Here is a 57,671-nt window from a genome sequence, read left to right as displayed (position 1 = left end):
CCGGATAAGACTTATATCGCCATCACCGAAGCCAGCCTCCGCGATTATGCCGGAATGTACCTGACCAATCAGGGGGGCATCCTGACCAGCACATTGTCACCCCTGCCGGGACAAAAAGACATCAAGGTTAAAGCCCAGCTACCACACCGCACACCTTGGCGGGTCATTATGATTGCTGACCGCATCGGCGCGCTGATCGAATCCAACATCCTTACCAGTTTGAATGAGCCTTCAAAGATCAAGGATACGTCCTGGCTAAAACCTGGAAAAACCTCCTTCCATTGGTGGAATGGCGATGTACTACCCGATACCACTTTTGCGCCGGGGATCAACTTCGAAACCAATAAATACTACATCGATTTCTGCGCACGCAATAATATCGAATATCATTCTGTAATTGGCTACGGCGGGGTAGCCTGGTATCCGAATAACTGGTCAAGCTTTGGACAGCCGGGAACCTATGCAGATGTGACGCATTCGGTAGCATCGCTGGATATGAAGCAGATTTGTGACTATGCAAAAAGTAAAGGTGTCGGCATTCACGTCTGGGTTCACTGGAAAGCTTTATACCCGCAATTAGACAGTGCATTTGCCCAGTTCGAAAGGTGGGGGATCAAAGGCATGATGGTAGATTTCCTGGACAGGGACGACCAGATCATGGTAAACATACAAGAAGAGATTTTACAGAAAGCAGCTGACCATCATTTGTTCATCCAGTTTCACGGCGCTTATAAGCCCACGGGTTTAAGCCGAACTTATCCCAACGAATTTACCCGTGAGGGCACCTATAACTACGAACAAAACAAATGGCTGCCAATGGCATTGACACCCGAACATGATCTGGATATTGCGTTCACCCGTTTACTGGCAGGGCCTGCCGATTATCATCTGGGCGGATTTAATGCAGTTCCACCCGCCAAATACAAGCCGCGTTATGTGAAGCCAATGATGATTGGTACACGTTGCCATATGCTGGCCATGTATGTGGTGATGGAAAGTTACCTGCACATGGTGGCCGATCATCCGCAGGCCTATGAAGGACAGCCCGGCTTTGATTTTTTGCAAAAAATACCTACTACCTGGGATGAGACCCGCGTGCTTAATGCCGAAGTCGGCCAGTACCTGACAATAGCACGGCGGCACGGCAATGACTGGTATATCGGCACGATCAATAACAGCACTGCCAGGGATCTGAAAATTCCGCTGAAAATGCTATCCGAAGGTAAATACACCGCCGAACTTTACAGCGATGCAGAAGATGCCGCCGAACAGCCAAACCACCTGTTAAAGGCCATCAGAGAGGTTACCGGCAAAGACGTCCTGAACGTTTCCATCGCCGCAGGCGGCGGGCAGGTAATACGGCTGATTAAAGCCCCCAAATAGATTAGAAGCAAACCAACAGATAAGTATCTGCCATTAATTATGCAGCAATCCGGTTTGCCTGGTAAATTTACTTTCAGTGCTTACCGGCGCGTCAGCAGGATAAGTAATGTAGGTCAGATCCAGCGTATTATCTTTTACCTTATAAACGCAATCCTCATAGAGGAAATTGTGATTTATCAGCGTAATTATGGTCGGCTGGTTAGGGATTACCTCTTCCTGACGGTCTACATTCAATTTCAGGCTATCTCCTTTCACCTTATATGTTCCATATAAGTTAACCGTCGACTCATTGCCGGAGCGCAATGACATTAAAAAATCTCCATTTTCTTTAAATGTCAGTATGCGAATAACCGCTGTGGTTTCCTGCCAGCTCCCAAGGAGTTCCTTCTGCCGTTCAGGAGTGGTTTTTTCTTTCTTGGTGCAGGCTGCAATTGAGGTCATACAAAATAATAGCAGCGCTATATACGGGAGGTTTATTTTAGTTGCTTTCATCAGTTCTTTTATGTTTTCTTTAGTTAAACGAAAGGTATGTAGCAAATGCTACATACCTTTCAGATTTTTAATGCCACAACTAGTCTTCTTTAAACAACAGGAACTTTTCGCCTTTGTAGGTGACACGGTAAAAGTTCTTGCCCTCATTCAACAGGGCTTCAGAATTGCCATCAGCATGCTTCACATCTGTATTGATTATCTTGTGGTCATACAAAGCAGTGATCTTGTCGGCAATGATGGTATGCCCGGTAATAATATGCTTAGCATTGTATTTAGTCAAAAGGCTATCCACGACAGGCTTAACCTTATCTTGCATATTCTCGTCCACATAATATCCCCTGTACCAGAACGGCCCAAATGATTCGCTCATTACCAGGTTGGTATTCTCATCAGGAAATTTGCCATCACCGAGGTTCCTGTCATAATAAGGCCTTGCCAATTTATTGATATCCGCAATGCTCAATGCCGACTGGTTGATCTTCGATGAAAAACCACCATGGGCAAACAGCAGATCACCCACCTTCTCAGCAACATTTTTAGTACGCAACCATTTACCCAGTTCAGTGTCTTTAGCATACAGCTGCATCAGGGATTTACCCATTACCTCAGCACTATGTTTGTATTTGCCCTGCACATATCGGAAATCACCCTGCAGGTTCATAATCTCGTGGTTACCTAATACAAAATGCACCTGCCCACCGGCAGCTTTTGCCTTCTCCTCCAACGAATAAATCAGCCACAAACATTCTGTTACCTGCTCACCCCGGTCAAACATATCACCGGAAAACACCAGGTGCCCATTGTCAAAAATCCAGTTGTAATCCGCATCAATGATCTTGTTGTTTTGCAACAGCATCCGGAACTTATCGAAGTTACCTTCGATATCGGATAGCGCAAATAACTTTTCCGGGCGCACAGACAATTCCGATTCCTGAGTTACTATCTCCTTTTGCAGCGGTACGCTGAACGTTTTGCCCGCCTGGTCTGTCTGCACGGTCAAAACACCAGTCTTAGACTTGCTGAAACTCGCCCCGTTTACCGTGTAGGCTACTTTGCCCTCAGTTTCCTCAAACACATACGGCCCGTCTTTCATTCTGACAAGCTCCTCCTCGATCAGTTTGATCATCGATGCGCCCTTATCCAGATCTGGCCGTTTGGCTGGAGCGAGCCGGTTGCCAAAAGCATCAAAGAACAACAAAGTTGGATAGCTGGTAACATCATAAAACTCCAGGAATGGATCTGTACTACCCCTGCCAGCAGTATACACATGCGTGCTGGTTGTAGAAGCATACTTCCCTTGTTTAATGCTGTTCAGCCATTGCTGCCTGTTCTTATCTGTAGAGACACTCACAAACACCACATTGGTGTCAGCTTTAAACCGTTCTTCAACTTTTTTAAGTTCAGGCGCCATCAATACGCAGCCTGTACATCCGGTAAACCAGAAATCGAAAATGGCGATCTTACCTTTCAGGTTGGTTTTAGTGAAAGGCTTTCCATTGACATCAGTTAAGCTGAAATCCTTCATCCCGGTCAGCTTGGCCTTTCTTCGCCTTTCACGTTCATACTTTCTTACCTCATCCTTATAGCGTTCACCAATTGTGGGATCACTATAGAAGTCTGACAAGATAGCTTCGATTTCAGGCGTAAAACCTGCACCTGCAAGGTGTGCTTTAGGACTGTAAAACATAAATGAAAGCAATTCGCTACGCTGAGGATTCTTGTAAATTTCCTTCGCCAACTGGTAACGGGCTACATATTTGTGCTCACCCGCATCTTTCCCCATCGTAGCGGTATCACTTACCTTCTCAATAAAGAATTTGCCCCCGCGCCTTAAAGCCTCAACTCCCACGCCGTCATACAGATAGAACGGAATTCTTACTCCGGGAGCTTCATGTTTCAACCATTTGGCTGCGTGGCTGTTTAATGTAGTGTCATAAATTGCACATAAGTCCTCATTGGTTAAACCAAATTTATGTTTGAAAACATCTCCTTCACGGACACGCATGCCCATTAACATCCTGAATTTCTCTAATCTGTCATCTTCAGGCTTTTCATAAGCGTATAATTTGACAAGATCGAAAGCCTTCTTTGTCATCCGATTTCGGTATCTGTTCAGAATTAAATCAAAGGCCCTTATTTTTTCATTATAGAATTCGTTCCATTTGAAATATTCTTGCCTGGATTTTGGTGCCACAAGTTTCCATGGCAGGCCCCTGGATTCCAACGTAGCATTTATGCTGTCGTTGACTTTGTTCAGTAAATGAATGAGTTCAAATTTTAAGGCAGCACTTCCCCTAAAGATAGGCGTTCCATTTTCATATCGGATTTCGATGGATTCACCAGGCTCTAAGGGATAGCCAATTCTGCTATTACCCCAAAAAGTGCCGTAGATGTCGATGATGTTTGCGGTCCTGATCTCAAATTGAACTTGTCCTTTTGTGACGGTCTTATTAATAGTCTTCGTCGCCTTCAATTCAAAATCATTAATAAGTAAGCTCGGATAATAGCTTAATTCTATCTCCGCCTTTTTATAAGTCGGTGGAATCTCTCCCTTGATAGTGATAAGTTTAGGTTGCTTTTGCTTATCCTGGATAGGTTTAGCGTTAACGAAATTAAACAAGAAAACAAAAAGACAAAGAAGTAACAGGTGCGAGTTTTTCTCACCCGCAACAATCGGATTATAATGAAAACGCATATTTTTGATTAAATAAGTTAAGAAGTAGATTCAATAGCCCTCATTTTGTTTAAGCCCGGCTATGTCGACATCCTTTTGAGGTATTGGCGCAATAGCTTTATTGTTAGGATAGGTAAGCGTGCCTGGCATGCCCGGCAATACGTCAAGTCTGTTGATACCCATTCCTAGGCGTTGCAAATCATATAACCGAAGATTCTCGAAGCAAAGCTCTTTCCTCCGTTCTTTATAAATAGCATTGATCAACGGCTCTCCACTAGTTGTTATGTCCGATGCTGATGAATCAGCTCGCTTTCTAATCGCGTTAAGGTATTGCCGTGCAGTTTGCTCATCACCTGTTTTAAAGGCTGCTTCAGCAACCATCAAAAACATTTCGGAAGAACGAATAACCGGATCATAATAATCTCCTTCCAAAGCGCCGGGTATTCCCGCTACGCCAGAAGGGAATTTGGTGACGAGCCAGTTACTGCCATTGCTCGTGACCCAGGCACTCCTCGCATCGGTTACGCTTTCCTTTAAGATGCCAGCGATGTCGCTGGTTGCATAGAAGCTCAATAAAGCCCCTTTTAAATAACGTCCAAGAAAAGCTGTGGTGTTAGGATAAGCGCCGCCCGGGGTTGCCTGGAAAATCACTTCAGATCCGCTTTCTGTTTGATGTGAGTAAAGTAAATTGGGATATCCCTTTGCAATAGTCATCAATGGATATTTAACACATAAATCTCTGGCAATGTCTAAAGCTTTCGTATAATCTCCTTTAAAAAGATAGACCCGTGCTAAGATTCCCCTAACTGCGTCAATACCAACATATCTTACATCTGGTGTGGCTGTATTATTCATTAAACTAATCGCTTCATTAAGATCCGTAATGATCGCATCATATACTTGTTTGACACTTTGTCGGCTATAAGGTGCAGAAAGGTTGGATGTGGTAATGTATGGCACGCCTAGATGAGAAGCATCTGGCGTAAATTTATAGGGCTGCGCAAACATATTCACCAGTTTGAAATGCATGATTGCTCTGAAGAAAAGAGCTTGTCCTTTGATATAATCAGCTTTCACTGGGTTTTCTTTCCGATACTTACCTATATCCTCAGTTATAAAACAACTGGCTCTGATAACTCGGTAGTTACGTTGCCAATTAAGAGACATATTTGTTGAAGTAAAATCGGGTGCGTTTCCCCCATATTGATTTTGCATCCATTTGTAATTTGCTATTATATTTGCATCATTCGTGTTAATAGGTTTCAAGTTGTCAGCGACATATTCGGCATAACCTTTTTCGCTAGATCCACCGAACCAATTTGCAGCAAATAAGAGGTACATGCCGTTCAGGTATTCTTCCATGCTATTCAGGTCTCTGACATAATTTTCCCTATATAAAGGGCTAGTAACACTGGCAACGTCCAGAAAACTTTTCTTACAAGAAACAAAACTGTGAATAGAGATTAGCAGTAAGAGGCTGTATAAAATGCGATTTCTCATATGATAAAAATTAAAATGAAATATTAAGGCCGGCACTGTAAATCCTGGCCTGAGGATATAAAAGACCCTGTCCGCTGCTTCCAAAAGCGTTAATGTTTTCAGGATCGGAGCCTGAGTATTTGGTCCACAAGGCCAAGTTGTTACCCTGCACAAATAAGTTCAGACCGTCTATGTGCAAATGTTTAAGCACAGCGGAAGGAGCTGCATAACCCAGCCGAACATTACTTAAGCGGATAAAGTCGCCATCTAAAAAATAACGCGTTGATGGATTGGTACCAAAATCGACCGGAACCCCATCATAACCCGCCATGAACAGCCTGCGTGGATTAACGGCATTATTGCCTTGCGCCTTCCAATGATTCAATGCGGCAATACTCTGATTAATATAAGGGTCTAGCGCATCATTCTGGAACTTATTGCCGACCCGGATGGTTGAACCGTATGACCCGTAAATACTAAATGATAAACTGTATGATTTATAGGTAATCGTATTGGTCATGCTTGCAATCCCGTCAGGCTGTGCTTTGCCGACACGCTGCAGATACAGGTTAGCATATTCAACGGTAACATTTTGGCTTTTGTCCAGCCATTGAGGCTTTCCGGTTGTTGGATCTACACCGGCCCAAACCGGAGCATAGAAAGAATTGTACTCTTCCCCAACCTTATTGACCGTTCCTCCCATATTTGTTTCAGGATAAAAAGACTTGGTCAATTTATTGGTGTTCCGACTCCAATTGACATTTACGTTCCAAGCAAACTCCTTTAAGCGTAAAATATCCGCTGACAAAGAAATTTCTACACCCTTATTCTGCATGTCGCCGATATTAGCCCAATACGTAGTGAATCCTCCTGTGAATCCCATGGGAACCATTGCAATGAAGTTTTGAGTGTTCCTTTGATACAAATCAGTTGTAATAGTGACACGATTATTGAACAATCGTAAATCGACACCTGCATCCCAAGTAAAGGTAGATTCCCATTTTATTCCTGAATTTCCAGGCGGAACATCGGTCGCTTGCGGTGTGACCACAGGATTACCTAAAAAGATACCGGGTACGATCTGATTCAACCTATAGGTGTCTTTAATAGCAGAAGAATTCCCTGCAGGACCAAAGCTACCCCGTAACTTGAGGTAATTTAGCCAAGAATATTTATTCTTAAGAAAGGCCTCTTCACTCAAAACATAAGCTACTCCAGCTGACCAAAACGTACCAAATTTATTGCTGGCTCCAAATCTTGATGATCCGTCCCTCCTGATAGATCCGGTAGCAAAATATCTATCCTTAAAACCATAGTTCAATTGACTAAAATATGAAACACTGTTTTGTTTGCCGCTGGTTTGTCCTCCGTTAAAAGTACTTCCTCCGCCTGTCACATCCTCCAAGGTTGGATTATTCGGAAACCCCGTTAATACTGCATATGCTTCTGTGTTTTCAAACATCTGTGTTTCCTGGCCCAACAATATGTTCACCGAGTGATCTTCATCAAAGGATTTGTTGAAGGCAAGCGTGTTTGTCAGGATTATATTTGAAGTCCTCTTGCTATTCCTTTCTATCTTCCCATCTGTCATTGGATATCCGTAGTCATCAGGATAAGCTACTTTTGGATAACTTTTTATTTTTTCTTCGTTCAGCATAAAGTCAAATCCCAAAGAAGAAGAAAGGGTAAAGTATTTAAAAAATTTTCCCTCAAGATATCCTCTGCTCAAAGCCCTGTATGCCGTATTTCTATTGGTGTTGAGCGACACGACCGCAAACGGGCTGGAAGTTTCCAGTCCATTTTGTATTCCTGAGGCCCCATAATTGAAATTATATATCAGTCTTCCGTTTTCATCGTAAATTGGATTTAACGGGGACATGAACTGGGCTTTTTCAATTAAATTCGGATCGGAATAATCTTGTATGTTATGCGATAATGTGGTGTTGAACCCATATTTAAACCAATTTGAAGGCCTGCCTTCATAATTAATTCTAAAAGAGTTCCGTACATATCCCGAATTTCTGATAACGCCTTTTTCGTCAGTACGTTCCAGACTAACATAAAAGTTTTCTTTTTGCGACCCACCGGAGATGGAAAAATTTGTACTGTTGGTTATAGCCGCTTTATTGGAAATGGCATCTAACCAATTGACCTGTGGATAAAAACTACCATCCGAGCGCGTCGGAAACTTTTGTTTAAGTGAGTCGATTACCTGTACACGTGTAGCATCGGGATAGGAATTTCTGTAGGTTTCCACAAACAGATCAATATATTGCTGCTGATTCAGCATCTTCACCTCATTGTTTTCTCTGTTTGCAATATCTGTCTGTTGGGAAAACGTGAACCTCGTTTTACCTATTTTACCCTTTTTTGTAGTGACAAGGATTACACCATTGCTGGCTTTGGAACCATAAAGCGCTATAGCAGACGCATCTTTCAAAATTGATATAGATTCAATATCGTTTGGATTGAGTTGTGCTAAAGGGTTGCTTACTAAGGAAAGTTGATCGGAACCAGCTCTATTCGTTATCGACGGCACTTGTGTCACAGGAACACCGTCAACTACAATAAGCGGGTTGCGCACAGGATTGCCCAAAGACGGATCTCCTCCTGTAGCAATACCCCTTAACATAAAATTAGAAACACCACCCCCAGGCTGCCCGCTGCCTTTGGTCACTACCAGCCCCGGAACCATTCCCTGCAAACTCTTATCGAAGCTTCTGTTCGGCAATCCCTGTATCTGATCCCCGGTAACAACTGTAACAGCACCGGTAATTGACTTCTGCTGTTGCCTGCCATAAGCCACTACAACTTCATTTAGCTCAGCAGATTTTAGCTCAAGCCTCACCGTCATATTTTCCTCGATGGCGACTTCCTTATCCTGATAGCCAACATAAGAAATGATCAATCGATCTTTATAATCAGGCCGTATCAAATGAAATTGACCTTTCGCATCAGTAATGACCACATTCTTAGTCCCCTTCACCCTCACCGTCGCCCCCGCAAGTGGATTCCCCTTTTCATCCAAAACCACCCCTTCAGCATCCTCTGGCGGCGTAAACGCATCCACCACTTTTTCCAGAAAGGACGGCGCTAACCGTTTTGAAACAGTTACAATTTTATCCGCGAGGGTAAACTCAATGGGTTGATCTTTAAAAATCTGCTCCAGTGCATCCTTCAACGCTACGTTTCTCACTTCAATCGTTACTGGCTTTACGTCTTTTAGTGTCCTGGCAGAAACGAAAAAGGCATATCCCGTTTGGGCGGTAATCTTTTTGAACACCTTGGTTAGTGGCGTATTTCGTTCTGACAGCGTGATCTTTTGTGCCAAAGCACCCGCACTCACCTGCATAATACTCATCAGGATCAGAAATGTGGCCAGCTTCATTGTTAATAATAGTTTATGAATATGCCTTCGGAGCATATCCGGTTTGCTTGTTAGATTTTGATACATCCGTCGTTTGGTTTTGACAAACCCTTAGCGGCCGACGAGACCTGCCAACATTGCATTCATCCACAATATTGCCTAAGTTTGTTTGTCTGGTTATTAGTTTATTAAGTTCACAGCTTTGATCAACATGACCCAGATTCGGCCAGTTGTGTTCCACCACATCTGGCTTCTTTTTTCAGGATCATGGAAGAGAAAGTTTCTATCTCACCATTATCCTCCTTCCTTCTACAGTAAGTTTAACCGATCTGGACAGCTGCATCACTTTGATGGTTTTTGCCAGATCAAATGAACGGGGAATTTTCCCGGTAAATGTTTCTGTTGTAGCCGGGCCGTCAAACACTACGTCGACATCATACCAGCGTGAAATCTGGCGCATCACCGTCTGAATGTCCGCATCTGTAAAATCAAAATAACCGACTTTCCAGGAAACCACTTCGTCCGCATCAACCTCACGCAGGCTAATATTTGATCCTTTCAGCTGTGCCTGCTGCCCTGGTTTAATAATTTTACTGGTATTACCAGAAACAACGCGCACCGATCCTTCCAGCAAGGTAGTAGCAACAGCACTTTCGTTTGCATAGGCGTTAATGTTGAAATGAGTACCCAAAACTTCAACCGTTTGACCCTCAGACTTAACCCGGAATGGCCTGGCAGCATTGTGCGCAACCTCAAAATAGATCTCTCCGGTAATTTCCACCTCTCTCGTATTACCAGTAAAAGCCGATGGATAAGTGATTGATGAGGCTGCATTTAACCAAACCCCTGTGCCATCCGCCAAAACAAGGTGATACTGGCCACCGCGTGGCGTTGTCATGGTGTTCATTACTGCTCCCGAACTGCTTTCTCTGCCATAAACTACTTTACCATCGGCAGTCTTGCTTATCGTTGTATTTCCCTGGGCAGCCAGTTTACCGTTCCCCGCATCGTCCAGAACAATTTTCTGTCCTCCAGAAAGTGTCAGCACAGCTTTGTTTCCGCCAGGCTTAAATTGTTCCATCTGCGCGAAAGCAGTTTCTGCTGCAGGAGATTTGCGATAGATAATAAAGTACAATCCCAAAGACAATACAATTACGGTCGAGGCAGCAATCATCAATTTCGGCCAGATCGAAACTTTGCGCTGGCTGTCTATTTTAGCCCTTAACAAATTAAACTGTTCCTCTTTGTTCTTATGACGCAATTCCTCTGTCAGCCCATCCGTATAACCCGGGTCATTTTCAAATGTGTCATACCAGGCAATCAGTTCCTGCATGCCCTGCTCAGATATATTGCCCTCCTGAAATTGCTTGAGCAAGTTTTTTATAGATTGATCTTGTTCATCCATTTTGTAGCCTTCTTACAGGTATACTTCAAAAATGGGCGCGCAGGTGCTACTCTGAATTGGGAAATTCCTACAACATACTGATTTACAGTAGAATAATTTTTGTTATTAAGTGAAGGCTTATCGGTGAAGTCCCAGAAATAACAGAAATGCCATCAGATCCATGCGATGGCTGCCAAGTTCGGTACGCAAAATACCCATAGCTTTGGTAATGTGTTTTTTCACCGTACTTACTGAAATCTGCAGCCTGTCAGCGATGTCCTGGTGAGACAAATGCTCAAACCTGCTGAGCACAAAAACTTCACGGCATTTCTCCGGCAGTTTATCTGTAGCCAGGTAAATCTTTTGCTGCAGCTGCTTGGCCTCCAGCAACTCGTCCGGTAAAGCGGGAATAATCTGATTACTTGCGATGAGGTCATTGAGCACCATGACATGGCTTTCACGCGCATAATACGCGCGAAACACCTGATTGCGCACGGCAGTTCTCAGATAACTTTCCAGAGTAGACTTAGGTTGTACCTTCTGTCTGCGAATAAACAGGGAAACAAAAACGTCCTGAACAATCTCTTCCGATAGCTCACGAGATTTTAGACGTTTGTAAGCACTGTCAATTAATAAATCCCAGTATCTGTTATAGATTTCAGCGAAAGCGGCACGATCATCCTGATGCCGGATTAAATCCAACAGCATTTCGTCAGTCCAGTTTTTTGATGAATACATTGCCATTTCCCTACTGCAAGTTAGCGATTTACAGACAAAATTCTGTAAAAGCCAATATACGAAACCACAAAGTACTGTTATCTTATTGTTAAGGATGATAGCGCCCTCATAGGATCTTATTCCGCCACAGGGAGCAGAAAACAAAACCTGCTACCTTCGCCTATTGCACTTTCTACCCAAATTTTTCCGCCTTCAGCTTCAATGAAGTCCTTGGAAATGGCAAGACCAAGGCCTGAACCAGATTTGTTATTACCATCTGTAGGCACCTGGAAATACCGGTCAAATAAACGTTTTTGATACTGCTCGTCAATTCCTTTACCAAAATCACGTACCGAAAATTCAATGCTGTTTCCTGATTCAGTGATTTGAATTACCACCCTGGACTTCGGGGGGCTGTAACGCAGGGCGTTGGACAGAAAATTAACGAGTACCCATGCGGTTTTCTCGGTATCTACATAAACCTTCGGCAAATCGTTTCTGCTGATCAGCTCCAGTTCAATCTGCTTCTGTTCAGCCTGGAACCGGACAGTATCCATAGCATAAATGGCCACCTTTCTCGGATCTGATTTTACGAAATTCAGTTGCAGGTTTCCCGTTTCCACCTGAGACAGGTCTAGCAGCTCACTGGTAATTTTCAGGAGCCGACCGCAATCCTCCTTTATGTGCTGAAGCAGTTCCTTTTGCTCCGTATTCATTTCACCAATGCGCTCATCATCCAGTAGCTTCACACTCATTTTGATAGAGGAAATCGGAGTTTTAAGCTCATGAGAAACCGTCGCAATGAAATTTGTCTTGGCCTCGTCCAGCTCTTTATATTCGGTGATATTCTTTAGAATGTACACTTCGCCGGCGGTTCTGAGCGAGTTGCTGATCGCTTTCTCTTCCTGATCTTCAAAAGATGGCACCATGATTTCGCGACGCTCCAGTTTAAAGTAAGATTCTTTCCCGTCTGCATAGATTTTCAATGGCTTGTCATTACTATTCGACCGGATTATGTTCCTCAACAGGTCATTATTATTCATCAACTCCCTGGCATCTGCGCCTACCACGTCTTTCTCATGCACATTCAGCAACTGACTGGCTACCTGATTCAGGAAAAGAATTTCCTTTTGTTCATTTAACCCTATAATGGCGTCCTGCATCTGCCCTATGATCGCTTCGATCCTGAGCTTTTCAGACTGAAGTTTAGCCAGGTTACTGTTTTCCCATTTGTTAAGCTGACTGGCCATGGTATTGAACTCTTCAGCCAGCTCCGCAAATTCGTCATTACCTTTAAATTCCAGTCGCTGCTTATAATTTTTACGGCTGATGGCCTTAATCGCTTCGGAAAACTCCCGAAGCGGATTGGCAACAAAACCAGGAAAATTAACACTGAAGGAGAAAAGGATAATAAAACAAAGTGAGGCGGCAAAGATCAGGTAAGTGGCTGATCTTTCCACATGATATTGTGCCGCATCATTTTTTCTGACAATCGCTTTCATGTTCACTTCATCAATGACCCTGAGCTGCAGGTGAATTTCCCTGAGCGCTTCTTTCTGTACGGAGAGATCAGCGCCTGGCCGTGTTAGCCGGCGAAACGACCCGGCCAGTGCGGCTACAGCCTTCCCTTCACCTTCTTCGGTAATATTTTTCTCTTCGAGCCTGATTTGTTCAGACAACTGATCTATAGCAGCGGGGCTTAGCGGCAGCTCGTTATCATCCAGCATGCTTCTGATTTCCCGGGCATATTTTAGACTCTCATAATTATCCTTTAATATGACCTTAGCACTCGAAGAGATCTTGTTCATGTAGTACAAGGATATGCCCCCAAAAGCGATGACGACCAGGAATAAAAACCCGAATCCGAGGCGCAGTTTTGTTTTTATCTTCATGAGATTTTAATTCTAATTTACTTTAGGACAGGATGACCAGATCTGTTTCTGTTTGGGCGATGTTCTTCAGGAGCTTATTGAATATAGCCGTTCGCAGGATCACCAGGAATAAGCTTAGATGCGGCTTTCCAATGCAGATAGTAGTAACTTCTTTCTCGGCAGCAATCTTAGTGATGGTTTCAGTGACGTCTTCACTTTTTATTTTTAAAACTTCGGCGCCAAGCTCCGTGGCCAGCTTGAAATTGTTGATCAGGTGCCGCTGCAGATCCAGCTTGATCCGGTTGCCTCCTTCCTTGCTCCGCTGCACATATAATACGATCCAGGGTGAACGGTAATACGACGCCAACCGGGCGGTTTTGCGGATGATGACCTTTGCAGTTTCATGATTAGTCGAAATACAGGCGAGAAATTTTTCTGGCCGAAGCTTCACTTGTTTGGGTACCTCGATATTGATCTTCCTTTCCAGGTGATGCGCTACTTCTTTCAACGCCATCTCTCTTAGTTGCAGGATACGCTCAGGTTGAAAAAAATTGTCCAGCGCCCTTTTAATCTTGGTCTGGTCATAGATTTTCCCGGCTTTCAGCCTGTCAATGAGCTCATCTGCCGTCAGGTCAATATTGACGATCTCATCCGCTGTCTCCAGGATTTTATCAGGAACACGTTCAGTGATTGGGATACCGGTGATGGTCTCGATCTCTTCGTTCATACTTTCCAGGTGCTGGATGTTCACTGCCGATATCACACTGATTCCAGCGTCCAGAATATCTGCCACATCCTGCCACCGTTTTCCGTTTTTGCTACCTTCTACGTTGCTGTGTGCAAGTTCGTCCACGATCACCACTTCAGGATGCAGGTTGATGATGGCCTGCACGTCCATCTCCTCGAGTTCCTTACCCTTATAAAAGAGCTTTCTCCTCGGGATCAATGGAATGCCCGCCAACAAAGCGTGTGTTTCAACCCGGTTGTGTGTTTCGATATAACCGATTTGTATATCTATACCGCTTTTGAGCAGGGCATGGGCCTCCTGAAGCATGCGATAGGTCTTACCGACTCCGGCACTCATACCGATGTACACTTTGAATTTCCCCCGCCTGGATTTTTTAACCAGCTCCAGAAATTTCCGGACCGATCCTGCTTTGTCGTCCTGCTCCATAACTTATTTTACCATGCTAAAATTACATAACCTTTTTCTACGAATTAAAACGATACCGCAATACTTGCAGTCAGCGCCGCGTTGTTATCCACCGGGTTCTGGTCCCGGACAAAGATCTGGTCTTTACTGCTATACATTTTACCTTCCAGGCGGATTACGGCATTACTGATCGGGGCATAATCAAAATTTAATGAATATCCCATTGTCCTGAAACCATTTGGTGTTCCGGTTGCCACCAGCATTCCATGTCTATCCTCGTAATATTCAACCCGTCCAGCCACGGCCCATTTATCAGTGATCTTGTACTGCGCGATGGCAACAGGAGACAGTACTTCATTTTTATCGCTGCTTCCTTTTGCTTGCTGCTGGGTCCCGTAATCAAACCCAACGGTCAACCCAAATTGATGTGTCAGCTGGAATATGCCATATACATTATGATAAAAACGTCTGACGCGGACCGAATCAGCACCTTCCGTACCCAGGTAGTTACTGTAATTGACAGTGATTTTTCCTGTCGGTTTCCAGGTCAGCTGTAAACCACCGGCCGGTTGGCTGTTCCCGTTCTGACGGGTAATCCGCTGCCAACCATTCAGGTAGAAAGCAGCGGCAGTAAACTTGCCATCATTGGTACCGTAGGTTAGTTTTGCGCCAGACTCATAGTATGGCGTATTTTCAGAGGAAATGTTTCTGGTCAATACCCACCAGTCTTTCGAAATTGCACTTTCAAAACCAATATGAGAAGAGAAGATCCCCCCGTCAAGCCATAGGTTGGCAGATTTTGAAAGTTTCAGCCCTGCGTTTGCTTCAAAAATGTTTTTCAGCACACCTGGCTCCACGGCAAGGTTTGCATTTGCATAAGTTCCGGCCATTACCGCAAGATTTGCCCTGACCATTCCATTTTCATAGCTGCCTTTTATAAAACCCAGATTCAGGTTGAACTCATTATGACGGTTATGGGAATAGATAAAGCCCGGCCGGTTGTTATCGGAAGGTTTGTTAAAATCATAACCAAAATAAGTCTCCAGGTATCCACTCACTTTGATCCTTGGTTCTTCCTGACCGTAGGCTATAGATCCTGTCGTTAATGCCGCAGCCAGCACTAATATTCTTTTCATATATATCGTAATTATCATTCTGTAAATGAACTTCTCTATTTTTTTAATTCGTCTAAGGCAAGGTTGAGCTTCAACACGTTAACTGAAGTTGGACCAAACATACCCCATAGTGGGCCCTGCGTGTTTTTAACTACCAGTTCCACCACTGTTTTTTCGTCTAAATTTCTTGCAGCCGCTACTCTTCTGATTTGTATGATAGCCCCTTGCTCTGAAATATTGGGATCGAGTCCGCTTCCGGATGCAGTAACCATATCAGCCGGGATATCCGCTTTTTTAATGGTTGGATTGTATTTCAACAGGGTGTCGATCCGGTCGGAAACCTGTTGCAAATAATCGGGGTTTGACGGGCCTTTGTTCGATCCTGCCGATCCTGCTGCATTGTATCCAACAGCAGATGGCCTGCCCCAGAAATATTCCGGTTTGGTGAAAGACTGGCCGAGCAGGGCATAACCCACCACTTTCCCGTTTTTAGTGAGTTTTTCACCACCGCCATTACCTTCAGCGAAGCCTCCTGCAAAAGCAACGATTAGCGGATAGATAACGCAAAGCAATACCATTAACACTGCAGTTAAGCGTATAGATTGTAAAATGTATTTTTTCATGATTTCCTATTTTTTCAGATTGCTTATACAAATAAGCCTACCAGTAAGTCGATTATTTTGATCCCAATAAACGGTGCGATCACCCCGCCCAAACCGTAAATGAGCAGGTTTCTGCGAAGCAGGGCGCTGGCGCCGATGGGTTTGTATTCCACGCCTTTGAGTGCCAGCGGGATCAGAATTGGAATAATGATCGCGTTGAAGATTACGGCCGAAAGAATTGCGCTCTCAGGACTATGCAGGCCCATGATGTTGAGGCGCTGCAGTGCCGGTATTGATGCAATGAACAATGCCGGTACAATGGCGAAGTATTTGGCGACGTCGTTGGCAATGGAAAAGGTCGTGAGCGTACCACGGGTGATCAAAAGTTGCTTACCGATCTCCACGATCTCAATGAGCTTGGTAGGGTCATTGTCCAGATCTACCATGTTACCAGCTTCTTTGGCTGCTTGTGTACCACTGTTCATGGCCACACCAACATCAGCTTGGGCAAGCGCCGGTGCATCGTTGGTACCGTCGCCCATCATGGCGACCAATTTACCCTGCTGCTGTTCCTCTTTGATGTAATTCATTTTATCTTCAGGCTTGGCTTCAGCGATGAAATCGTCTACTCCGGCTTTTTCTGCAATGAATTTGGCAGTAAGCAGATTGTCACCGGTCACCATTACCGTTTTTACGCCCATTTTTCTCAGGCGCTCAAAGCGTTCGCTGATACCAGGTTTAATGACGTCCTGCAATTCAATGACACCCATGGTTTTTTCGTTCACCGATACGACCAGCGGTGTACCGCCATTGCCGGAGATCTTTTTAACCTGTTCTTCAATCTCTGAAGGAAATGGGTTTCCGGCTTTCAATACCATGTTTCTGATGGAATCAAAAGCACCTTTGCGGGTTCTTACGCCATCTGTGGTATCCAGCCCGCTGGATCTGGTTTCTGCGGTAAATTTAATGAACGTCGATCCGGCAGGGGCGGCCTGAATCTTATGGCCTTGCTCGCCGGCAAGTTCTAAGATAGACTTACCTTCAGGGGTTTCGTCAGCCAGCGAACTCATCACGCAGGCTTCGATGAAAGCTCTCATTTCCACTCCCGGCGCTGGATAAAAACCGGTAGCTTTACGGTTACCAATGGTAATGGTCCCGGTTTTGTCCAGCAAGAGCACATCGATATCTCCTGCTGTTTCCACTGCTTTACCGGATTTGGTGATGACATTGGCACGTAATGCCCGATCCATACCAGCGATACCAATTGCCGAAAGCAGACCACCAATCGTAGTAGGGATCAGGCAAACAAAAAGGGAAATTAATGCCGCAATCGTAATTGCAGTATTCGCGTAATCCGCGAAAGGTTTTAAGGTAACGCATACGATGATAAATACCAGGGTGAAACTTGCCAGCAAGATGGTCAGGGCAATCTCGTTCGGAGTTTTCTGGCGTGAAGCGCCTTCTACCAGGGCGATCATTTTATCCAGAAAGCTTTCTCCAGGCTGGGTATTGACCTGAACCTTGATACGGTCTGACAGCACTTTCGTTCCACCTGTCACAGAGGATTTGTCGCCCCCTGATTCCCTGATCACCGGAGCAGACTCGCCGGTAATGGCAGACTCATCGATGGTAGCAATACCCTCAATGATTTCTCCATCGGTAGGTATGATATCCCCGGCCTCGCATACAAACACTTCGCCTTTTTTAAGTAAAGAAGACGAGCGGATTTCCATCTTTCCGTCGGCAAGCACTACTTTTGCAGGCGTTTCTTCCCTGGTTTTCCTCAGGGAATCTGCTTGCGCTTTGCCCCTGGCTTCAGCAATTGCCTCAGCAAAATTTGCGAAAAGAACGGTCAGCAGCAGGATGAGAAAAATGATGAAGTTATATGTTGGAGAGCCCTGTCCCTGATTGCTGATGGAGTAGACCGTAACATAGGCCATAATCAACGTGCCGATCTCCACGGTAAACATCACCGGATTTTTAATCATTACCCGGGGATCAAGCTTGATGAAGGACTGTTTCAGCGCAGTTTGCACTAAAGCAGGTTCAAATAATTTATTTGATGATGTTTTCATCTGAATGTATTTAATGATTATTTAAGCATGGTAAAATATTCTGCCAATGGTCCTAAGGCCAGTGCAGGGAAATAAGAAAGTGCGTTCAGAACAATGATTACTGCAAAAGTCATCAGACCAAAAGTCAGCGTGTCTGTTTTCAAGGTACCTGCAGATTCCGGAATATATTTTTTAGATCCTAACAAACCTGCGATAGCAACCGGGCCAATGATTGGCAGAAAGCGGCCCAATAGTAAAACAAATCCGGTTAGCACGTTCCAAAGAATATTATTATCACCCAAACCTTCAAAACCCGAACCGTTGTTGGCATTGGAGGAGGTCACTTCGTACAGCATCTCAGAGAAACCGTGGAAGCCCGGATTGTTCAGCCAGTTTTTAGGCTGTACTGCCCAATCTGCGTCGCCATGTGCTGTAAATACGTAACTGGCAACGGCTGTTCCGGCTAATATCAGGAATGGACTTAAAAGTGTAATCAGGGCAGCGATTTTAACTTCCCTCGCTTCAACTTTATGTCCGAGGAACTCAGGCGTACGTCCAACCATCAGCCCGGAAATAAATACCGCGATAATAAGGTAGATGAAGTAATTCAATATACCAACCCCGCAACCTCCATAAAAGGAGTTGATCATCATACCCAGCAGCTGCCATGCCCCGGTCAGCGGCATGGTGCTGTCGTGCATACTGTTAACCGATCCTGTAGATATGATCGTGGTCACTGTACTCCAATAACCGGATATGGCAGGGCCGAAGCGGACTTCCTTACCTTCCATGGCTCCGGTAGTTTGAGAAATCCCCATTTTGGACAAAGCAGGATTACCGCCAAGTTCTGAACTGACTGTTGAAATAAGTAACAGGAGCATACCGATAGTCATCACACCAAAAATGACCCAGCTCAGCTTTCTGCGCCTGATAAAGATTCCGAAGGCGATCACCATGGCAATCGGAATAATGACCTGGGCGATCAGCTCTACCGAGTTGGTGATGTAATTGGGATTTTCAAGCGGATGGGAAGAGTTGGCACCGAACCAGCCACCACCATTGGTACCCAAATGTTTGATGGCAATCATACCGGCCGCCGGACCTCTTGACACATTCACCGTATCGCCCTGAAGCGATATGAACTGATCTTTTCCTTCATAGCTGGCAGGCGTTCCATTAAAGGTCAGAATTAATGCCACTACCAATGAGAGTGGTAACAACAATCTGGTAATAGATTTCACGAAAAAATCCCAGAAATTGCCAAGTCTCTCTGTTGTCTTATCCCGGAACGCCTTAAAGAACACCACTGCGGCAGCAATGCCGGTAGCACAACTGACGAACATGAGAAACATCATCACGACGTGCTGAGTCAGGTAAGTAACCCCACTTTCACCCGAATAGTGCTGCAGGTCGCAATTGACCACGAAGCTGATGATGGTGTTAAAAGACAGATCCGGCGACATGCCAGGGTTGCCGTCAGGGTTCAGCGGCAGTTTGTCCTGGTAGATGAGTACAAAAAAACCGTAAACCAACCAAACCAGGTTGATGGTCAGCAATGCTTTCATGTGCTGCTTCCAGTTCATTTCCTCTTTAGCGTTGATCCCGGATAGCTTAAAAATCCCGGATTCCAGAGGTTTTAAAAAGTCCGTCCAGACTTTCTCTCCGGCAAATACCTTCGCCAGGTATCTGCCCAACGGAATAGCGATAACCAGCGTAAGCAGGTAGGTAGCTATGATTCCAAGTAATTCAGTGTTCATTTTGTTTGATTAAAATTTTTCAGGTTTGACCAGCACGTAAACCATGTAAATGAATACGGCGATGGCGATAATGAATAATGCGATCATAATTTTTAGATTTTTTCGAACCAGTCGATTGATTTGTAAACTACCCGGCACAGCAACAGCAGGGTTAGAAAGAGTACGATTGTTAACATGATATCTATATTTTTGAGTTGCCTATGCCAATCCGGATGCCATGTTTTAAAAAAGAATAATAATCCACTGAAAAACAACAACTTAAGAGACTAAAAAATAAAATCAGCCAATTTTTTAACAAAAAAACCCTTCCATTTTGGAAGGGTTTTTTCATATCCGGATGCTTGTGGCAAAGACTTGCTTCAGCCTACCCGTGTCAGGCTTCTATTTGAAATTCTTCAATCTTTCGGTACAAAGTGGTCAGACCTATTCCCAGTAGCCTGGAGGTTTCCGTTTTGTTACCGCGTGTATATTTCAGTACCTTGATGATGTGCTGCTTCTCCACATCCTGCATGTTCAGTGAATCTTTACTTGGGACCGGGTCGTGGAATTCAAAGGGCAGCAGATTGGAACTGATCTCATCCCCGTCAGCCAGGATAACAACCCGCTCCATTACGTTTTTGAGTTCCCTGATGTTTCCTTTCCAACTGTGCTCAGTGAGCAGCCTGGAAACTTCTTTATCCAACGTAAATCCAGGCTTATTGACCTTAGCTGCAAACTCCTTAAGGTAGTGCATAGCAATGGGTAAAATATCCTCACGTCTATGAGACAAGGGTGGCAACTGGATGGAAAACACCGATAGCCTGTAAAAAAGGTCGAGCCGGAATTTTCCGGCTTCGGATTCCGCTTTCAGATCGCGGTTAGTCGCAGCAATGATCCTCACATTTACCTGGCTGGTTTGGGTATCACCCACTTTGATATAGGTCTGGCTTTCCAGGACCCTGAGCAGTTTGGCTTGCAGATCAAGGTTCATCTCGCCAATTTCGTCCAGGAAGATTGTACCCTCATTGGCCTCTTCCAGTAAACCTTTCTTATCCTTAATCGCCCCGGTAAAAGCACCGGATTTATATCCAAAAAGTTCACTTTCTAACAGTTCAGGGCTAAAACCACTACAGTTGACCGCCACAAAAGGTTTTGATTTCCTGGGGCTTTCATAGTGGATGGCCTGTGCAAATACCTCTTTACCTGTCCCTGTCTCCCCTAAAAGCAGCACGGTTGTAGTCGTACCCGCGACTTTTTGCGCAAGGGCAACCGCTTCCTTTATGGCCTTGGACTTCCCTAAAATGGAGTCAAAGTTGTACCGACGGTTGATCCGGTTTTCCAGGTTGTTTACCCTGACGTTGAGTTTGGCCCGTTCCATCGCTTTGTAGACCAATGGGATGATCTTCTCATTATCATCACCCTTGGTGATATAATCAAAGGCTCCATTGCGAATGGCCATCACGCCATCCGAAATTGTCCCGAAGGCGGTGAGGTTGATCACCTCGGCACTAGGCCGTATTTTTTTGATTTCCTTGACCAGTTCAACACCATTAAAGTCCGGAAGTTTCACATCACTCACCACGACCATGATTTCTTCAGATTTCAATATTTTCAACCCCTCTTTACCAGTATAGGCCTGAAAGACGCGGAAACCTTCCAGTCCGATAATCCTGGCCAGCAGGCTGCATAGTTTTTTTTCATCATCAATGATCAGCACACTGTCTTGCATAGTCATTTTATTTTTGGTGATCGCTGTTAATGAGGTTGTGCTTCATAAGCATACAGTTCCTTTTCAGAACTTTTCGCAATATACGCAAATATAGATTCCAGCAGATTGTCTACTGTAAAACTGCACTCCCCGGAATAATAATACAGCGTGAATAGATCATTGCATTCTCAAGAGCTTTTGGCTGAAAATACTGCTTCCGCATAAATCCTTAGCCAATATATTATTCTTGGCCGTTTCGCTAAGGCTATGGTATCTTGACATCTGTCAATATTTTACCTGTTGAATCTCTAGTGCAGTTCTGTTTCGACTTGCTGGCGGATGGGTTACCGATTTTTATAGCCCCATCAGGGCTGACATGTGGTTAAATGATTAACATAATTTTACAGTTAAAGATTTGCTCTTGTTTTATCGGCCGTCATTACTTAGATTTAGAGAACAAACTAAAAATTAACGCTATTCCAACCAAATATTATGAATCTGAATTCCGAGGTCTTTATTCAGCTGCTGGATCTCTTAAGTTCCGGAGTTGGAGATCAGGCTATCTGCCTTACAGATTCTTCAGGTATTATCCGCAGTTGGAATAAGGGGGCGAGTAATTTTTATCAATATTCAGCGGAGGAAAGTGCAGGACTTCATGTTTCGGAGCTTCTTAATGGGCTGAACCCAACTACTTATCTTGATCAGGCTTTTGCAGATGGCCATGTTTCCTTTGAACATGATGTTAAACGCAGGGATGGGTCAATTTTTCCAGCTTACTTGACATTTCAATCCATTTATGAAACCGGTGAACTACAAGGTTTCGCATTAATGGCCCGAAGCCTCGCGTATACAAAAAAAATTGCCCATAATTTCAGCAATACAATAAAACATATAGAACAGCCAAGCCTGTTTCAGCAATTGATCGAGTATAGTTATTCAGGAATCACTCTATTTGATGCGAATCTCAACTTCATTTATCGCAGCCCCTCAGCGGCCCGCATTACCGGCTTCAACGATCAAGGTCGAACGGATCTCACATTTAATGACATTGTTCATCCGGGTGATCAGGTGCGGATAAAGACAATGCTCGACAATTTATTACAGCATCCAGGTGAATCGGTTACTTGCCGGCTAAAGACCCGCCACTACTTAGGCCATTTTATAGACCTGGAAGGTATTTTTACCAATTGGCTGGACGAGCCAAAAATCAGAGCCTTGGTTTTGAATTTTCATGATATTACTGAACGCCAGCATACAGAAGACACACTAAAGCAAACTATTGAAGAGCTATCAGCTTATAAGTACGCACTGGATGTCGCAGCCATTGTGGCAATAACAGATCAAAAAGGCATTATCCGACATGCAAATAAAAACTTTTCCAAGATTTCAGGATATAGCGAAAAAGAACTAATCGGAAAGGATCATCGTCTCCTCAACTCGGGGTATCATGATAAGTCATTTATTAAGGAGATGTGGAGAACAATAGCTGGCGGCAAGGTCTGGAAGGGCGATTTTTGTAACCGCCGCAAAGACGGAAGCCACTATTGGGTGGATACGACTATTATACCTTTTCTTAACCAACATGGCAAGCCTTATCAATATGTATCCATACGATTCGATCGCACCGAAGCTAAACAGGCAAAACAGGAACTAATTGAAAAGAATATCCAAATAGGCAATTTGCTGGAAAGCATCAATGACGGGTTTATTGCCCTGGATCAAGAGTTGCGTTATACTTATGTTAACCAGCGGACTTCCGAGATGGTTGGCCTTTCTCCAGCAGCTATGTCCGGTAAAAAAATCTGGGACCTGTTTCCCGAAGCGATAGGATCCAGCACTTGGAGTGCTATCGAAGAAGCGAGGAGGACGGGCGTGCCAGTAACCAATGAAGATTATTATGCCCCGTTAAATCTCTGGCAAGAAAACCACATTTATCCCAACGAAAAGGGACTCTCCATATTCATCAGCGATATCAGCTGGCGAAAAAGAGAGGAAGAGCAAAAAGCACTACTAGCGGATATCAGTAAAATTTTTGAGCAGTCCTCGGCGCTGACAGAACTAATGCAGCAGGTAATGCAAAAGATTATAACGGTTAACAATAGCATTTGTCTGGCTGAAACCTGGTTAGTTGAAAGAAACGGGCAGCAAATAATATTAAGCGCACAAAAGGCCAAAGATGAACTGACATCAGGCTTTTTTAAAGAGCGACCAGATTTTAATCAGTTGGAACGTGGTGAAGGACTACCTGGACGAACATGGGCAAGGGGAAAAATTGAATTTTGGACAGATCTCAAAAATCATCCAGATTTTTTGCGGCAAGAAGCGGCAGCAAACGCATGCCTTTCCTCAGCCTTTGGTGTGCCGCTCCGCCATAATAGCCAGTTAGTCGGCGTATTGTTACTAGGCCAAATCCGGGCAGAGCGGCCAGCGCACTTGAGTGATGTATTATTAGCAAGGCTGGGAGACCATCTTGGGTCGGCGATTTCAAGGCGGCAGCTGGAAAACGATTTGCATGATATTTTTGAAGCCGCTCCTGATATCATTTGTATCGTCGGCACGGACCGCTATTTCAAAAAGGTCAACCCCGCCATGTGCACTTTGCTAGGTTACAGTGAATCCGAACTGTTAGGCCTGAAGGTTGATGCGCTTGTACACCCAGAAGATCTGGCGGACAGTCAGGAGCGGATGGGCAAGTTTATCACCGGTGAATTGAGTTCATTGTATTTTGAAAACCGCTACCGAGCCCGAAATGGCAGTATTGTCGAACTGGCCTGGACAGCCGCAAAGGGCAATGAAAAAGACATTTTGTTTTGTGTGGCCAAAAACATTTCCGACAAAAAAAGTCTGGAACAGTTGCTTCACAAGGCGAGTGAACTGGCCCGCATCGGCTCGTGGGAAATCAACCTGGAAACCGGTGAAATATTTTGGTCGGATATAACCGCTGATATCATGGAGGTCCCCCCGGATTTCAGACCGTTCCGGAACACCATTTCTTCGCTGTTTAAACCTGCCGATTGGGAAAAAATGGATTCTGCGCTGGTTGCGGCCAGTGAAGGCGGACCTGCATTTGATTTGGAGTTTGAAATAAGCTCGGGAAAACATCAGCACCGATGGGTGCGAATTTTGGGTGAGGGAGAATTTGATGCCAAAAAATGTATCCGTATTTATGGGTCCGTCCAGGATATTGATGCCCGCAAACGTGCGTAGCAAGCGGCGACACTCCTGCTGTCCGAAAGAAACTCCATCCTGGAAAGCATAGGAGATGCCTTTTTCTCCGTTGACCGGGAATGGATTATTCAGTATTGGAACCATGAAGCAGAGCAGGTGTTGCAAAAATCTAAAAACGAGATCATCGGCAAAAATCTATGGGAGGTTTTTGAGACGGCTGTCGGTTCGATCTCCTACCACCAGTACAATGAAGCCTTACTAACTGGAGAATCCAGGCATTTTGAAGACCGGTATGCCGCCCTGAATAAATGGTACGACGTCAGCGCCTACCCGTCGGAGCGAGGCCTTTCAGTTTTTTTTAAGGACATCACAGAGCGTAAGCTAGCAGAGCGAGAACTTCAAAAGCAAGCTGAAGCACTTGAAATCTCCCGTCGGCATTATTCAGATCTGTTTCAACTCAGCCCCCTGCCAAAATTTGTGTTTGATACTAAAACGCTGGCTTACCTGGACGTCAATAGAGCCGCAGTGAATCACTATGGCTATTCACGCGAAGAATTTTTATCGATGACTTTGCGTGACATCCGGCCAGAAACAGAGTTGCACCTTTTAGAAGAAGCTATTCAGGAAGCAAATCATAAAACCTATTTTTATCAGCCAGGTACCTTCATTCACCGTAAAAAGAACGGAGAATTAATTAATGTTGAAATTACAAGCAGCGCAATTGAGTTTGATGGCAAAAAAGCAAGAATTGCGCTCGCAGTAGATGTGACAAAGCAGATCCGTCATCTGGAGTCCATTCAGATTCAAAACCAGCAGTTGCGGGATATCGCGTGGATGCAATCTCACACCATACGGGCACCGTTATCACGTATTATGGGATTAATTGAACTTTTGAAGAACACCACGTCCGACCCAGAAGAAATAACCGAGATCCTTGCATATATTCAATCATCAGCAATCGAGCTAGATACAGTCATTCATTCTATATCCGTAAACGCCAAGGAGAGTGAATCTTAGTTCAATCTAGAAGCGGAACTATATCAGCTTCCCGCTTACTTCGAAGAATATTTTTGAGACACTTACCGTTTTGCCCTCGCCAGGGTGATCATCGTCACACATCCATTGTTCAAAAACACAGGTTAGGCCCCAAATTCCGAAATTCATCCTGACCTGTTTTTTTTGTTTCAGGTTGGCCTTCCAGTTTCTTCATCGGCTTTACTATTCCAGTGCTCCTTTGCTGGAAGGGGGCAAGGCTTATCGGGGGCATCTTTTTGGCATTGAGATGGAAAATAGCGTCGATGGAACAGCCCCTGGTTGGTGGCTACCTCATCGGCTATAAATTCGGGACGAGTTTGATGCCCTGCCTGATCAGCCATTCCTAAAACTAAAAAACAGCGCCTGAAAATCAGACGCTGTATCGGAGGGTGGTCTCGACGGGAATCGAACCCATATCTAAAGTTTAGGAAACTTCTATTCTATCCGTTGAACTACGAAACCATTTTGCTATACAGAAAGCACCATTTTTCTAATAGCAGCGGCAAATATAATAAAACGTATCCATTTAAACACAACTTTTAAATTTACAAAGGAAGTCCAGTCGATAACGGAAAGCTATGAATAGCATATATAAAAGCTGGTCAATGCACAGCATATAAAATAGCCCCTGCAGAAAACCAAGATTTTCATTACCTTCAATAGATAAGCCATGAAAAAAATTTTCGCCCTCTTTCTCTGTCTATTCTTCGGAAAGCATTTACAAGCTCAGGATATTGACCGCCTGTTTGACGAGTACCGCCTCCAGGAAAGATACCCCAACCCCATTACCATATGGAATGGCATAAACCGCAACCCACTGCCTGGTAAATTATTTCTGAATCCCCGTCTTCTCGAAAACGCTGAGCATTTCCCAAAGATTATCGTAGTAAACCACCTGACGGACATCAAAGCAATTCAAAAGCAAGGAATTGCCGAAAAAGTCAGGGGATTGATTGTCACCGTACGAGATTCATCAGAGTTCATCCATACCATTAATGAAATCGTGAAATTTCCAGATCTGCAATACCTGCATATTGGAGGCGAACCCGGGATAGTAGACAAAACCTATGTACATGAACATGAGAACCGCTACAGACTCCCTGACAACATCACGCAATTAAACAAACTGGAAATCGTTGCCTTCACCGGTGGTCTGGCAGACCTTGATGACGCGTTCCGTAAACTGTCTGGACTTAAATCGCTTAAAGCTCTTGCCCTTTATAACGTTTATAAGCCAATTCCTGCTACACTTACTACGCTGAAACAAGTACGTCTGCTCCATCTCTTTAATGGGAACCTACTCGGCCTTGATCTAAGTACTGTACCGTGGGAATCTGTAAGAATCCTGCGTGCGGAAAACCCCGTCTTGACCAGTCTCTCCGGAATAAAGTCTTTAAAAACCCTCGAAATCAATTACCCCAGGCAAATTGATCCTGAATTACTGCTGAAATTTAAGCACTTAAATAGATTATCCATATCGGAACCCGGATTCAACGGTAAAGAGCTTATGGGGAAAATCCGCCATATGAGGCACCTGAACTGGCTTAAATTAAGTCTCTTTGACAGCCTGAACCTAACCGGAATTTCAGCACTCAGGTTCCTCAAACACTTGGAACTGGTAAGCCGGGTACCATCCGAAAAGCACCCTGAGAACCTCGCTGAGCTCGCCCGGCTATACCAGCTGGAAGAATTGAAACTTGGTGCATACCGCGCACCCTGGATACCAGATATCTTCAACAGACTGAAATCCCTTAAACTACTGTCAGTACGATCGGGAGAACGCAATCTGCCTGGAAGTATCTTCCGACTTCCGAAGCTGGACAGCCTGATCATCTCCGGTGAAGGCATAATTGCGCTTCCTGAATTGCCGGCCTATGGTTTTCAGAAGCTGAAGGTACTCCGGATCAATTCAACAGGATTAAGCAAGCTCCCTAAAGCCGTTCTTCACTTACCTGAACTTGAAGTTCTGGACCTGTCCGGGAACCAGCTCCTCGATATGCCAGATGACGGCTGGGAGTTGAAAAAGCTACGAACCCTATCTGTTGAAAACAACAGGCTAGACTACCTGCCCTCAACATTGGGAAATACAACTGCACTCCAGTTCCTGAACGCGGCGAATAACCGCATCCGGCAATTGCCCGCTTCACTTGGGAAATGCAGAAGTCTGCGGCAGCTCATCCTTGATAACAATGACCTGTCACTTCTTCCGGAAGAGCTGGCAGCGGCGGATTCACTGGAAATGCTCAAACTGTCAAATAACCCAAATGTGGATGGCGCATCTCTCTGGAAAGTCGTTCTGGCAGCTCCCAGGAAAAACTTCATACTTGATGCAAGCAGGACAGGCCTCAGGAATCTGCCGGAAAGCGACCGCTGGCAGCACATAAAACTTACGGACCTCAATCTCAGCAACAATAAACTTAAGACACTGCCCGTTTCTTTCGGTCAGGTTGGCGACTTCGACAGAATTCTCCTTTCTGGAAATCCACTATCTATGCCGCAGCAGCTGGCCAATGTAAGAATCGTGAGCCGGGCTGATCTGAAAGTACTCTTCTACGAATTGGGAATGTCGTCCGCTGTGAATCCTGTCCCGGATAAAGAATTTGCCCTGGTTCTGCTGGACCGAATCGCTTACTTAAAGGATATAGAAGACTGGGCGCGGATCATCGCTTTTGCTGATCTTGCTGTAAAGTCAGATCCGCAAGGATACCAGGATTCCTGGTACACCGCCTACATCGGAATCGCGAAGTACAAGACAAAGAACTATGCCGGGGCAATTAAAGAACTGGAAAATTTTTTAGCCTTAGACCGAAGTACCTATTATGCCTATCCGGAACATTTGACCAATGTGGAATTGTGCCTGTATGACGCATATATCGCGCTGGGTAAGCGGCGGGAGGCAGCCAAAATACGTCCTCTTTTTGTGTCAAAAATGAGCGACCCTGAAATCTTTTACACTTTTCTGAACCACTACCTCGACAGCAAAGACCTGAAAAGTATAAAAGAATTGATGGAGCGCGCACTGCCCGCCTACAAAGAGAACTTGCTCAGGGAACGCCAGCCTGATGGCAATATTTCCCCTTCATTTTTGTGTGAATATGCGGAAGTGCTCCTCATAGCCGGTAAACCACAAGAGGCGGCCACACTGTTGACATCAATGGCCGACGAAAATTACCGCAGCTCTTACATTTCGATCAAAAACTGTCTTCTCGCTATGGCGGATTACTTGTCGAAGGCAAAAACATACGAAGAAGCCAAAGCCGATCTCACGGCATCCATCGCCAGGAACAGAAAAATCTCGGCAGGATTCTGGAGTTTTGAAACACTGAACCGATGGACAGCATTTAGCAATAAGCCTGAGCTTGAACAGGAAAACTTAAAATCCCTGCAGCAAATCGCTATGGCTACGGACGACAAGAACTAGCTTTACTTCACTGGGTGCAATTCAACCCGGTGCACTAGCGGCTTGTTGATCCTGTAAATCTCGTTAATCAACCCCTCCATCTTCGCCTTCACCTCATCTCCGTGATCCACGATCTCATCATAGTCCGTCTTTTTCACCCGGAGCCAGATATTCTTTTCAATGTTATTCTGAATCGTATCGCGCGCCGCCTTAGAATTGTCGAATAATAGTCCCTTTCCTTTCAGAAAGTCATACTGCACCCAGAAATAATTGCGGTATTTGTTCTCAACACCTCTCCGCTCATTGTTTAGCGCAAGTATCTTCAAAGCTTGCTCATATTGTGGCGTATTTTTCAGAACAGCCAGGTTAATGCCCGCTGCTAGTTCAGCAGCCGACCACTTTCCAATCGAACGGCCATCAATCTTCAGCGAATAATCTCCGGCCTGCAAACCATTAAACGCAAGCTTTTCCTCGTCAAATTCCTTCACAAAAGGAATTACCGGCAATGCCTCCGTCTGCACCTGCGGGTTCTCCCAGACCCTGGCCGCCGTATCCATCGGATAAGGCAACGACTTGGCCAGGTAATCAAAGCTAACTGCACCTCCGGAAGAACGAAGCGCACTCACTTTGGCATTTACCGATTTCAGTACCTTCTTCGCCGCGGCATCTATCTTCACATCCGCTACAGGCGTGCCCGCAAGACCCTGCTCCTTTAAAAACAAATAAGCCATGATGAAATGTCCCGCACTGCCCGGGTGTATCCGGTCCGGCCCTGTATTCGTATAGGCCGGGTTCTTTTGCTGTTCTCGCAGATTGATCTCCGTCATCGGGTGGAAAAAATCTACATAACCCCAGTTATTGCGTTTAGCAGATGCCAGTTGAAAATCGATAATGCCCTGCATCGTCTTCGCCTTACCCAGGAAAACATTTCCCGGGAGCTTTGCCGTCTCATCATAGGGCGAAGACGCCATTAGAATCGTTTTGATGCCCGGCAGCTTTTTAAGCCGCGCCTCTATCTTGGCATAGCTATCGTAAGATTCCTTAATGATCGCCTTTCGCTTCTCGTCACTAACCGGGTTATTCTTGTCCAGGTATTCAAAGTATTTGCTGTCGTTCATCCCGAAGGTCACCGCTAAAACAGTAGGCTTTTTGGGCAGGATGTCCCCGTCCAGGCGGTCGTAGATCTGTCCGGCCACATCACCGCCTATGCCCCCGTTAATCACCTCCAGCCGCCTTTCCGGAAAATGGGTCATGTAATACAACCAGATATATGACCCATATAAACCCGCCTCGGTAATGCTGTTTCCAGCAAAAACCACACGGTCACCCGCCTTAAAAGGTTCCAGCTTACGCTGCCCGAAACCCGAAACAGCAGCAGTGCAAAGCAAAGCCGCCAGCAAAACACTTTTATTCATACCTTGAAGATATCAATAAAAGTCCGGCAATAAAAATCACTATCGGACTACGCTGCCATTATTGTGCTGCTGCAAAGGCGCCACAAAGGTCAGCTTACCATCTGCGTTTTCCGACATCAGGATCATGCCTTGCGATACAATGCCCTTGATCTCGCGCGGGGCCAGGTTCACCACCAGGCTCACCTGCTGCCCGATGATCTCCTCAGGCTTGAAGAACTCCGCAATCCCCGATACCACCGTACGCTGGTCAATTCCCGTATCCAGCGTCAGCTTCAGCAGTTTCTTCGTCTTTTCCACTTTCTCCGCGGCAACAATCGTAGCCACGCGTATATCTACGGCGCTGAAGGCCTCGAAATCAATATTCGGTTTGGCAGGAGTAACCTCAGCAGCCACCGCCGCTTCATTGGCAGTCTTGGTCGCATTCAGTTTATCGATCTGCGCCTGCACCACCTCATCCTCAATCTTTTCAAACAGCAATACCGGCTCGTTCAGCTGATGGCCGCGGTGCAGCAGGTCCATACGGCCCGCACTTTCCCACTGATGCCCGCCATAGTTCAGCATTTTCATCAGCTTATCCGCTGTAAAAGGCATAAACGGCTCAATCAGGATCTCCAAGGTCGCCGCAATCTGCAGGCTGATGTTCAGGATCGTACGCACCCGGTCCTCATCTCTCTTGATCACCTTCCAGGGCTCCGTGTCCGCCAGGTATTTGTTCCCCAGACGGGCCACATTCATCACTTCCGAAAGGGCCTCCCGAAAACGATAATTCTCAATTGAAGCGCTGACTTTCGCCGGGTAAGCCTGCAACTCGTCGATCACCTGCTGGTCTTCCGGCGTCAGCTTCATACACATCGGCACCTTACCATCAAAATATTTATGCGTCAGCACCACCACCCGGTTCACAAAATTGCCCAGAATGGCTACCAGTTCATTGTTATTCCTGGCCTGAAAATCCTTCCAGGTAAAGTCATTATCCTTGGTCTCCGGAGCCGTAGCCGTCAGCACATACCGCAGCACGTCCTGCTTGTCCTTAAATTCAACAAGGTATTCGTTCAGCCACACCGCCCAGTTCTTGGAAGTCGATATCTTCTGGCCTTCCAGGTTCAGGAACTCATTGGCCGGCACATTATCTGCCAGGGTATATCCACCATGTGCCATCAGCATGGCCGGGAAAATGATGCAGTGGAAAACAATGTTGTCCTTACCAATGAAGTGCACCAACTTCGTCTCGTCACTTTTCCAGTAATCTTCCCAGCTGCCTTTTTCCAGCTCGTTCTGGTTAATGTAATATTCATCCGCCTTCGGATTCCAAACGTCCAGGCGACTGTATTCAAACAATTCCTTTGTCGCAGAAATATACCCGATCGGCGCGTCAAACCATACATACAGCACCTTACCCTCCGCATCCTTCACCGGCACCTTAATACCCCAGTCTAGGTCACGGGTCATCGCCCTTGGCTGCAGGCCGGCATTCAGCCAGCTCTGGCACTGCCCGAACACATTCGGTTTCCATTCCCTGTGCCCGTCTATATAGGTCCGCAACTGGTCCTCATATTTATCCAGCGGCAGGAACCAGTTCTTAGTTTTCTTCAATACCGGGGGCTCACCTGAGAGCGTAGATTTCGGGTTGATCAGATCGGTCGCATTCAGGCTGCTGCCGCAACTCTCGCACTGGTCGCCGTAAGCATTCTCATTCCCGCATTTCGGACAGGTACCCACAATATACCTGTCAGCCAGGAAAGATTGCGCCTTCTCATCGTAGTACTGCTCAGTTACCTCCTCTGTAAACACCCCTTTCTCATATAATGTGCTGAAGAAATCGGCAGCCGTCTGGTGGTGCATCTGAGAAGAAGTCCGGTGATAGATGTCAAAAGAGATCCCGAAATCCCGGAAGGAATCACCAATAATCTTATGGTATTTGTCCACAACCACCTGCGGGGAAACACCTTCTTTCTTCGCCTTCAGGGTGATCGGCACGCCATTTTCATCCGATCCGCAAACGAACTTCACGTCACGCTTATTCGAGCGCAGAAATCTCGCATAAATATCCGCCGGGATGTAAACTCCCGCCAGGTGGCCAATGTGTACCGGACCATTGGTGTAAGGCAAAGCCGCCGTTACCGTATATCTCTTTATTTTACTGCTATCCAAAACTATTTCTTTAATTTGTCCAAAGATAAGGGTTTTACCAATGACTAAGCAGCCGCCATATTTAAAAAAGGGAGACAAGATCGCTATCGTCTGCCCGGCCAGCCGCTTGCCCAAAAGCATCGACAAAGCCATTTCTGTTCTTGAAAGCTGGGGGCTGGAGGTGATCTCTGGCAAAACAGTTACTGCAGAACAGCATCAGTTTGCCGGAGACGACACGATTCGCCTTCAAGACCTGCAATGGGCCTTAAACGACCCTTCGATAAAAGCTATCATTGCCGGGCGGGGCGGCTATGGCACCATCCGCATTATAGATCAGCTCGATTTTTCTTCGTTTGTACAACAGCCCAAATGGATCGTCGGCTTCAGCGACATTACGGTGCTACTTTCACACATCAATACACAGTTTGGCATCCCGAGCATCCATGCACAAATGCCCTATACCTTTGAAGAAGCCACCCCCGCATCACTGGAATCCCTGCGTTGTGCATTGTTTGGGATCTCCATTGATTACGGATACACCTTTAATCCGCCGCTTCCTGAAGCAATCTGGATAGGGGGCAACCTTACCCTACTGGTCATGCTCGAAGGGTCACCATCTGCACCCGATTACACAGACAAGATCTTGTTCATCGAAGATGTTGGCGAAAGGCCCGCAGCGATTGACCGCATGATGCGGATGCTGGACAGAGCAGGAAAATTATCCAAGCTAAAAGGACTGGTCATCGGTGCCTTCAACGAACTACCGGAAGAAAAGATTCCTTTCGGCGAAACCACGGAAGAGATTATAAAAGCAATTGCCGGAAAATATGGCTATCCGATATGGACCGGTTTTCCGGTAGGTCATATTGAGGATAACAGGGCGGTGGTGATTGGAAAAGTCCAGTGATAAGAAACAAAAAATGCCCTTAATAGATGTTAAGGGCATTTTTTGTTTCTTATTATCTACTATTATTTATCCCACCAAACCGGAATCTGCATTGCATTAGCAACGTTTACCGGAATGCCCGAAGGAATGTTTTCAGCATTATAAGACCTCTCGGAAGATGGATAAGGGAGCCGTAGAGGAATAATATCAATAACCGGCTCAGTATCCAACTCTTCACCTGGATATACTTCATCATTTATTGGCAAGACAGGATATCCTGTTCTGCGATAATCATTGTAAGCCTCAAATTGCAAATAGTTTGCGATATATTTTTGAGTCATGATTTGGTTGTAAGCAGTTGCAGAAACAGCGCTTAATTTATGCTCAGCAATGTAAGCATCACCATTTACCCCATATAAAGCCATCGATCCCCTGATACCATCTTCGTAAGCAGCGGTCACAGCAGCAGTTACGGTTTTATTTGCCTTTAAAAACTCGGCTTCCGCTCTAAGAAAAGGAACCTCAGCATAAACCAGGAGATTTAGGTTCGCGTCTTGAGCGCTATAGAATGGTCCAATTGACGAGTAGTTTACCAATGCTGCAGGAGTCGGGTCATTTGTCACACCTACATATTTTCCTGCATTAGCCCCGGTTGCAACCTTAGCAACCTGGAATGGAAGCCTTGGATCATTCATGTTTTCTAGCATATTGATATAGAAAATAGATGGCTTTAAGCTGGTGCTCCATTTACCATCAATGGCATACTGATACCATGGATTATCCGCATTTGCCCTTGCATAATACAGTAATGTCGGCGCCTCATCAGCCGAAATCGCGCCAGCATTTAAAGCACCTAAAGCAAGATCTGCCTGAGTTGCTGCGTTATATCCTGGCGCATTAGAAAGCCTCATGTAAAATCTTGCTTTCAATGTGTTTGCCAGATGAATCCACTTTGTCATTTTTCCCCCATATACAAAATCTTCAGCACCAGGTGTAGAGCCCGATGTGCTGGCCGCGTCAGCGATTGCTTGATCCAGAAGGGATTGAATCTGTTTGTAAATATCTTCCTGAGTATCATATTTAGCTTTAACAATACCTTCTGAGGCTTTAAATGCATCAGAGAATGGTGCATCGCCAAATGCATCAGTAATATAAGACATATTCCAGGCAAGAATGATTTTACCAATAGCTGCATATTTTGCATTGCCATTCTCTTCTGCTTGCTTGATTAGCTGTTTGCAGGTGATCATTACATCTGTATAAGACGAGTAGCGCCAGAAGTTGTCGACATCATTCGCAGTAAGGTAATAATTACCTTCATGCGGCCCTACAGCTGCATAGGCTGTGTGCTTCGTCCAGCTGCTAGACAAACGGACAGGATACCCACCAGCTACTTCGAAACCAAATGTTCCCAAGATAGCTGGAACCATCAGTTTTTCGGTGACCTGGGTTGGATTATTCGGATCTCGGTTTACATCCAGAAATTTCTTACATCCCGACATCACAGTAAGAAATACCAACAAAACTGGAAGTATTATATATATTCTTTTCATGATTCTGTTCTTTAAAATTTAACGTTAAGACCAAAAGTTACTCCCTTTGTACCTGGCGTTACTGCATGATAAAAGCCCTGGGCGTTATCATTTCCCAATAAGCTTCCTTCAGGATCCCCAAAGCTAAAGTTTGATTTAACCCATAAGTTGCGACCAGTCACAGAAAAGCTAACTGCTTCAAACGGCGTTCTGGCGATAAGCTTCTGTGGCAGGGCATAGCTCAAGGTAACTTCCCTAAGTTTTGCAAATCCACCATCTTCTACTAATGTTTCATAAGATGTAGTATACCAGTTCTGGAAATAGGCCTGATCCTGCAATACAGGAGTTGTATTAGGCTGCCCGTCAGACTGGCGAACTCCCTGCCACGTGGTATAGGTATTTCTCTTTTCAGTCACCTTGGCTGTACCATAAAAAGTAGAGTAGTATAAGTCAAAGTTCAGAATGTCACCACCATGGCGTATATCCAATAGTCCTGAAAGGGAAAGTCCTTTATAAGTGAAAGTACTTCTTAAACCTCCAGTCCAGTCAGGTGTTACGTTACCAATTGGGCCTAAGTCGTCTGCAATCAGTGGCAATCCATCGTCATCGATTAACAACTGGCCGGCGTCATTTCTGGCAAACCTTGTACCCCAGATCACGCCGTAACCATAGTCTTTGTCAGCCCTGATTTGCGGGTTTTCGAAACCTGCCAGGAATATGTTATCTACACCTTCTGCCAACGACTTCAATTTATATCTGTTTTTTGCAAAATTTACAGTAATATCCCAGCTAAAGTCCTTAGTCTGAATTGGAGTACCTGTCGCAATCAATTCAAAACCACGGTTTGAGATTTCACCTGCATTGATTACGCGGCTTACATAGCCAGATGAAGCAGCAATTTCCTGATTAATAATTTGCTGACGGCTGATCTTGTCGTAGAACGATCCATCAAGCGTCAAACGATCCTTGAAAAACCTAAGTTCTAAACCTAGTTCCTTTTCAGTAACTTTTTCAGGTGCGATCACATTGCTCGCAAGCAAGTTGTTATTCAGAAAGCCATTTACTCCATTAAAAGGGAATGCGATGTTTCCACGGGTACCGTCGCTAGGATTTGCCAGGGCGAAAGTCTGATAAGTGTAGTATGGTGGCGCGTCATTTCCAGCTTGAGCTACAGCAAGTCTCAACTTTCCGAAGGAGAAGATATCGCCTTTTGGTAGCAGTTCGCTAAACACAAAACTTCCCGAAATAGAAGGATAGAAATATGAATTCTTATCAACAGGAAGTGTTGACGACCAGTCATTCCGCGCAGTAGCGGTTATGAACAGGTAGTTTTTGTAATCAAAAGTAGCTGAAGCGTAAAGACCAAGGCTCCTCCGCTTCTCATCGGCTTGTAACGCCTGAGTCGTTTCGGCACTGGTGATATCATAGAATCCCGGAACACTCAGGTCCAGACCTCTTACAGTCCTTCTTGCGTAGGTTCGTTGATTCACGTTGAAGCCGACAAAACCGGAAATACGCATGTCCTCATTGATCTTTCTATCAAGATTCAATAAGAGGTCATTATTGATCTGCCTGCGGTTCATTAGTGCATCAAACATCCTTCCTTTTGGAACACTGATTGTACCAATATTCACATGTTCTTGCTGATTTTCAGTATATGTATCCAGACCTACTCTGTTAGTTAATTTCATCCAATCAGTGATGGTAAACGTCGATTCATTTGAAATGATGAACCTGTCAACGTTACTAGGCATGGCAACATTGTCCAACAACCAATAAGGGTTATTAAAACCTGCTTCATTTGTCCACGACCTGTTTCCGGCAAGCTTATACTGCTCTTTACTATTGAAACTGATTGGGGCAAAGTTTAATGAATAGAGGTAAGATCGTTTAGTATTACCCTCTGGAAGTCTGTTATTCCTTGAATTTGTATAATTAACAGAGGTGGTAGATACAAAGTCTTTAGAAAGTTGACCTGTAAAATTACCAGTTAAGCTATTCCTTTTGAACGTGTTTGTAGGAACTACACCCTGCTGGTCAAGATTGGAATAAGTTAATGAATAGGCCGAATTTTCACCACCACCACTCAAGTTAACGGAATTTGTCCAAACCTTTCCTGTCCGATAGAACTGCTCTCTTGGATCGATGATCTGCGGCATTCCAATTGCGTTGATTACAGCTTGGCTAACGCTATCTTTGTGAGGTCCCCAGCTGGCAGAAGTCTGTGTCACACCACCATTCTCTGTATAGCCGCCAGCGGTTGCTGGTAATCCGTTCTTGTATTTTCCGAGCGTACCTTGCAGGTAAGAGGTTTGATATCCTTTTGTCCAAGCATTATCAAGAGCTAGGTTTGATGAGAACGAAATTCTTGGAATTTTTCTGTTTGCATCCCGTTGGCCTTTTTTGGTAGTAATCAAAATCACCCCATTTGATCCTCTTGAGCCATAAAGTGCGGATGCAGCCGCACCTTTAAGAACGCTTACCGAAGCAATGGTGTTTGGATCAATATCAATACTTCTGTTACTTGTTGTACCATTAAATAGCACATCTTCGTCAAGCGCACTGATTCCCCTGTTTACAGAATTATCCATGGGGATACCATCAATAACAAACAATGGCTGGTTTTCACCGGTCAAGGAAGTCGTTCCCCTCAGAATAATCCTGGAAGAAGAACCTGCCTGACCACCGGAGTTGTTAATCTGTGCACCCGCAACCTTACCCGCCAAAGCATTGACAATGTTGACCTCTCTGGAGTTCACAATGTCTTCCGCTTTAACTGTTTGAGCAGAATAACCCAGAGTCTTCCGTTCTCTTGTAATACCCAAAGCTGTCACAACGACTTCCGACAGCGACTTGGAATCTGTAGTAAGGATAACATCAAGCACATTACCTGAAGCCGGAAGCGTTTGAGTCACGTATCCTAAATAAGAAAATACCAGATTTACAGATCCAGATGGCGCGGAAATAACATACTTACCGTCAGCTCCTGTCTGTGTTCCATTTTTTGTTCCTTGCACTACTACGCTAACACCAGGCAATGGAAGCCCATCATCCTTTCCTGTAACCGTACCAGTAATTGTTCGATCTTGAGCAATCGCTGTTCCTGCGATTAGCATCAATATGAACAAACTTTGTAGAAGTTTTTTCATAAAATGTAAAATTAGGTTAGTTAATAATTGGGCTAAATATACCGATTTTGGTATGCAAGCATAATTATATGCGCAAATCACCAATTTTATTGACAATTAAATGACAGAAGTAGGACACAAACCCGTTCTATTTAGACACATTTTACACAACAAAATTCTGACTAGTCAAATAAGTCAGAATTTTGTTCTGAATACATAAAAAAACATTGATTACAGCCTTGAATTAACGTTTTTTAACACATTAAAGAATCAATACTTTAATAGTGTAAATAGTACACCATCAAAAAAATATCACACCAAGCAAAACAATTACGAATTTATATTGTTAACAGGACCCCGAAATAAGCACTGTTAGCAATACACTTGCGGTCAGATGAGGTGACACTCAAATAGACATGCAATTGTTTACCGACTGCCTCCGGCGGTAACTTATATACGTAAGATTTCGCTACCCTGTCAACGCCGCCTGTAATTCCAAAAGCTTTATGCAATTCCTCACTGTACAAAACCAGCATCAATTGATCATTACACCTTGCCTTTGGGCTCGAATTGTTATCATTCCACGTAAATTCCAACAAATCCGGTGCAGCCCTTGAAATCGTGACATCTGTAATCATTGGCAAATCTCCGATACTGATCTGAAACTTGTCATAGTTCACAATATAATCCGGGTAAGCTCCACCGACTGCTATATGATAATTCTTTGAAAAAGCAGCGCTGATTTCCGTGCGTTGCTCTGCATCATGCATAAACCCGATAGTCAGATATGGGTGGAAAGGCACCAGGAAATTATTCATAAAACGTAGCTTCTGCCGGCTCTCGATCTGCGCCAGTGTAGCAGGTTTCATTTTTTTCTTCTTGTTGCTTTTTGCACGCAGGTAAGGGATTCCTTTCCAGATTCCTCCGGTTATCGGGCCTAGCGTTCCAGACACGCCGCCCAAAATTCCACTTTTAATCTTTGCCATTTGTTTTTTCCTTTTAATGTTTACAATAAGAGTTCACCAGGAAAATGTCCTGCAGACTTCTGTCAGATGCTTGCCAACCGATTTGCAAATGACCCCGATCCATTTAAAGTCGTCCCAGAGTCGTTGCAAAGTCGTTTGAAAGTCGTCGGAAAGGTAAGTCGCAGCACTCCCGTGAGCATCCTCCGATTAACTGCACAAAAGAATATAATAACTAAGATTAATGGAAGTCCCGGGGGTCCCGTACCACCGGGTTAAAATGAAGCAAATTCGGCCTTTATCTGTTGATAAAGGCCGAATTATTTTTTAATTTTTTTTGTATGATGATGTTCAAATATAAATCAAAGTTGCCCACCTCTATTACACAAGAAAAACCTTCCAATATTGAATTAGTTTTCACTTAAAAAGGGGCGAAAAATTCTAAAAGCAATAATTAATGCAACAACATAAGACGCTCCAAATAGAGCCAAACTAAAATAATAACCTTCATTGAGGCCAGGATAGAACGAGATGATAGACAAAATTGTAATTATCACCCCAGAAAAATAAAGTAAGTTAAGTTGAATTTTTTTATTGGTTAGCTTGTTTATAAATTTACTCACTAATAAATAGAGGATCATTGGAATTATAGATTCAATAAAACCAATCATCGTAAAAAATAAGTAGTTATAAAAAGGATTGCCATAGCTATCACTATATGTCCCGGTATATAACTCGTAAAAAAAAAGAATAAACGTACCAAAAAATGGGCCTACTATAGAAGTAAATATCCATAAAAGCCCTATATACTTAAAATCGATGCTCAGTTTCATCTTTTTTGTGGTGAATTTAAGAAGTGGTGATTGCTAATACAATTGCTTTTAAACTATTAAACTATAATATTTTTTTCATTATCTAAGCATCACCGGTGTTGATGGGACTACACCGATGATGCTAGTATGAAATTGGCGCAATAATTTCAATTGACTATTCACAAGACTAAAAACCTTATTTGTCAACCACTTTTTTGGATAATCATGGTGGGGACTTAATGAAGTGTTACTCCAGACATCCAAGCTGAAGTCATAGAGTTCATAAATTTATTATATTCACTTTCCATTCTAGAGATTGGGATTTTATAAGATGATATGGCGCCAAACAATAGTCCAATACCTAAGGCCCATCTCATTTCACCAGGATTTGAAGTTATTTTAGTAGTAGTTAAAGGATCGTTTTGACCTTTTAGACCTGCTCCAAATACATTTAATCCAACCTTAGCTAATTGCAAATCGGCGTCGGCTACCCTATAGTTAAATAACGCACTCTTTATTCCGGATGCTCCTTTGACCTCCCCCCAAAAAACAGCAGCGGCATAAATTAGAGAAAACGGGCAATTATGAATAACTTAAATAAATAATTGCGATGAAAAAATCAAAATTTACAGAGGCTCAGATCGCTTTCGCACTGAAGCAGTCGGAAACGGGGACTCGGGTAGAAGAGATCTGCCGGAAGATGGGTATTTCTCAGGCTACGTTTTTCAACTGGAAGAAGAAGTACGGTGGCTTAGGGGTGAGTGAATTGCGCAGATTGCGACAGTTAGAAGAAGAGAATCATCAATTGAAAAAGCTGGTCGCCGACCTGAGCCTGGACAAGCAGATGCTACAGAAGTGATAAAAAAAAAGCTTTGAAGCCGGTGTTCCGCAAGCAGGCTGCCATATGGCTTCAGGACCAATATCGTATATCTGGCCGACGTGCCTGCCGGATGGTATGTTTGTCCAGTTCCATGTATTACTATCGGCATCAACCCCGCGAGGATGCGCATTTGCGCCTGCGTATACGGGACATAGCCCTTAGCAGAGTTCGATATGGTTTCTGGCGAATCTTTGTCCTGCTTAGACGGGAAGGCTTTACGGACAATCACAAACGCGTGTACCACGTGTACAAGGAAGAAGGGCTGAATCTTCGAAGTAAACGTCCTCGCAGAAGCCGTAGCGCGGCCCACCGTCTTCAGCGGTTGGATACTCCAGCGATCAATCGGGTTTGGAGCATGGATTTCGTGCAGGATGCCTTGTTCAACGGGTCTCGTTTCAGGATCCTTGCTGTAGTGGATAATTACAGTAAAAAGTGTCTCAGCTTATTAGTAGGCAAGTCGCTTAAAGGAGCCGATGTTCAACAGGAGTTGAGTAATATTGTGTTATGTGAAGGCGCTGTTCCGGAAAGAATTCAATGTGATAACGGCAGTGAATTTATATCCAAAGAAGTGGACCGCTGGGCGTATGAGAATAAAGTGACCTTAGACTTTTCAAGACCTGGGAAACCGACAGATAATCCTTATATTGAATCCTTTAACGGTAAGCTTAGGGACGAATGCCTTTCAGTCAATTGGTTCTTGAGCATGGAGGATGCTTGTGAGAAAATCGACGACTGGAGATGGGAGTATAATCACTTCCGCCCTCATAGCTCTTTGGAGGACTTATCTCCCCTGGAATTTATTACCTTGCATGAAAACACGTCCCGAAACTCCATTTTAGACTGCTCGGCTTAAAGCGAGGACGTCAAAGGTACAATGCTTATAAGAACCTGCATTAGCCCCAATATTCATATTTAAAAAGGAATATGATAAATCCGCTTTCTCAAAAAAACATTCGTAAAAATCTGAGGCATAAACTGAAAGTTCTTTGGCTTTTGTAAATTGAAATATGCAGTTGCTAAAAACGCATTCATGAAATATACCATAGCTAATATCTGAATAGGAAAAATCAACATCAATGAGTTTGGCACCCTTGAGCTTAAGGGTGCCAAACTTTTGAGTTAGCTGATGTTCTTTGTTTCCAATGGTACGTTCACTTTCAACTGTAGATAGAACTGCTCCTCTTAAATCCCATCTCCCACTATATTTCGTCAATCCCTCAACTCCATCAAGCGATACATTACGTTTTAAAGCCTCAAGGATTCTATTTAATAAGGAAATACCTTCACTCGATTTCCACCTATTAACCAGTTCTTTCTTCACCTATATTCACATACTTGCGATTCATAGCCTTCAACCAACTTGCTAACTTCTTTTATAAGGTTGAATAATTTATTTCCAAATTCCAGGCTACCGTCGTCATCTACCATTATAGATTTATCGATAAGATCTGCATTTTGGCACTTTCTTTCATCATTAAAATACAATAAATCAATAAGCTTTAAGGCCTTCTTTTTATCTGAAACCTCCCATTCCTGTTCGATTATTTCAATAACTTTATCATACACTTGTGAGAGATTCTTGACTAAAAGATATCGTTCATCTATCGGAAACTTACAGTACCTTAAATCAATTCCATTTACAAAGCTGACTCCGATTAATTCAGAATCACTAAAGTCAACATTAATCATTTTGTTTGGATATCCTTTCGGGTCTACTTTATTAAAAAAATAAAATAGTGATGGAATAGCTGATTCAGAATAACCTTTAAACCAACAAGAATTAACTTCACCTAAGAATGTTACATTTTTCATACGACTACCATCAAAATTAGTAGCGTAAAGATTACAATTCTTAAATAAACAAGCATCAACCACAGGAAATGAATATATACACTCTCTTAAATTACAATTTATAAATTCACAACCAGCAAATGACCCCGCATTCTTTCCTATATTAATATTCATAAAAGAATAGGATAAATCTACCTTTTCAAAAAAGCAATTATTAAAATCCGAGGCATAAATTCTGAGTTCCTTTGCTTTTGTACCTTGAAAAACGCAGTTACTAAAGATGCATAATTGGAACACGCTATAACTAATGTTTGCATAGGAAAAATCAACATCATTAAGTTTGGCACGTTTAAGCTTAAGCGTTCCAAATTTTTGAACCAACTGATGTTCTTTATTTCCAATGGTACGTTCATTTTCGACGGTCGACAAGACTGATCCTCTTAAATCCCATCTTCCATTGTGTTTTCCTAATCCCTTAATTTCGTCGAGTGGAATGTTATGTTTTAAGGCGTTCTGTACTCTATCCAAAAGTTCTTTCCCCTCATCTAACTTCCATCTGTTTATCAGCTCTTTGCTCATACTCAAATTTAATAGATTAATCCTATACCTCCCGCACCATATTTACTAACATGAGATCCCCACGACCCTATAGTTGTCACATCCCACCAGTAACCGTTTAGTAGTCCTTTGCCAACCATATCTGCACCGCGATTCATTGGATTGATAGTTAATATGCCTAATTTTTCAGCTGGAGCCAGTATTAGATTTCGACTTGCGCCTGCTCGGAAAGCTCTATCTATACCTTTTCCTCGCATCATTGCAGCGACCCCTTTGCTATTGGTTACACCTAATCGATAAGCTTCAGCAGCCGAAAGAGAAGGATTCTTAACCGCCTGCCTCAATACATACTTACCGGCTAACGTGACACTTCCCTTTACAACAGCTGTTACTGCTGCTTTAACAAGAAACACATCCGAAATTGCCAATGCGGCATTAAAAGCAGCCCAGCCGTAACGCCCATTTTGGAAATCGTTGATCGCTGCCCTGCCACTTCCCCAAACAGGAATGAAACTTTCCAATGTTCCTGGTTCGCCGACACTCTTATTCCTTTCAAAAACAGATACGAAATTGTTCCCTATTGTTCTGTTTGAATAGATCTTAGCTCTGGGATGGACAATGACCTCGTAAGAACCATCCGAATATCGAACAACTTCATTGATGTTCAATTCAAAATAGCCCTTTTCCCTAATACCTTCCGCAAACTTTTTATTTTCTTCTTCTGTATAGAATCTATAACCGCCTCCTGGCGTCCAGACACCTCCAAATGGTGAGCGCTTCAACTCTTCAACGATCTTATCAAAATCCGGCACAGGAGCAGCCCCGCTAGGATCCGTCAGCGAGATCGGATTATTGAACGCATAATTGTACACCGTATAATCCGTGTACTTATCCGCCATCGGGTCAACTCCATTGAACCTGCCCAGCACCGGGTCATAGTTCCTGAAGAACGTATTGTACAGATCAGGATCATCATCAAAATCCGAGATCCATTCAGAGCCGCTGTTGAACAGCTCCTTGTTCATATCCGTAGGCTTATAGATCGGTGCATGCTGCATACCGAAAGCATAATAACTGCTTTCCTGCCTTACCAGGGCTACACCGCCATTGTCTTCAAAGCTTACCCTTACATTGCCCAGATGGTCCTTAATGAAATACTCGTATTTCACTGTACCTCCGGCCAGGCGAACACGGCCCTCCTCGTGGCTCACATAGCTGATCGCGCCACCTTCATACACAAACTCATCCAGGTAACTCACCTGTTTGATCAAGCTGCCGCTTTGGTAAACTGACCGCCTGATCTTCTCACCTGAGGAGGTATAGTCAAATGAGATGTACTTGGTCGCATCCGAGATATAAGTGATCCTGGATACCTTTCCCAGGTCATTGTAAGTGTAATTGAACCCCTTGTTCTTGTCCTTGGTCAGGTTCCCGTCATCGTTATACTCATATTCTGTCGATTCATTGACACCATTTTTAAAGCCCACATTACCAGTACTGCCCAGCGGATCTTCGACTTTTACCAGCTGGTCCTGTTTGGTTGTGCCGTAGGTATAGCTCAGCTGGTCAATCTCCTGGGCGCCACTGCTGGTGCTGTTCCACATAAAGCGCCTTAAAGCGGTGATATTTCCGTTCAGGTCATATTTGATCTCCTTCTCACTGAAAGCATCCACCATAGCATTCCAGGAAGAACCCTGTTTCGCTTTGAACAGCGCGTCACGCAATTGGCCCAGCTTGTCATACCCATAAGTGTAACTGCGCTCAATGTCTGTATAGGCATTGCCCGTCATCTTAGAACGCCATTTCATCCCGGTGATCAAGCCGTTAAACTTAGCGGTATTGCCGATATCGGCCGACTGCTCGTAAAGCAGTTCCATACCAAACACATCGTTAACTTCCTCGTTGTAATTGTCAGAAGTTAAACCAGGGTTGTTGATTCGCGTCAGCCAGCCGCGGATATTGTACTGGTAGTCCACCGACTGAAGGAAGCCGCCGATACTGGCGCTGAACACCGAGCCCGATGCTGCCTGGAAACCCGGCGCCAGCGTTATGCCGTTAGAAGCAATTACAGTCTTGGTCTGGCCTGAAGCCACATTGTCGTTTTGGTCCAGGGTAAGATCTGCAGGAATGTTAGTCCCATTGCCCAGCATACCCAGGTTCTTATCTACCAGTTGGCCAAGTTCATTATATTCATATTGGGCAATTACTTGTGCAGACTGGCTGTTCACCTGGTGGCTGATACGCTTTAACCGGTTTACAGCGTCATAGGTATAGGATTGCACCGTCTTTTGTTCGGTCCCTGTATTTTTCTTGTTAACCTTCTGCTTAATTGTCCCATCAAAATTGTAAACCACCGTCCTGATGTCATTCAGTGCAGAAGCGAGGACATTATTGCTCTTGACCTGAACCATTTCTCCCCGGGCATTGTAGAACATTACTTTCTGCAGCCAGGTTGTCGTTCCCACTACCTTGCTTTTTAATACCGTCAGGTTGCCCTGTCCGCTACCCTGAGCTGGTTCATCAGCGCCGAGGCTTTGTGCAGTATAGATGTAATCATCTGTCCCATTCGCATCCAGATCATAGGTGTCGTAATAATATACGCCCGTTACATCACTGCTGGTAATGGCCGTCGGAAAGGTCACATTCGTATAGCCCTCCAGCGTCGTCCCCATCTTCTCGCAATAGCTTACAGAAGAATTGGTATAATCGAAAGTCTGAACATAAGCCTGCATGGCAGCATAAGTCGTCCTGGTGTTGTCCACGATGATCCCTTCCATCACCGGACGGTTCATCTGGTCATACTTCGTAAAACTCCACTTGTTCTGGCTCCTCAACTTTGCATTCTGCAGCAATACCGGACGGTCCTGTTTGTCATATATAATATATACCCAGGCAGAAGAAGGCGTTTTGCGCTGGATAAGTTTACCTTCATCATCATAGCCATATTTAAAGACATTGTTGTCTGCATCGTTGGTACTCAACACCCAGCTGGCCGCCTTCATCGCGGCTACGACCTTTGGAGGGATAACCATATTCAGCGCGCCGGAATAGGCATAGACATAGTATGTCTCTTTGTACTGGTAATAAACACCGCCAATGGTCTCATCTACCAGTTGCCGCTTCAAAATGACATTTTCAGCTTTATCCTTGAAGATCATCATCTTCATCCCTTCCTCATCCGTCGTCTCCTCAACCGTCAACAGACCAGCACCATAAAAGCCCGTGCTGGTAGCATCAGGTTTCAATAGCCTGACCTGATCCGCAGATGTATTGGTCCTGCTGGAATAGGTCTTTATTTTCCCGGTTGAAATCTGCCAGTTTGCGCCATAACTGCCTTCCTGCAAAAGCCGCTGCATAGGGCTGTTCTCATAGACCAGCTGAGCATAAGGCGCGTTGTCTTTTGCATATTTCCCGACACTTGTCAAAGCGTAAAAAGACTGCTGGTCAGACACTGAACTGCCTTGAAACTGCAAACCAGTAGTTTTCGCATAAGGCAGGTAATCCATACTGACACCGCCCATTGTGTTGTACTCGGTAAAGGAAACCAGATCGGTCTTATCTCCTTTTCCCGCATTTTGGTAAACTTCCTGGATATTACGGCCGTTACCATCCAGAAACCTGCGGCTCACCATTTTCTGGCTCGGGTTCAACAGGAACACATCCAGTTTAGTTTTTGCCCCAGATGCTTTGATCACCTGTGTCTCTATATAAGCAGGAGAAGTGACCTCCTGAACCAATGTTTGCGCAAACGCTATACTGCCCCAAAGAACAGCTATAGCTAATAATAATAGTTTATTCTTCATGAGGATTAGGGCAATTTCCACTTTTATAAAATTCTACGATGACCGAACCGGAGTATCCTACGATCCCGCAAGATGCGGTCACCTTACATCTTAACTCTGTTAAACCTTCCACATAAGGCACTGTATGCTGGTTTTGGTTAGTACCTACTGATGTCCAGGTATTGGTTCCGTTGATCCGTTGTTCCCATTGGTACTGATAAGTTGCACCTGAAGCACAGCCTGAAATACCGGTGACATACACCTTGCTTCCGGAAGACGGCGCAGGAAACCCTGATGTACAATCACCCATTGTCGTCGGATTTATGCCACAGATGTCTTTTCGCATTGGCCCGGCAACACAAATGCTTACGAGCAGCTTTACCTGGAAAGATTGCGAAGAGGTCACTGTCCCGAATTCCGGATGGTAAGCAGTAAGTGTCACTGTGTACGAGGCAGCCCCGGGAGCGAAGGTGTGCGAAACTTGCGGATCGTAGGTTTCAACAGCAGTCGTACCATCTCCAAAATTCCAGGTATACTTTACTCCGGTAAGGCAATTGTTATTCGTACTGAAAGCCATAGGCGTATTGACCGATATCTGCGCCCCGGACATGCTGAAGCTTGCTGATAATGCCGTCCCGATATTATTGTAGTTCCTGTAACTTTCAACCTTAACAATATTTCTGCTGGCATCCCGGGTTATTGTCGGCCTTCCTTTGCCATCATACTCATAATAAGCAGTCTTGCCGGAGGAATTCGTCTCCGATGCCTTGCCAAAAGGATAGCTGTAATGGATGAACTGGTAATTGATCTCTTCAGGGCTAAAGGCGACATCATCAACAAATACCGGTGAAGAAGCACTCAACTTAATCGTCGAGCTCGACGGGATTGCCGCTACATTAATGTGTTTCTGATAAAACACGTAATCACTGGAAACACCGACATTGATGGTCGCAACAGCCACATTATTGAGTGAAACCGTAACAACACCAGCCGCAGATGCCTTTGCCCAGAAGTTGACATTATATGTCCTGCTGCCCGTAAGCTTTGTAAAGGTCCTGGACAGGTAATTACTCGTTTTTAAAGTCCCTGCAAGAATCCCGGTGTGTGCATCTGTTGTATAATCTGCAGGGACAAATCCGCTTTCCGTAAAATTGGAGATACCACCTTCAAAGCTCGTGAAGGCAACATTTGCAAGCTCGGCACCCGTGAAAACCACTGAAGGAACGGTCAGGAATGAAGAATACATCAATCCTGATTTTACCCGCTTTTCAGTAATTCCTTGTGGAGCATCGTACGAATTGAAATAAGTAAATGCCTGCTGGGTCTTATAATTCGCATGATAGACTATAGACGTACCGTTAAAGGAAACTGCCGAAACACCGGATAATCCTGTCAGACTGTTTAATGTTTTGATCTCTTTAACTACAGGATTGCCGTTTAAAGCGTTTTTCTTGTAAAGGAACAATTTCCCTCCATAAACTTTGAATACTGAAGCCCCCGGTTCCTGCCGCTGTTCCAGTTCCTCCAGAACCACATCTTTTATGTATTTCTGATTGAGCAGGTATATTCCTTCCGCAACAGAGTCTGCGGCGATCTGACCGGCTCCTATAGAAAAATCGCCGCTATAGGTATAGCTGGTTTTTAGGGTAGTATTATCACTATTAATGATTGTCTTACTGCGGACATTTTTATCCGGAGCAGAATTGTCGTAGTTAACTTCTGTAAAAATGGTGTTTGTAGACGTCCCGGTATCGAAAGTGGTTTCTTTCTCGCGTTTCAACACTTTTGCATTAACGGTCAATCCGTAACGGCTAAATAACAAGTTGCCATACAGCAGATCGAAACCCATTCCGTAAATAACCTGAGGGGAAGTAGTATAATCTTCGTATTCGTATTCCGATGCACTGACCTGTTTACCACTTTCGGTAAACACTTTAGATTCCAGCAACAATCCTTCTGCATACTCCTGGTTTTCTTTATATGGGAAAGGATACTGGGCGTAACCCTTCTTCACAGGCAGTCCGGCGGGCTTGGAGCCACTGCACGCCATTGCCGGGTAAACTAAACTGTTTGTCTCCGCGGCCCAAAGATTCACCGGGGTATTGTATTTGTATTCCGTTTTACCGTTACCGGTTTCCTTTTCGGTTACATACTGATAGATCACGGAATGATCGGAAGCGTTATCCTGATCTGCATCACTGATAACGGTTAAGTATTTCCAGTAATCTGCAGATTGCTGAGAAACCTGCGCCAATACCTGGGCATTCGTCAATGTTGCAGAACTATTGTTTGGATGTGCAAAGCTGTTGACTGTAGCCGCAACTTGCGGCAAAGCTTTAATGGTTCCCGAAGTTCTGCTTTGACCGGGGATATTGTAAGCATATTCCGTAACTGATGCCTTGGCAGGGCTGATCCCGTCAAAATGGGTCAGCTTCTTCAACCTGATACCCGAGCCTTTGATCTCCACATTCCCATCCTGGTCCCAAAAACTATTACTTTCATACTCAAAATAAGAGCTGCCGCCCGTAGGATAAGTGACTTTCGACATTACCCCGGCAGTGAGAGATGTCTCATCAATAACCGGATCAGATCCGTTTAAGGCATAGTTTTCACCAGAATATCCAGACAGGGGATAGGGCTTATAAAGCCCCGATGCTCCGGTGAGTCCCGGAAATACATTCAATTGTCTCTTGGTAAGCAGATTATTGAAATAACCCCAACTATCATACTTATCTGAATTTGTCGCCGGAAGAGTTGAAGGGTTATAATACGAGAATTTGTAAAGAATTGAAGTACAGCCATTCGACGTCTCTCTAACTTCCGTCAGAAAATCCCGGTTGGAAAACTGTGTCTCCACCAGTTGTATACTTACGTTGCCCGCTCCATTGCCAACATTAAAAATAGTTGGGGTATAACCGATACTGACTTGCTGTAAAGTGGTAGAAGTGATCTTATTCAGTATCTTCCTTGAACCCGATGTAGACACTGTATATAAAGGAACTTTGCTAAAGGTGTTGGTTCCGGTACTATAACTGGAAAGCGTAGGTTGTGAGCTTGCAGGATCAATAGTGGCCTGGCTGTATTCGTAGGTGATCTTGTTTGATTCACTGTCATAAGTCGTGATCTTATCTAAATGCCAGGTAGTAATATAGGTAATGGCCGTTTTGAAATACTCATAATCCCGGTTAAAGACATCAAGGCTCGAGTTGGTGTAAACTTTGGCGACAGACCTGGTTTCAACATCCGCGCTTTTAAAGGTATATTTTACGCCGTCACGGTTAGTGATGACGAAATAAGGATTAGCTGTTGCCTGATCAAGAAATTCAATTTTCAGGTCTTGTGCCGGTATGGCCCTGAAAGTATTGGTATTGTCAAGAACCAATTTGCAGCTCAGTCCCGGAGCACTTACCATAAACCAGTCTGGTTCCGAATCAAGCGTATATCCCCAGTTGGTAAGTATCGAATTGCGGTTAGTCGCTTCATCCGTACAGGTATTAGGGTTATTATCATCAGAAACAGAGAAACTTTGTGCCAGGCCCTGAATACCGGAATTCAACCAGCCTTTCCTGGCATCTCCAGATTTCTGATATTCATCAGGAAGACCCTTCAGTACCCTGGTAATCTCTCCTGTACCCTGTAGGTTCCAGCCAACGGGCATATCACCGGAAACGCTCTGTTGTTTCACCTTCACAGACTGTGCATTGTAATCTAAAGACAGCTTACTTTCAAATCCTTTAATCTTAAAGCTGGCTAAAGGAACCGATACAGAAGCCCTACCTCTCAGATGATCAACGTTAATTTCGTTTTGCGCCTGTGTCGCTAATGTTGAAGCCAATGCTAACAAAAACAAGCAACTTATTTTCTTCTTCATATAATTTACTGTTTTTTATTTTCAACCACTTGCTCAAGCACCTTCATCTTCTTCTCCATCTCAATCAAATGCAACGTCAGCTCCTCAATCTTTTCCAGCAGCTTCTTATTCATCTCGCCCAGTTCCACACCATTCTCTTTCACCTCCTTCGCCGAAGGAATACCCGGCAAATGTCCCTTTTCTTTAATGTGTCTTTCCGTTTCAGAAAGCGCAGGCAATTCATAACTCCTTTCAAATACATAATCCGGCCAGTTGGTTGCCTCCACCTTAACCTCCTTCGCTCTGATCTTACCGTTTACAGAAAGCTTTTCACCTGGAGAAACTGTCCCGATTCCAACATTTCCACCAGATCCAATGATCATGCTTACCGTACCGGTATAATTAGCGTTCGCTGTAGCAGCTCCTGGTGCTTTAGTATAGAAAAGAATGCTTCCCTGATTGGGTCTAGAATTTCCGGGGATCAATATTGCAGAGCCCGACATCGTGGCATGTGTCTTAGCCAGTTTTAACTCATCACCGTCACTGCAGAATAAATTGGAGGAAATCAGTACAGATCCATGATTGTTTGACGAGAAATTAACGAAGTTCTTTGTGCTGGTCAGATTGTCTATTTGTCCTGTGCCGACCTGATAACTGCTGATCTGGCCGTTAACGTCAAATTTCGATTGGGGGCTGGAGGTTCCTATACCTACGTTATCCAGAAAAAACGAATTACCACGAACAGCAAGACCGCCGCCGCCGATCTTTATTCCATAACCGACCCCGGAAGCTGGATCGACAAAAGTGAAATTAGAGAACCTCGATTCGGCTCCGACACTTGATAAGCCTCCTCTGATATCCAAAAGGTAACCTGCACTTGGGGATGTAGTTCCGATACCAACCGACCCTGTAGAAGGAAAGGTGTTTTGAGCAAACGATACCTGCTGCATTCCCAATGCAACGAAAAGCGTTAAATAGATTTTTTTCATGATGTCAAGTTTGTTATCCTGGTCATATCACCAGACCATACAAACCTAGACACCACACCAATTCACATCAAGAGTAACTTTATTCGCCCCAGTACATAAAGTATGACTGACAGTTATATTTTATGCCTGAGCGTTGTATTTCTCTGGAGCAGCTCCACTAACTGTGGGTTGGGTTTGGTCAAAAGCAGTTCTGCAGTTTCTTCGGATGTCAACGTTAAAATTTCGGAAATCTGACGGAGCAGGTAAGCATCATACTTGGTTGTACCCGCCTCTATCCGGCTGTATGTCGGCTGTGAAATCCCGAGCGCCGAAGCTATATATTTTTGCGGCAGCTCCTTCCTCCTCCTGTAATACCTGATGATTTCGCCACTTAACTTATAAAAGGTCTCCTTATCCATAAAGCGTTAGTCTAATATATCATTGATCAAATACCCGCCTTATCTTCTCAGGCAAGACTGATTACTTGGGCTAAAACATCTCCTTCTGCAACAAAAAATCTTCCAGATTGTCCGTAGAAATGACCGCCGTTTCGGCGCCTGTATCGCGACAAAATTCATTCGATTTGTCGAGATACTATGGAAGACGTAAGCGTACGAATTATCTCTAGCTCCAAAGCTCATGATCAAGAACTTCCTTTAGAAAAGGTATGACCCCCCATACCTGTGTCTTATCATCCAATTGATATACCCCTCTGTCTCCGGGGACAATCACAAAAGCCCGGTCAATCTTCAGATCTTCGAGCACATTGTAAAAACCTTTAGACAACGATGGACTATTTGAATATTTAATTTCCACAGCAGCAACCGGCTTAATGCCATCCACCAGGATCAGGTCGCACTCTGCCCCCTGGTGTGTACGGTAATAGTACAACTCCAGGTGCTTAGGCTTTAATTGATAAATTTGTTCAATTACATATCCTTCCCAAGACGCGCCCACCATCAGATTTAGCGGAAGTTCATCTGCGCTTCTTATTCTGTTCAACTGGTGCAGCAATCCGCTATCCCTGATATACACCTTAGGAGATTTGGTTACCCGCTTTTCTACGTTAACGTACCAGGCTGGCAGTTGTCTGACCATGAAAGCGCCTTCCATGAATTCAAGATAACGCTTTACCGTATTGCTCGTAACACCCAATGCCCGCGCGTAATTTTCTGCAGTCCAGATGCTGCCATTATTCGCCGCCAGCATATACCAGAAATTCCGGATTAGCACTTCCGACAGATTCACCCCAAATAACAGGCTAAGGTCCCTTTCAATATATGCCCGAATGAAATTCTCAGCCCAAAGCATAAATAATCCATCCGTTTCGCTGGTTAACGCCGTAGGAAAACCTCCCCGGTACCAGTGCTTTTTCATGGAAATTCCATGATCAAGCGCTTCCAGAAGATTTATAGGCGCCATCTCTGCAAAAGCGATCCGGCCAGCCAAGGATTCAGAGACGCCTTTCACCAATAACGGTGATGCCGATCCAGTAAGAATAAACCGTCCCGGCCTCCGATTCTGATCGATGATGGGCCTTAGCTTTCTGAATAGATCCGGCATACGCTGAATTTCATCCAATACGATACAAGAATCAACGTAATTTGCAAAAAGGAAGCCCGGATCTTTCATACGCGCCAGGTCATCATCATCCTCCAGATCAAAGTAAATCACCTTTTCTGTACTGTTTTTAAGAAGCGCTCTGGTCAAAGTAGTTTTTCCTACCTGCCTTGGCCCCAATAACGCAATCGCCGGAAATGCTTTTAATAGCAGTTCTATATCCTTTCGAATCAAACGTTCAATCATAAAGATAAATCTAGCACATTACCATGAAAAAACGAAATGTAATTTAAGATTTTCATGGTAATTAGGCGGCTAAATAGCATACTTACGATGCAGTAACTCCTGGATTCGTCCAAAAATGACCCGTCTAGCTAAAACAGCCGCAACTGTCCCTGCCCCTCTGGCGGCTTCGCCTTTCCAAACACAGTCCTGCCCCCATACTTCCAGGAATTATCCCGTTCCTGCTGGATCAGCGCATCAAAATTTTCATTCGGTACAAATCCCTGTTCCGCTTTAAAACTCAGCTCACTCAGTTTCCTGATCGCCTCCTGCTTGTCCGTCTGGCCCAGTCTGGCCTTGTGCACGGCCTGGCCTAGTATCCCGATGGTCTCATCATACACCTTCAGCGGGACAGGGAAGGGGTGACCATCCTTTCCGCCATGCGCAAAGGCAAACCTCGCCGGATCATCAAACCGGGATGGCGTGCCATAGATTACCTCGCTCACCAGCGCCAGCGACTGCAAGGTCCTGGGCCCCATACCCTGCAAAAGAAGCAATTCTTCAAAATCAGCGGGCTGTTTTTCATGAGTAAGCCACAACATTGCACCAAGGCGTTTCAGGTCTACGTCTTTCGCCCTCAGGTCATGGTGCCCGGGCATGACCAGCTTCCTGCTCTCGCGGATCATCCGCTCCGGGTGTTCCCGGGTAACCGACAGCATCGCGCCCTGAGCCGGCAAGGCCTGTTTCGCTACCAGGTTCATGATCCGACCCTGGTTTTGGCCGCAGATGCCCGTATGCGGTTCCTCCGTAAAAGAGGTCAGTGCAGAAGAATGCCAGTGATAACGCCTCGCCGTAGCACTGTCATTTCGCATGCCCTGCTGCACAACCGTCCACAGACCACTGGTATCCACCACAAAATTGTGCATATACAACTGAAAGCCATCGAATAGAGCCGTATTGTCCACTTTTGCACTGAGCTTGCTTGCCCTCACCAGCTCAGCCCCGTCAAGCCCCGTGCGCTCACCAAACCGGAGCAGCTCATCTGGTGTGTTCCTGGATTTTGCGCCCTTGCCCCCGCAAATATAAATTCCCAGCTCCCGGTAATGCGGGTTAATGGCTGCCCTCAGCGCACCCATCACCGAAGTCGTTATCCCCGAGGAATGCCAGTCCATGCCCATTACCGCGCCAAAGCTCTGGAACCAGAAAGGATCGGCAAGTCTCCTCAGTACCTCGGCCGTGCCGTATTCCAGGATAATGGCCTCAGTAATCGCCAGCCCGATCCGTGACATGCGTTCGGCAAGCCATTTGGGCACAAAACCATTATGCAAGGGAAGATCAGCTGTTCCGGATCGTTTCATTACTAACAAAATTAGTAAAAAAATAGTTGCGGTAAATACCTGCCTGACTCCATATATATGAGGTAAAAACACCCGGAAATAATCGCGGATGATAAGTGTGAATAATTTATTATTATCTTGCCATGAGTATAACTATTCCCTAAATGAATGAATCTGCCGCCCTGCGTAATATGATGCTCTCTGCCATTGTCGAGTCCTCTCACGATGCGATCATCAGCAAAAACCTGCAGGGGATCATCATGAGCTGGAACAAAGGGGCTGAAGCCATCTTTGGCTACACGGAAGACGAGGTATTGGGAAAGTCCATCACCATACTGATCCCCGAATCCAAACTTCAGGAAGAAGACCATATTCTGGCCAGCATCAGGGCCAACAGGAAGATCGAGCATTTTGAGACGGTCAGGATCCGGAAAGATAAAAGCCAGGTGTCCATTTCGCTGACCGTATCTCCGGTGAAGGACCCGCATGGCAACATCATTGGCGCATCAAAGATCGCCCGTGACATTACCGCTCAGATACAGGCCCAGGCCGAGGTCAGGAAATACGCGGCCCGGCTCGAGATCCTGAATTCCATCAGCAGGTCGATTTCGGAAAGCATGGATATCGACACGATCCTGCAAAGGGTCACAGACCAGACCAGCAAACTCACCGGAGCTGCAGTATGTCTCTTTCACCCCACCTTTTCCGGGAACGCCGTAGTCAGGGTAGACGACATCACCAAAGATCCAGAAAACGAAATGAATGCAGTCGGTTTCGGATTGCCCGAAGAGGCTTTACCGGTAATCAGCTACATGGCCGTACCGGTCATCTCCAACAACGGGAGCATCATCGGTGGGCTTTTCTTCGGACATCCCGAACCCGGGGTCTTCCTTCCCGAACATGAAGACCTGGTCATTGCCGTAGCGGCTCAGGCAGCCATTGCACTCGATAATTCACGCCTGTTTGCAGAAGTCCAGGAACTGAGCAGGAAAAAAGACGAATTCATTGCCCTGGCCACCCACGAGCTCAAAACACCGCTCACCTCCCTGAAAGGCTACTTACAGATGCTGGGCAGGAAGATGGACGGCCACCCGGCAGAACTGTTCGTCAGGAAATCCGTATCCCAGACCGACCGGCTAACCGGCCTGGTAGACGACCTGCTGCACATGTCGAGGATACAGGCCGGCAAACTCGAGTTCAATTTTGAGTCCTTTGACCTCAGGGCACTTATGGTCGACATTGCCGAGACTTTTTCCTACCAGGAATACCAGCATGTGGTCATCTGCGAACTGGAGCCGGACGCAGTGGTCCTGCTGGCCGATGGTCAGCGCATCGAACAAGCCATCCTCAACCTCATGACCAACGCGGTGAAATACTCGCCCCAGGCAGATAAGATTTATCTCGGGCTGCACACTACCGGCGGCCATGCGGTCATTAGTGTCCGCGACGAGGGCATGGGCCTTACCCCGGAACAGGTCGCTTCGCTGTTCACCCGTTTCTACCGGACAGAAACTGCACGCGGCATTTCCGGACTGGGGTTAGGGCTGTACCTTACCAAGGAGATCATCGACCGTCACCAGGGCAGGATCGAAGTAAAAAGCGAGCCCGGCAAAGGCTCGCAGTTCGATATCTGGCTGCCGCTGGCCTGATCATCACACCGCAGCCGCGTCAATTACAGCTCGGTAACTCCCGCGTAGGCCTTAAAATCTTCTGCTTCCGCATAGGCCTTGAAGCCCTGGACGTCCTTGCGGATCAGGTCCTCAAAAACACCGGTAAACAGCGATGCCAGGCCGCGACCTACACTTCCTGCCGGTGGAAAGTATTCGATTTCTATGTGTAGCTCAGTGCCGATTCCGTTCAGTGTATCTTTAAACTCTACCTTTCCGGCATTGTCGATCATAGAGCCGCTTACGGAATGCCAGCCAATATATTCATCCTCCTCCTCTCGGGTAATCTCCGCAGTCCATTTCAGGTCAATAAGGCCCCCCGGTGTATTGGCGACCCAGTTTGACCTGGTCGCTGTAGTCTCCTCTACCGATTTCAGGTGCTGCATAAACCTGGGCAGATTGCTCAGTTCACGCCAGAAACGGTAGACGCTCTGCCTCGGTGCATTCACCACGATATCCTCCACAATGGTGATCGCTTCAGGATCGGTCGTGTCCTTGCCGATGCGCTCGTAAACCGGGCATACGCCGGTAGCGCCCCGATAAAGCAGCAAGCCTGCGGCAGCGGTGCCAGTCAGCGCCCTCAGCGGGTGCCTTCCGATGCCCTTCACACTTTTGTACAACAGCCAGGAGCCTGCCAGTACCGAAAGCAGGCGCTCACCCTGGTCTATGTTTTCCCTTCCCGTCGGCTCAATGCTCAGTTCGCCGAGCCGGTCTTCAATTTTTCTGATGATATTGTTCATAGCTATAGATTTGCAGATGTGTAATCTGAACAACAGAAACCCGCAAAGGTTTTTTATTTATATTTACAGGACACACACAGATCACCAAATGACCTTAACCCTACGGAAGTGCC

Annotated in this window: 38 protein-coding genes and 1 tRNA gene (2 of these 39 cut by a window edge); 8 read left to right on the top strand and 31 right to left on the bottom strand. The window is 44.9% G+C overall.

Features of this window, described 5'->3' with window-relative positions; all coding sequences use genetic code 11:
- Nucleotides 1-1,383 carry the 3' portion of a glycoside hydrolase family 97 protein gene (locus P2W84_RS06520; protein ID WP_276089313.1) on the top strand. Its footprint begins 606 nt before the window's first position, so only the last 1,383 of its 1,989 coding nucleotides appear in the window; the start codon falls outside the window, past its left edge; it ends in the stop codon at nucleotides 1,381-1,383.
- Nucleotides 1,384-1,416: 33 nt separating this feature from the next.
- Here the strand turns inward: P2W84_RS06520 and P2W84_RS06515 are convergent, their stop codons facing one another.
- The 14 genes from P2W84_RS06515 to P2W84_RS06450 form a co-directional block, all read right to left on the bottom strand.
- The gene (locus tag P2W84_RS06515) at nucleotides 1,417-1,824 is read right to left on the bottom strand and encodes a hypothetical protein (RefSeq protein WP_276089312.1); all 408 of its coding nucleotides are present in this window, start codon (nucleotides 1,822-1,824) and stop codon (nucleotides 1,417-1,419) included.
- Between the two features lie 130 nt (nucleotides 1,825-1,954).
- Complete coding sequence (locus tag P2W84_RS06510; protein ID WP_276089311.1) at nucleotides 1,955-4,570, bottom strand: metallophosphoesterase; 2,616 nt, start codon at nucleotides 4,568-4,570, stop codon at nucleotides 1,955-1,957.
- Nucleotides 4,571-4,600: 30 nt separating this feature from the next.
- The gene (locus P2W84_RS06505) at nucleotides 4,601-6,049 is read right to left on the bottom strand and encodes a RagB/SusD family nutrient uptake outer membrane protein (protein ID WP_276089310.1); all 1,449 of its coding nucleotides are present in this window, start codon (nucleotides 6,047-6,049) and stop codon (nucleotides 4,601-4,603) included.
- A 10-nt stretch (nucleotides 6,050-6,059) separates the two neighbouring features.
- Complete coding sequence (locus P2W84_RS06500; RefSeq protein ID WP_276089309.1) at nucleotides 6,060-9,416, bottom strand: TonB-dependent receptor; 3,357 nt, start codon at nucleotides 9,414-9,416, stop codon at nucleotides 6,060-6,062.
- A gap of 262 nt (nucleotides 9,417-9,678) precedes the next feature.
- Nucleotides 9,679-10,770, bottom strand: coding sequence for a FecR family protein (locus P2W84_RS06495; protein WP_276089308.1), 1,092 nt, complete (start codon nucleotides 10,768-10,770; stop codon nucleotides 9,679-9,681).
- Nucleotides 10,771-10,917: 147 nt separating this feature from the next.
- Nucleotides 10,918-11,487, bottom strand: coding sequence for an RNA polymerase sigma-70 factor (locus P2W84_RS06490; RefSeq protein ID WP_276089307.1), 570 nt, complete (start codon nucleotides 11,485-11,487; stop codon nucleotides 10,918-10,920).
- 146 nt (nucleotides 11,488-11,633) lie between these two features.
- The gene (locus P2W84_RS06485; protein ID WP_276089306.1) at nucleotides 11,634-13,388 is read right to left on the bottom strand and encodes an ATP-binding protein; all 1,755 of its coding nucleotides are present in this window, start codon (nucleotides 13,386-13,388) and stop codon (nucleotides 11,634-11,636) included.
- Nucleotides 13,389-13,410: 22 nt separating this feature from the next.
- Nucleotides 13,411-14,541 (bottom strand): sensor protein KdpD, encoded by a 1,131-nt coding sequence (locus tag P2W84_RS06480; RefSeq protein ID WP_276089305.1) that lies wholly within the window; start codon nucleotides 14,539-14,541, stop codon nucleotides 13,411-13,413.
- Nucleotides 14,542-14,585: 44 nt separating this feature from the next.
- Nucleotides 14,586-15,656 carry a porin gene (locus P2W84_RS06475; RefSeq protein ID WP_276089304.1) on the bottom strand — a complete coding sequence of 357 codons (1,071 nt, stop codon included), beginning with the start codon at nucleotides 15,654-15,656 and terminating at the stop codon, nucleotides 14,586-14,588.
- Between the two features lie 35 nt (nucleotides 15,657-15,691).
- Nucleotides 15,692-16,258: a K(+)-transporting ATPase subunit C gene (locus tag P2W84_RS06470; protein WP_276089303.1), complete on the bottom strand. Its 567-nt coding sequence runs from the start codon at nucleotides 16,256-16,258 to the stop codon at nucleotides 15,692-15,694.
- Between the two features lie 23 nt (nucleotides 16,259-16,281).
- Entirely contained in the window at nucleotides 16,282-18,312 is a 2,031-nt protein-coding gene (kdpB, locus tag P2W84_RS06465) for a potassium-transporting ATPase subunit KdpB (RefSeq protein WP_276089302.1), read from the bottom strand.
- 17 nt (nucleotides 18,313-18,329) lie between these two features.
- Nucleotides 18,330-20,048 (bottom strand): potassium-transporting ATPase subunit KdpA, encoded by a 1,719-nt coding sequence (gene kdpA / locus P2W84_RS06460; RefSeq protein ID WP_276089301.1) that lies wholly within the window; start codon nucleotides 20,046-20,048, stop codon nucleotides 18,330-18,332.
- A gap of 9 nt (nucleotides 20,049-20,057) precedes the next feature.
- The gene (locus P2W84_RS06455) at nucleotides 20,058-20,135 is read right to left on the bottom strand and encodes a potassium-transporting ATPase subunit F (protein ID WP_276090068.1); all 78 of its coding nucleotides are present in this window, start codon (nucleotides 20,133-20,135) and stop codon (nucleotides 20,058-20,060) included.
- A gap of 286 nt (nucleotides 20,136-20,421) precedes the next feature.
- Complete coding sequence (locus P2W84_RS06450; RefSeq protein ID WP_276090067.1) at nucleotides 20,422-21,756, bottom strand: sigma-54 dependent transcriptional regulator; 1,335 nt, start codon at nucleotides 21,754-21,756, stop codon at nucleotides 20,422-20,424.
- Nucleotides 21,757-22,227: 471 nt separating this feature from the next.
- Between P2W84_RS06450 and P2W84_RS06445 the strand changes: the two genes are divergently transcribed.
- Both P2W84_RS06445 and P2W84_RS06440 read left to right on the top strand, forming a co-directional pair.
- Nucleotides 22,228-24,942: a PAS domain S-box protein gene (locus P2W84_RS06445; protein WP_276089300.1), complete on the top strand. Its 2,715-nt coding sequence runs from the start codon at nucleotides 22,228-22,230 to the stop codon at nucleotides 24,940-24,942.
- Between the two features lie 15 nt (nucleotides 24,943-24,957).
- Entirely contained in the window at nucleotides 24,958-25,920 is a 963-nt protein-coding gene (locus P2W84_RS06440; protein WP_346348958.1) for a PAS domain S-box protein, read from the top strand.
- Nucleotides 25,921-26,328: 408 nt separating this feature from the next.
- Here the strand turns inward: P2W84_RS06440 and P2W84_RS06435 are convergent.
- A tRNA-Arg gene (locus tag P2W84_RS06435) sits at nucleotides 26,329-26,400 on the bottom strand.
- A 208-nt stretch (nucleotides 26,401-26,608) separates the two neighbouring features.
- On the opposite strand from P2W84_RS06435, the gene P2W84_RS06430 reads away from it, so the two are divergent.
- Nucleotides 26,609-29,359: a leucine-rich repeat domain-containing protein gene (locus tag P2W84_RS06430; RefSeq protein WP_276089299.1), complete on the top strand. Its 2,751-nt coding sequence runs from the start codon at nucleotides 26,609-26,611 to the stop codon at nucleotides 29,357-29,359.
- A gap of 2 nt (nucleotides 29,360-29,361) precedes the next feature.
- Here the strand turns inward: P2W84_RS06430 and P2W84_RS06425 are convergent, their stop codons facing one another.
- Nucleotides 29,362-30,753 (bottom strand): SGNH/GDSL hydrolase family protein, encoded by a 1,392-nt coding sequence (locus tag P2W84_RS06425; RefSeq protein ID WP_276089298.1) that lies wholly within the window; start codon nucleotides 30,751-30,753, stop codon nucleotides 29,362-29,364.
- A gap of 39 nt (nucleotides 30,754-30,792) precedes the next feature.
- Nucleotides 30,793-32,904 (bottom strand): methionine--tRNA ligase, encoded by a 2,112-nt coding sequence (metG, locus tag P2W84_RS06420; RefSeq protein WP_276089297.1) that lies wholly within the window; start codon nucleotides 32,902-32,904, stop codon nucleotides 30,793-30,795.
- A gap of 40 nt (nucleotides 32,905-32,944) precedes the next feature.
- On the opposite strand from metG, the gene P2W84_RS06415 reads away from it, so the two are divergent.
- Entirely contained in the window at nucleotides 32,945-33,790 is an 846-nt protein-coding gene (locus tag P2W84_RS06415; protein ID WP_276089296.1) for an LD-carboxypeptidase, read from the top strand.
- Between the two features lie 62 nt (nucleotides 33,791-33,852).
- Here P2W84_RS06415 and P2W84_RS06410 read toward each other — a convergent pair whose 3' ends face one another.
- The 5 genes from P2W84_RS06410 to P2W84_RS06390 all read right to left on the bottom strand — a co-directional run bounded on the left by P2W84_RS06410 (nucleotide 33,853) and on the right by P2W84_RS06390 (nucleotide 40,679).
- Nucleotides 33,853-35,322, bottom strand: a complete 1,470-nt coding sequence (locus P2W84_RS06410) for a SusD/RagB family nutrient-binding outer membrane lipoprotein (RefSeq protein WP_276089295.1) — start codon at nucleotides 35,320-35,322, stop codon at nucleotides 33,853-33,855.
- Between the two features lie 11 nt (nucleotides 35,323-35,333).
- Nucleotides 35,334-38,450, bottom strand: coding sequence for a SusC/RagA family TonB-linked outer membrane protein (locus P2W84_RS06405; protein WP_276089294.1), 3,117 nt, complete (start codon nucleotides 38,448-38,450; stop codon nucleotides 35,334-35,336).
- A gap of 317 nt (nucleotides 38,451-38,767) precedes the next feature.
- Nucleotides 38,768-39,415, bottom strand: coding sequence for a DUF6266 family protein (locus P2W84_RS06400; RefSeq protein ID WP_276089293.1), 648 nt, complete (start codon nucleotides 39,413-39,415; stop codon nucleotides 38,768-38,770).
- Between the two features lie 386 nt (nucleotides 39,416-39,801).
- The gene (locus tag P2W84_RS06395; RefSeq protein ID WP_276089292.1) at nucleotides 39,802-40,224 is read right to left on the bottom strand and encodes a hypothetical protein; all 423 of its coding nucleotides are present in this window, start codon (nucleotides 40,222-40,224) and stop codon (nucleotides 39,802-39,804) included.
- A 215-nt stretch (nucleotides 40,225-40,439) separates the two neighbouring features.
- Nucleotides 40,440-40,679 (bottom strand): hypothetical protein, encoded by a 240-nt coding sequence (locus tag P2W84_RS06390; protein ID WP_276089291.1) that lies wholly within the window; start codon nucleotides 40,677-40,679, stop codon nucleotides 40,440-40,442.
- 134 nt (nucleotides 40,680-40,813) lie between these two features.
- Here P2W84_RS06390 and P2W84_RS06385 point away from each other — a divergent pair.
- Nucleotides 40,814-41,936, top strand: a protein-coding gene (locus P2W84_RS06385; protein WP_276089290.1) for an IS3 family transposase whose coding sequence is annotated in 2 segments (ribosomal slippage) — nucleotides 40,814-41,061 and nucleotides 41,060-41,936 — 1,125 coding nt in all. Because the reading frame shifts where the segments join, the coding sequence is not laid out codon by codon here.
- On the opposite strand, the gene P2W84_RS06380 is transcribed toward P2W84_RS06385, so the two are convergent.
- The 8 genes from P2W84_RS06380 to P2W84_RS06345 all read right to left on the bottom strand — a co-directional run bounded on the left by P2W84_RS06380 (nucleotide 41,919) and on the right by P2W84_RS06345 (nucleotide 55,172).
- Nucleotides 41,919-42,404, bottom strand: coding sequence for a pentapeptide repeat-containing protein (locus P2W84_RS06380; RefSeq protein ID WP_276089289.1), 486 nt, complete (start codon nucleotides 42,402-42,404; stop codon nucleotides 41,919-41,921). The two genes, P2W84_RS06385 and P2W84_RS06380, sit on opposite strands and share 18 nt — an antisense overlap.
- Nucleotides 42,401-43,453, bottom strand: a complete 1,053-nt coding sequence (locus P2W84_RS06375; RefSeq protein ID WP_276089288.1) for a pentapeptide repeat-containing protein — start codon at nucleotides 43,451-43,453, stop codon at nucleotides 42,401-42,403. The genes P2W84_RS06380 and P2W84_RS06375 overlap by 4 nt, the downstream gene beginning before the upstream one ends.
- An 8-nt stretch (nucleotides 43,454-43,461) precedes the next feature.
- Entirely contained in the window at nucleotides 43,462-47,235 is a 3,774-nt protein-coding gene (locus P2W84_RS06370; protein ID WP_276089287.1) for a DUF6443 domain-containing protein, read from the bottom strand.
- Nucleotides 47,225-51,085, bottom strand: a complete 3,861-nt coding sequence (locus P2W84_RS06365) for a PKD domain-containing protein (protein WP_276089286.1) — start codon at nucleotides 51,083-51,085, stop codon at nucleotides 47,225-47,227. The genes P2W84_RS06370 and P2W84_RS06365 overlap by 11 nt, the downstream gene beginning before the upstream one ends.
- Nucleotides 51,086-51,090: 5 nt before the next feature.
- The gene (locus P2W84_RS06360; RefSeq protein WP_276089285.1) at nucleotides 51,091-52,053 is read right to left on the bottom strand and encodes a hypothetical protein; all 963 of its coding nucleotides are present in this window, start codon (nucleotides 52,051-52,053) and stop codon (nucleotides 51,091-51,093) included.
- Nucleotides 52,054-52,166: 113 nt separating this feature from the next.
- Nucleotides 52,167-52,451: a helix-turn-helix transcriptional regulator gene (locus P2W84_RS06355; protein ID WP_276089284.1), complete on the bottom strand. Its 285-nt coding sequence runs from the start codon at nucleotides 52,449-52,451 to the stop codon at nucleotides 52,167-52,169.
- Between the two features lie 205 nt (nucleotides 52,452-52,656).
- Complete coding sequence (locus tag P2W84_RS06350; RefSeq protein ID WP_276089283.1) at nucleotides 52,657-53,838, bottom strand: ATP-binding protein; 1,182 nt, start codon at nucleotides 53,836-53,838, stop codon at nucleotides 52,657-52,659.
- 128 nt (nucleotides 53,839-53,966) lie between these two features.
- Nucleotides 53,967-55,172 carry a DUF763 domain-containing protein gene (locus tag P2W84_RS06345; RefSeq protein WP_276089282.1) on the bottom strand — a complete coding sequence of 402 codons (1,206 nt, stop codon included), beginning with the start codon at nucleotides 55,170-55,172 and terminating at the stop codon, nucleotides 53,967-53,969.
- Nucleotides 55,173-55,315: 143 nt separating this feature from the next.
- On the opposite strand from P2W84_RS06345, the gene P2W84_RS06340 reads away from it, so the two are divergent.
- Nucleotides 55,316-56,800 (top strand): ATP-binding protein, encoded by a 1,485-nt coding sequence (locus tag P2W84_RS06340; protein ID WP_276089281.1) that lies wholly within the window; start codon nucleotides 55,316-55,318, stop codon nucleotides 56,798-56,800.
- A gap of 23 nt (nucleotides 56,801-56,823) precedes the next feature.
- Here the strand turns inward: P2W84_RS06340 and P2W84_RS06335 are convergent, their stop codons facing one another.
- Entirely contained in the window at nucleotides 56,824-57,558 is a 735-nt protein-coding gene (locus tag P2W84_RS06335; protein WP_276089280.1) for an SRPBCC family protein, read from the bottom strand.
- A gap of 88 nt (nucleotides 57,559-57,646) precedes the next feature.
- Here P2W84_RS06335 and P2W84_RS06330 point away from each other — a divergent pair, with 88 nt between their 5' ends.
- Nucleotides 57,647-57,671, top strand: the 5' portion of a protein-coding gene (locus tag P2W84_RS06330; RefSeq protein WP_276089279.1) for a PVC-type heme-binding CxxCH protein. It continues 3,137 nt past the right edge of the window; the window shows 25 of its 3,162 coding nt (coding positions 1-25); its start codon is at nucleotides 57,647-57,649; its stop codon lies off the right edge, out of view.

The organism is Pedobacter sp. JY14-1, from assembly GCF_029269825.1.
In the GTDB taxonomy this organism is placed as follows: Bacteria; Bacteroidota; Bacteroidia; order Sphingobacteriales; family Sphingobacteriaceae; genus Pedobacter.
This window is presented reverse-complemented; position numbering and strand designations above follow the sequence as displayed.

Bases quoted from the DNA above. Each gene is read 5' to 3' on its own strand.
- P2W84_RS06515 (WP_276089312.1), bottom strand. From the start codon at position 1,824: ATGACCTCAATTGCAGCCTGCACCAAGAAAGAAAAAACCACTCCTGAA.
- P2W84_RS06510 (WP_276089311.1), bottom strand. From the start codon at position 4,570: ATGCGTTTTCATTATAATCCGATTGTTGCGGGTGAGAAAAACTCGCAC.
- P2W84_RS06505 (WP_276089310.1), bottom strand. From the start codon at position 6,049: ATGAGAAATCGCATTTTATACAGCCTCTTACTGCTAATCTCTATTCAC.
- P2W84_RS06500 (WP_276089309.1), bottom strand. From the start codon at position 9,416: ATGAAGCTGGCCACATTTCTGATCCTGATGAGTATTATGCAGGTGAGT.
- P2W84_RS06490 (WP_276089307.1), bottom strand. From the start codon at position 11,487: ATGCTGTTGGATTTAATCCGGCATCAGGATGATCGTGCCGCTTTCGCT.
- P2W84_RS06485 (WP_276089306.1), bottom strand. From the start codon at position 13,388: ATGAAGATAAAAACAAAACTGCGCCTCGGATTCGGGTTTTTATTCCTG.
- P2W84_RS06480 (WP_276089305.1), bottom strand. From the start codon at position 14,541: ATGGAGCAGGACGACAAAGCAGGATCGGTCCGGAAATTTCTGGAGCTG.
- P2W84_RS06475 (WP_276089304.1), bottom strand. From the start codon at position 15,656: ATGAAAAGAATATTAGTGCTGGCTGCGGCATTAACGACAGGATCTATA.
- P2W84_RS06470 (WP_276089303.1), bottom strand. From the start codon at position 16,258: ATGAAAAAATACATTTTACAATCTATACGCTTAACTGCAGTGTTAATG.
- kdpB (WP_276089302.1), bottom strand. From the start codon at position 18,312: ATGAAAACATCATCAAATAAATTATTTGAACCTGCTTTAGTGCAAACT.
- kdpA (WP_276089301.1), bottom strand. From the start codon at position 20,048: ATGAACACTGAATTACTTGGAATCATAGCTACCTACCTGCTTACGCTG.
- P2W84_RS06455 (WP_276090068.1), bottom strand. From the start codon at position 20,135: ATGATCGCATTATTCATTATCGCCATCGCCGTATTCATTTACATGGTT.
- P2W84_RS06450 (WP_276090067.1), bottom strand. From the start codon at position 21,756: ATGCAAGACAGTGTGCTGATCATTGATGATGAAAAAAAACTATGCAGC.
- P2W84_RS06445 (WP_276089300.1), top strand. From the start codon at position 22,228: ATGAATCTGAATTCCGAGGTCTTTATTCAGCTGCTGGATCTCTTAAGT.
- P2W84_RS06430 (WP_276089299.1), top strand. From the start codon at position 26,609: ATGAAAAAAATTTTCGCCCTCTTTCTCTGTCTATTCTTCGGAAAGCAT.
- P2W84_RS06425 (WP_276089298.1), bottom strand. From the start codon at position 30,753: ATGAATAAAAGTGTTTTGCTGGCGGCTTTGCTTTGCACTGCTGCTGTT.
- P2W84_RS06415 (WP_276089296.1), top strand. From the start codon at position 32,945: ATGACTAAGCAGCCGCCATATTTAAAAAAGGGAGACAAGATCGCTATC.
- P2W84_RS06410 (WP_276089295.1), bottom strand. From the start codon at position 35,322: ATGAAAAGAATATATATAATACTTCCAGTTTTGTTGGTATTTCTTACT.
- P2W84_RS06405 (WP_276089294.1), bottom strand. From the start codon at position 38,450: ATGAAAAAACTTCTACAAAGTTTGTTCATATTGATGCTAATCGCAGGA.
- P2W84_RS06400 (WP_276089293.1), bottom strand. From the start codon at position 39,415: ATGGCAAAGATTAAAAGTGGAATTTTGGGCGGCGTGTCTGGAACGCTA.
- P2W84_RS06395 (WP_276089292.1), bottom strand. From the start codon at position 40,224: ATGAAACTGAGCATCGATTTTAAGTATATAGGGCTTTTATGGATATTT.
- P2W84_RS06375 (WP_276089288.1), bottom strand. From the start codon at position 43,453: ATGAGCAAAGAGCTGATAAACAGATGGAAGTTAGATGAGGGGAAAGAA.
- P2W84_RS06370 (WP_276089287.1), bottom strand. From the start codon at position 47,235: ATGAAGAATAAACTATTATTATTAGCTATAGCTGTTCTTTGGGGCAGT.
- P2W84_RS06365 (WP_276089286.1), bottom strand. From the start codon at position 51,085: ATGAAGAAGAAAATAAGTTGCTTGTTTTTGTTAGCATTGGCTTCAACA.
- P2W84_RS06360 (WP_276089285.1), bottom strand. From the start codon at position 52,053: ATGAAAAAAATCTATTTAACGCTTTTCGTTGCATTGGGAATGCAGCAG.
- P2W84_RS06355 (WP_276089284.1), bottom strand. From the start codon at position 52,451: ATGGATAAGGAGACCTTTTATAAGTTAAGTGGCGAAATCATCAGGTAT.
- P2W84_RS06350 (WP_276089283.1), bottom strand. From the start codon at position 53,838: ATGATTGAACGTTTGATTCGAAAGGATATAGAACTGCTATTAAAAGCA.
- P2W84_RS06345 (WP_276089282.1), bottom strand. From the start codon at position 55,172: ATGAAACGATCCGGAACAGCTGATCTTCCCTTGCATAATGGTTTTGTG.
- P2W84_RS06340 (WP_276089281.1), top strand. From the start codon at position 55,316: ATGAATGAATCTGCCGCCCTGCGTAATATGATGCTCTCTGCCATTGTC.
- P2W84_RS06335 (WP_276089280.1), bottom strand. From the start codon at position 57,558: ATGAACAATATCATCAGAAAAATTGAAGACCGGCTCGGCGAACTGAGC.